We start from the raw sequence: 55,865 nt of genomic DNA on the forward strand, positions 1-55,865 counted from the left end.
CACCGTTCTCGTCTTTCAGAACCATGGTGCGGAACCCATGAATATCTCCGTCTTCACCATAGGTAATCGTGGCCGCGTGATCGCCCAGCTTGGACGACGTGCCCATCGGCTCTACTCCATGCAGCGATACGTCTTCGTCGTCGATAAAGCCGGAAAACAGACCCATCGCGTTTGACCCGCCGCCGACACAGGCGGCGACCATGTCGGGTAGCCCGCCGGTCATCTCAAGGAACTGCTCACGCGATTCAATCCCGACGATGTGCTGGAAATCGCGCACGATCAGCGGGAAAGGGTGTGGACCGACAACTGATCCGATGGCGAACAGAGCGGTATCTGCCTGCCCCATATAGCTTTCAAACGCACTGTCCACAGCTTCCTTGAGCGAACGTCCACCGAAGCCGACCGGCACAACCTTGGCACCCAGAAGCTTCATGCGGGTGACGTTCGGAGCTTCCTTGGCGATGTCGATCTCGCCCATGTGAATTTCGCATTCCAGCCCGAAATAGGCCGCAGCAGTCGCCAGCGCGACGCCATGCTGACCCGCGCCGGTTTCGGCCATCAGCTTTTTCTTGCCCATGAACTTTGCCAACAGCCCCTCGCCCATGCAGTGATTCAGCTTGTGCGCGCCGGTGTGGTTCAGATCTTCGCGCTTGGCATAGATTTGCGCCCCGCCAGACAGGTTCGACAGGTTCTTGAGGTAAGAGATTGGTGTCGGTCGTCCTTGGAAATGCTTGCGGATATGGCGCAGCTCGGCAATGAAATCGGCCGACTTTGAGATACGGTCATAGGCGTCGCGGATTTCCTTGAAATGCGGTTCAAGCGGCGGCGGTAACATTGCGCCGCCATAGTTTCCGAACATGCCGTCACGGGTGGGGGTGGATTTCAAGTATGATGCCATCGTGTCATTGATCCTTGCTTGCAAGTTTCAGGGGATCAGACAGGGACTTGTCTTTTGCCACAAGGTAAAAATTGCCGCAGGTCTTGATTTTGCAGCAAAAACGGCCCGCTGTTGAACGGACCGCTTATCCATGATCATGACGATTTTAGCCGGGGATGCGCAGCTTCTGACCGGGATAGATCAGGTCAGGGTCTTTCAGCATAGGCTTGTTGGCCTCAAAAATCTCTTTGTAGCGCGCGCCATTGCCCAGCGTCTTTTCCGAGATTGCCCAAAGCGTATCGCCTTTTTCCACAGTGTGGAATGTTGGCTCGCCATCCAGGTCGGCTTCAACCTCGGCGACGCCTTCGACGTTGCCAACGGCAAGAATGACCTTCTCGCGATCTTCCGCGCTCAGGTTCTCGCCGCCCTTTACTGTCACCTTCTCGCCGTCCAGCTTGATGTCCAATTTGGATGTGTCGATACCCAAATCAGCCACTTCCTTGTTCAAACTGTCAGCAGATGCTGTTTCATCACCGCCACCAAACAGCGATTTTCCCGCACCCTTCACAAAACTCCAAAGACCCATGATTTCCTCCGTTACAAAAACATACGACCGGCGACATCCTGCGGGAAATCAGCGCAGATGCCTAGGGGGAATACAAAGGTAAACTTTTCCTTTGACCAATTTACGATTGAGCTTAGTCTCGTTGTCGAATTGGGCTTCGGCCCGTTGGTAAAATTATGGGAGACCAAAATGGGTAAACGTGACGAACTGATTGCAAAGTATGCGGATGATCTGAAATCGAAATGCGGTATGACGCCGGATATGGACCTGCTGACCAAAGTGACCATCGGTTGCGGCCCTGCGATTTACAATGCCGATGCGTCTACCGTTGCGGCTGGACAGGACAGCGAGCTTGAGACCGTGAAAGACAATTTCCTGGTCAAGAAGCTGGGTCTTGCCGATGGCCCGCAACTGATGGAAGCAATCAATGCCGTCATCGACACCTATGGTCGTAGCGAGCGTAACAAGTATCGGGCCGTTGTGTATTACATGCTGGTCAAGCACTTCGGCAAGGAATCCGTCTACGGCTAAGCTGTTTGCGACGTGATGCAAGGGCGCTGCCATTTCGGCGGCGCCTTTTTTAGTGATGCATTAAGATATTGATTTTGAATAGTATTGTAAGCAAAGCAAGCTTGCCTCGCGGCGCGCTGGCCGCTACTGTCAAATCGAAGGCTAGGATGGCCGGACCCGAATTTCAAAGACGCTTGTGGTGCTGGGGAGCACGTGGGGTGGAAAGGAGGGGCCGAGACGTCAGCCCCTCCTTTCTCTTTTTTCAGAACACTAGAACAGGACAAGCACCAGCCCGATCACCGCGCAACCGCCCGCGGCATAACCGCCGTCGATCCAGATCAGGCTTTTGTTGCGATCGCCGAACATCACATTGTTCACGATCCAGGGTGCCACCACGAACAGGCCCAGCCCAAGTCCCGTGGTCAAGCCTTCGCCAACTGTATCAATTCCAGCCATGACAAAGATGTGCCGCATCATTCCAGCGACCACGAGCGCGCTGACGAACGCGACGATGAAAGGCAAGGGTGACTTGTCGACGGGCTTCCCGTTTTCATCGACTGCGATACCAGTCGCTTTCACCCATTGCTTGGCAAGTGCCATATACCAAACCGCGCCAAACGCGTAGCCCGCGATGGCCGAGATTAAGACCTGCAACATGAACAATCCTCCTGTGCGCGCTTTAACGCTTACAGTATGGACCCAAACCTAGGGGTTGTCGCCGGAAAGCTCTAAAACGATATCCCATTCTTCCTTCGTCACGGGCTGAACTGACAGCCGGGTGTTGTTGACCAGCACCATATCTGCAAGACGCGGATCGTCCTTGCACATGGCCAGCGTCACCGGGTTTTTCAGCGGTCGCACGGCCTTGATGTCCACGCACTCCCAGCGGTCATCGTCGGTGGTGCTGTCGGGATGGCTTTCAGCAATCACCTCGACAATGCCAACGATCTCTTTCTCTTTTTGTGAATGATAGAAGAAGCCCAGATCGCCGACTTTCATATCGCGCATATGGTTACGGGCCTGATAGTTGCGCACACCGTCCCATTCTTCGCCGGCGTCACCCCTTGCGACCTGCTGGTCCCAGCTCCAGGTCGAGACTTCGGATTTGAAAAGCCAATATGACATCAGCCCACCACCTTGTTCCACTGTTCAATTCGGACGTTCGAGAACAGGCCCGCCTTGGCATAGGGGTCGCCGTCGGCCCAGGCTTGCGCCGCGTCACGGTCTGCAACGTCAAGGATCACGAGCGATCCGCACATCGCCCCGTCTGCGTTCAGAAATGGCCCGGCCTGGGCCACGACGCCGGTGTCCTTGATATAGGCCAGATGGGCATCGCGGTTGGCTTTGCGAATGTCGATTGCACCGGGCTTGTCGGTGCAGATAAGAGCGGTGAGCATATCATTCCTCCTTCAGGGGCCGTGTCAGCAACATGTCTGCGGCTTCGTTTACGGTCAGGTGATTTTCCAGGACGGCCACGACCATGTCGGCGATGGGCATATCCAGCCCGATCTTTTTGGCAAGGTTAGAGACTGCTTTTGCCGTCGCCTTGCCCTCGATCGTCGTGCCTTCGGGTAACGGCTCGCCCCGGCCAAGCGCAAGACCGAAGGCATAGTTGCGCGACTTGTCGGACGAGCAGGTCAAAGCCAGATCTCCAAAGCCGGACAGGCCGGACAGGGTTTCGGGGCGCGCGCCGCGCGACAGGGCAAACCGCTGCATTTCGGCAAAGCCACGGGTCATCAGGGCGGCGTGGGCACTTTCGCCAAGCCCTGCGCCGATTGTCATTCCACAGGCGATGGCGACCACGTTCTTCAGCGCACCACCGATTTCAACACCGACAAGATCGGCGCTGCGATAAGGGCGGATGTTCGGCGTCGACAATGCGGTTTGCAGCGCATGGCCATCGTCAACCGCCAGCGTCAGCGCCGTGGGAAGGCCCGCTGCGATGTCCACAGCGAAGCTTGGCCCCGACAATATAGCGGGTGTTGCGGCAGGACAGGCTCGGCGGATGATTTCGGCCGGGCCAAGGCCGGTGGTCAGATCAATGCCTTTGCAGCACGCGACAAGGGTTTTGCCGTCCAGAAACTTTGTGTGCTGGGTCAGAAAGCGGGCAAGAGATTGCATCGGGACGGTCAGCAAAAGGATGCTGGATTGCGCTGCGTCCGACAGGTCGCCGGTCACGGCCAGCGTTTCGGGAAAGGTGAAGCCCGGCAGGCGTCGCGTGTTCTCGCGCGCCACGTCCATATCTGCCAGATCGCGCGCCCAGAGCGTAACGGGTCGCCCCGTGCGCGCCAAAGAGATCGCCAAGGCTGTGCCGAAAGCACCTGCGCCCAAGACCGAAACCGTCATGCTTTCGCCCCCTTCTTTCCTGATCCAAGCATGGCGGGGGCATGTTGGTCCAGTGGCCATCTTGGACGGGCCTGCAAGGTCATGTCGTCGCGCTGACCGGCCCGGAAACGCTCGATCCCCGCCCAAGCGATCATTGCGGCATTATCTGTGCACAGCGCAAGTGGTGGGGCCAAGAATGTGACTTTCTCACGTTCGCAAACAGTCTCTAACGCAGCGCGAATTGTCATATTGGCGGCAACACCTCCGGCCACGGCCAGCGTTGGGGTGGCCGGTGCCAAAGTCAGGTATTCGGCCAAGGCTCGGCGTGATTTTTCGGCCAGAACATCGGCCACGGCGGCCTGGAACCCGGCACAAAGATCGACACGGTCGGCACGGCGCAACCCGCCATGTTCGGCGACCAGTCGGTCGCGTTCGCGCAGCAGGGCCGTTTTCAAGCCCGAAAAGCTCATGTCGCAACCGGGGCGATCCAGAAGGGGACGTGGGAAATTGAACCGTTTGGGGTCGCCCTTGCGCGCTTCGGCTTCGACCGCGGGACCGCCGGGTTGCAGCAAACCCAAGAGCTTCGCTGTTTTGTCGAACGCTTCGCCGGGGGCGTCGTCGATGGTGCCGCCGAGCCTGCTAAACTCATCCGGTCCTTTGGCGATCAGGAACTGACAATGCCCGCCGGACACCAGCAACATCAGATAGGGGAACGCCGTCTGATCCGTCAGGCGGGGGGTCAGCGCGTGCCCTGCCAGATGGTTCACGCCAATCAGTGGCAGACCGGATCCAGCCGCCAGACCCTTGGCGCACATGACCCCCGCCACGACCCCGCCGATCAAACCGGGTCCGGCTGTGACGGCGATCCCGTCAAGCTCGCCAAGGCGCAAACCGGCCCGTAACAGAGCCTCTTCCACGCAAATATCCAGTTTTTCAGCATGGGCGCGGGCGGCAATTTCCGGCACCACCCCACCGAAATCAGCGTGCAACCCGGTCTGCCCAGCCACGATGGACGACAAAATCTCGGGCATTTGGTCGGCGGTATGGCGCACCACCGCCGCCGCCGTGTCATCGCAGGAGCTTTCCAGCCCCAAAAGGGTTATCGTGTCTGTCATCGCGTTCTGGTCCAAGCGGGATTGGTTGCGGTGTGGCCTCTGGTCGGGGTAACACCACAGGGCAAATCAGACAATCCCGGCAGGCTTATCATGTCCACCCAAAAGACGCTGGTTCTGACCCGACCAGAGCAGAACGCCAACCAGTTGGTCACTCAGATCAAGGAGTCCTTGGGTCGAGATGTGCCAGTTGTCCGCTCACCGATTATGAAAATTTCTCCGACGGGGTTTTGGCCGGACCTGACGGGCGTTGATCTGGTGATCGCGACGTCTGCACACGCCATTCATGGCCCGCTAGATGGCAAACCGGTTTTTTGTGTCGGCGTGCGCACCGCAGATGCGGCGACACTAGCGGGCGGAGATGTGCGCCACTGTGCGTTGGATGCGGCGTCACTGCTTGTGTGGATGGAAACTCAGCCCGATCCGGGCACGGTGATCTATTTGCGCGGGTCGCATGTGGCGACCGACATTCCAGCGGCACTGACAAAACTGAATATCGCAGCGCGCGCCGCTTGGACCTATCGGCAGGATGACCTGCCGCTGACCGACGCCGCCCGCAAACTGTTGGAAGGAACGAGACCCGCGATCCTTCCCCTTTATTCGCCCCGCTCAGCGCGATTGGTTGGGCAGGCGCTTGCAAAGATCGGAGAGAGCCTTCATGTCATTGCGATCAGTGACGCAGTTGCCGATGTTTGGCGCACCGAGACAGGGGGATCGTGTGATGTGGTCGCCGAACCCACCGGCGCGGCAATGGCAGATCGGATAATCGCGACCCTGCGACACTGACCTTGCTTGAGCCAACGGGGGTGGCAAGCTAAGCTGAAACCACAGACGCACCGTGATTTTCTTTAAGAGATTCGAGAGGTTCCGAAATTGGCCAAATCCCGCAAACCAGCCAAGGACACGCCAGAAATGGTCGAGGACGCCGTTGTCGTTGACGAACCCAAAACAGATGAACCGGAAACAGTGAACAAGGTGACTGAACCCGATGCGCCGGATCAGGCACCCGACGAGCAGGAGAAATCGGAAGGTGGTGGGCGTGATGCAGATGCAGAGGATGCAACCACGGATACAGATACGCCAGATCAGATTGCCAAGGATACGCCATCCGCTCAGGCTGCCCCCACCGCAGCCCCCGGTGGATCGACGTTTTTACCACTTCTATTGGGCGGAGCCGTTGCGGCGGCGCTGGGCTTCGGCGCGGCGCGCTATCCCGATCAATGGCCCTTTGCCAGCCAACCCGATGTGGACCCGATAGAGATTAAACTGACCGATCTGGGTGATCGTGTGTCTGGTATCGAGGAAGTGACGGCAGCGCAATCGGCCACGCTGACGGATTTGCAGGACGCCACCGGGCTGGATCAGTTGCGCGGTGAAATGACGGGTCAACTGAACCAGCTGCGCGTTCAATACGAGTCAATGTCGGAAAAGCTGACCGAACTGGAAAACCGGATCGTTACGGTCGAGAAACTGCCGCAGGGGTCCGGCATGGAAGCGGCCGCCGCCGCGGCTGCCGCCTATGAGCGCGAATTGCAGCAAATGCGTCAGATGCTGGACGCGGAACTTGAGCGTATTGGAAACGCTCAGGATCAGGCGCAGACGCTTGAGGTCAGCGCCGCCGAGGCAGCCAAAGCCGCTGCGGCACGGGCTGCGATGTCTCGTGTATTGGCGGCGCTGGAAAGCGGACAGCCCTATGGTGATGCGCTGTTTGATCTGACCGAGAATGCGGGTCTTGACGCACCGGACGCGCTGTCGGCATATGCGGAAACGGGCATCGTGACGCTGGCAACACTGCAAGCGCGGTTCCCGGAGGCGGCGCGCGATGCACTGGATGCGTCTATCCGGGCGGCGGTTGCAGATGGCCAGATGGATCGTGTGACGGCATTTTTCCGCACCCAGCTTGGTGCCCGGTCGCTTGAGCCGCAAGAGGGCGATGATCCCGATGCGATCCTGTCACGGGCCGAAGCCGCGCTGAAGGATGGCCGGATCGCGGCTGCATTAACCGAGCTTGAAGCTTTGCCCGACGCTGGCAAACCCGCGCTTGATGCTTGGATCGAACAGGCCGCCGCCCGCAAGGATGCGCTTGAGGCTGCCCAGGCCTTGGCCCAGCAAGTGAACAGTAATTAAGGACGCACCGATGCTTTGGTCTCTTTTCAAGATTATCCTTTTCGTGACTGCCATCGCTCTGCTGACGCTGGGTGCCGGGTTCCTGATGGAAACCGAGGGTGGCATTCGCATTGCCATTGGGGCGACCGAGTATAATCTGGAGCCTTTACAGGCGGTTATCGCTGCTGTGGTTCTGGTGGTGGCGATCTGGCTTGCGATCATTGTGCTTGGTCTGATCGTGGCTTTCATCCGGTTCGTGAATGGTGATGAAACCGCAATTTCACGCTATTTCGACCGGTCGCGAGAGCGCAAGGGATACGAGGCGTTGGCCGAGGGCATGATCGCGCTGGCCTCCGGTGAAGGCAGCACCGCTATGTCCAAGGCCAGTCGGGCCGAGAAATATCTGCACCGCCCCGAATTGACAAACCTTCTGACCGCGCAGGCCGCGGAAATGACCGGTGACAAGCGGAAGGCGGACGAGGTGTATCGCCGCTTGCTGAAAGATGAACGAACCCAGTTTGTCGGCGTGCGCGGCATCATGAAGCAAAAACTGGCCGAAGGGGATACCGAGACGGCGATGAAACTGGCGCAAAAGGCGTTTGCCCTAAAGCCGCGTCACACGGAAACGCAGGACGTGTTGCTGGGCCTGCAAGCCCGCCACAATGATTGGTCGGGTGCGCGCAAGACTTTAGGGGCCAAGCTGAAATATGGCGACCTGCCGCGTGATGTGCATAAGCGTCGCGATGCGGTTCTCGCGCTGTCCGAAGCCAAAGGCGTTCTGAACGAAGGCAACGACATCAAGGCGCGTGAGGCTGCAATTGAAGCCAATCGCCTGTCGCCCGATCTGGTGCCCGCCGCCGTGATGGCCGCCCGCACCTATATCGAACAGGGCAAACCACGCTATGCCAGCCGCGTTCTGGTCAAGGCGTGGAGCGCCCAGCCGCACCCAGACATCGCCGCCGCCTTCGCCGAGATTGTGCCGGATGAGACACCCGCCGATCGGCTGGTGCGGTTTCGTGCGCTGACCAAGCATCGCGACGGCGATCCCGAAACGCGGATGCTTCTGACCGAGTTGAACATCGCCGCCGAGGATTATGCCGAAGCCCGCAAAGCGCTGGGCGATTTACCCGATGCCTTGCCCAGCCAGCGTGCCCTGACGCTGCTAGCCGCAATCGAGCGCGGCGAAGGCGCAGATGATCAAACCGTCCGCGCTTTGCTGGCGCGTGCCGTGACGGCCCCGCGCGGCCCGCAATGGGTGTGCGAGAACTGCAACCATGTCCACGCCGCCTGGACCCCGATCTGTGATGGGTGTCAGGGCTTCGACACGTTGGCATGGAAGCCTGCGCCCGAAACCGATCACGCAATGCAAGGGGGGGCTGAGATGCTGCCGATGATTGTCGGCGCAGCGGACGCGGGTGATGACACAGCCGAACTTCTCGACCCCGATGACGGGCAAGAGGACGACGTGCTGGAGGCCGAACTGCTGGATGCGGACGCCACGCCGGATGGTGACGCGTCGAAAACCTAGCGACACGCGAGGACGGACAGGCAGCCTTGGCAATTCGATCTGCGACGATCCATCACCATTGCATGAAATTCGCTTGCACAGCGCCCAACCCGCGTCTAAAACCCCGATCGCTGCTGTGTTGTTCCGGGCCGGCAGTCATCTGTGGGCCGCTGTAGCTCAGCTGGTAGAGCACGTCATTCGTAATGATGGGGTCGGGGGTTCGAGTCCCTTCAGCGGCACCATTCTTCTCTTAGAAACAAGCATTTAGTCAAAAACAAATATGACAAACTTCCGGTTACAAGGAGCTATGTCGCCTATCGACCAACATCGGCAGCAGCCTGACGAACCCAAGAAGAAAAATTGGTGGAGCCAAGCTGCTCCTTGTAGCAATAGCGGCCCGCGTAACGAGAAAGCCTTATTACGTTCGTGTCGTGCGGTTTGATCCAAGTTGCCGGAAGCGTGACAGGCTGGGTGTAGTCATCGTACTTGACCCATTTTCCATTCTTGAATTCGGCCAAGCGGATGCTGTCGCCAGCCTTGTAAACTGCCATGTAGTCTAATGGGTTCGGCCCTTCATTCGACACGTACCCCTGTTGATTGCCCATGCGATGTATCCCAACAGCCAAAAGACCGTTACCTTTGACCACCGAGCGCGCAATCTCATAACGCACCCAACGACGCTCAAATGTGTTCGATCCTACGAGCACACAGGTTACAGAAGTATTCTTGATGCCTTCTCGGATAAGGTTTTTCAGAGAGTCTGGTCCGGTCCGCTTCGATCTCTCCCAAATACTACCGTCATAAAAACCCTCAGCCTCGCGTGAATATTCGTGATTGTAGCGCCAAGATTGACGAACTTGGTTCACACGCCAAACGTCGCTTTGGTAGTGAAATGAGAAGAATACTCGCCGTTTCGTGGTCGGGATTTGCAGTGAGGTGAACAAACTATTCATCTATACTCCCCTAAAAATGAGATATGCCACGGCGCCAAGTGAGAGCAATATCGCTAAGTAAAACCAGCTCACAGACCAAGAAACCGCAAGGCGCAACGTTGAAGCTGTTTCACTCATGAACGGTACTGCATTGAGGCTGTAGGCTTCAATTTCTTCACCGCGACGTACATGGTCATAGAGATTACGATAAGCGCGCTCTAGGCGGAGGTATTGTGCATCCATCAACCAGAAGATCAGCATCGGAACTATCGCAGCTACTGCATAGTAGGGGAAGGCTGTTCTACTGTTGCCATGACTGCCACTGCGGCACTACCAAACGTTGCCGCAAGCGCCTTCAATGTGAAGGAATTCGCGCCCATGCGGGAAATGACCCCTTGCAGCATTGTCAAATGTGCAATCCGGATGCTTTCATCTTGCGTTTGGTCTGGCGCCAATAGTCTATCCCTATCTTGTATGTCCGACTCGGTTATCAACAATATGTACCACACCCAAGTACAGGAACGAAAGAGGAACTCGTTGGGCTGTTTGGATTGAAGGACCACGCATCGCTCCGCCAGAAGCTAATGCCTACATCCGGTGACATGATGATCGACAGGACATGCCCCGGCTGCATCCCGCGAAATAGCATCCAGATCACTGCGGCGTACACCAGCTCAGAACGGGAGGCATAGTTCTTTCCGGGGGATTGCTGCCCGTCATGATGGCCTCGACCCATTCCGGCTCCGGCGGCAGAACTTCATAGAGATGATCGGGCAACCCTGCGTTTGCCGAGCAGCAAATCATGGTTCGGCTCGGAAAGACAACTTCTAACAGAAAAGTGGTGCCCCATGACGGACTCGAACCGCCGACCTTGTCCTTACGAAGGACCTGCTCTACCAGCTGAGCTAATGGGGCTACGCGACCGCCCGTTTAAACGCAACGGGCGGCCCCTTCAAGGCAGATTCAGAACGGAATCTCGTCGTCGCCATCATGCGTAGCCAAGCTGGCAAGAATCTCATCCTCAGACGGCTCGTCACTCTCTGCGTTTGCGATGAAAAACCAGTCACCACGGTCACGGTTCATCTTCCATGGGATGGCGCGAAGATTCCAAGGCACATGCAATCCGCAGATGACCTGCTCGCCCGCCTTGTTCTTGCCCACGAGTTGAACCATGTGATCCACCTCATGCGGAATGCCTGTCGCTATGTGCAGCGCCTCTGCGGCATCGTAGATTTCAAGAATCTGCTTCTTCTGCTCAACGAAGAGTTTTTCAACGAACTACGCCGATTGTGTTGAACAAACTTCCCAACTGAGTTGGATGAGCCAATTTTGCGGGAAGATATTCTGGTGAGGCGGCGAATTCCTTTGGTTTTTGGCTAATCGTAGGTCGAGTAGGAATAATGTTTTGCATTTTGTAGGACGCAGAGCGCCACAGGGAATTTTTCAACACAATCCGCCCAATTCGATAACGTAGCAAGCCAAAGAACGGATTCAGTTTGGGTCTGCTATTGACGCTCAGATTCCTATGAAATATGTCGTCATCCTACTGGGCGGGCGTTGTGTAGTGGTAAGACCTTAGCCTTCCAAGCTAATGACGCGGGTTCGATTCCCGCCGCCCGCTCCAGACCTCTTCGTTAGTTGCAAATACACGCTATCGCGCTGGCTGCATCGCCAGTTCCCTTTTCTCATCGCGTTTGAAAAACACGTAGTAAAAGACCGGCGCGGCCACCAATGTCAGGACGGATGCGAACGCCAAGCCGCCCATGATCGTCACCGACATCGACACGAAGAACGCGTCTGACAGCAGGGGTGCCATGCCAAGGATCGTGGTCACGGCGGCCAAAACAACGGGGCGCACCCGTGACGCCGACGCCTCGATAATCGCCGGTCGCAGGGGCACACCTTCAGCCCGGACAAGGTCGATTTCCTCGACCAGAACGATGCCGTTCTTGATCAACATGCCCGACAAGCTCAGAAGGCCAAGCAGGGCTGTGAAGCTGAACGGAAGACCAGTGCCCAACAGGCCAACCACCACACCGTTCACCGACATCGGCACAAGAAGCCAGATGATGATCGGCTGTCTGATCGCGTTGAACAACAGGATCGAGATCATCACCATGATCAGCGCACTCAGCGGCAGTTGCGCACCGAGGCTTGCCTGCGCTTTCGAGGCGTTTTCGAACTCGCCCCCCCATTCCATCGTGTATCCCGAAGGCAGCGGGATCGCCTCGACCGCAGACCGGATTTCGGTATGGGCCTGCGCGGCGGTTACGTCCGTCGCCACATCGGCCCCGACCGACATCGTCGGCACCCTGTTGCGCCGCTGGACCAATGTGTTTTCGACTCGATAATCAAAGCCCTCGATCAATTGCTCAATCGGCAGATAGGTGCCCGTGATTGGCGAGAACACAAGCTGGTCGTTCAGATTGAATTCTTCCGGTTGTGGGCGGCGCATGATGATCGGGATCTGTCTTTCCCGCTCGCGATACACCCCCGCGCGCAAACCGTCGGTCGCATAAAGAAGTGATGCCGCCACGTCGTCACGGTTGATCCCTGCCGTCTGCGCGCGCTGGGTGGCATAAACCGGCTCGATCACCAGTTCCTGCTCGCGCCAATCGGTGCGCAGGTTCAGAAGATTGTCGGAACTGTCGGCCATGACCTGCATGGCCTGATCCGCCAGATCGCGCAACACGGACGGATCACCCCCCGAAAAACGCACTTGGATTGGATCACCGCCGCCGGGGCCAAAGACAAGCCGCTGAACACGGAACTCAGCTTCGGGGAAGTTTTCCTTCCCGAAGGTTTCCAGCCGGGCGTGGATGTCCGGAATATCTTCCAAAGCGTTGGTGCGGATGATCAGGTGCCCATAGCTTTGATTGTCCTTGCCACCGTCATAGGTCAGCATGAACCTTACCGCACCACGCCCGGCATAGGAAGCAACCGAGGTGACATTCTGCTCGTTCAACAACCAGTCTTCCATCACCTCAAGATCGTCCGAAACCTGCTGAATCGAACTGCCCTGCGGCAGCTTGTAATAGACGAAGAACAGCGGAGTGTTCGAGTTTGGGAAGAACTGCTGTTTCACCGATCCAAAACCGACAAAGCAGACCATCGTGATGGCAACCAGCCCTGCAATCACCGGCCAGCGGAAGGTCAGGGATTTATCCAGGATCTTCTTGTAGAGCACAAAAAACCGGCCGGAATAGGCATCCGCCGCGTCTTGATTGCTGACCTTGAACAGGTAATGGCCCAGCAGCGGTGTCACCGTCAGCGCCAAAACCCAGGACAGCAACAGCGAGATACCGATCACCGCGAACAGCGAGAACAGGAATTCGCCAGTGGAATCCGGCGACAAACCAATCCCGGCAAAGGCCATGATCCCGATCACTGTGGCTCCGAGAAGCGGAATCTGGGTTTTCTTGGCAGCGTCATCCGCCGCCGCAAGCGAACTGCGCCCCCTGAGCATCGAGATTTGCATCCCTTCGGCGACAACAATCGCGTTGTCCACCAGCATCCCCATCGCAATGATCAGCGCGCCCAGCGAAATCCGCTCCATCTCGATCGAGAAGATCGCCATGAACAGAAGCGTGCCAACGACGGTCAGCAAAAGCGTTGCCCCGATGACAATGGCCGCCCGCCACCCCATGAACGCGCCCAAAACGACGATCACGATGCCGACCGACATGGCGAGGTTCTTCAGAAAGTCGTTCGAACTTTGCTCGACAACCAGATGCTGCTGATAGATGGGATGCAATTCGATCCCGTACGGGATGTCGGCAGACAATTGGGCCAGACGCGCGTCAACGCGATGTCCAACCTTCACGATGTCTTCTGTGTCCAACCCTGCAATGCCAATTGTGAACGCCTCTTCCCCATTAAACCGAATGATCTGATCGGGCGTCGCCACCCGTTCTCGGCTGACTTTTGCAACATCGGCAACGTTGAACAGCTGCCCATTCACCCCAATGCTGAGAGAGGCGATATCGGACACGGTTTCCGATCCTTCGGGTGCCTGGAACATCAATCGTGCGCCGTCCTTGTTCAGCGACCCGGCAGAGGTCACGGAATTGGCGGACGACACCGCGCCTATGATTGCAGCTGGCGGTATCCCCTGATTGACCGACAAGGTCATGTCAGGTTCGATATAAATTGCTTCTTCGGGGATGCCTGACAAATCAACATCGGCCACCCCGTCAACGACAAGAAGCTCGCGCCTCAGATAAGTGCCGAGATCATATTTTTCGGCATCCGTGAAGCCGGGGGCGGTGACGGCGTAATACAAGCCGAATACATCCCCGAAACTGTCATTCACGAAGGGCGGAAGGGCGTTGTCGGGCAGTTGTCGCGATGTGTCACGCACGCGTGCACGAAGACGGGTCCAAATGTCAGGCAATGCCTCGGCTGGATAGGTGGATTTGATCTCAACATCTATCCGGCTTTCACCGGGACGGTTGGTCGATGTGATCTTCTCGACCTCTTCCATCTTCTGAAGTGCGCTTTCCAGCGGTTCAGATACCTCGGTCGCGACCTGCGCGGCAGTGGCGCCCGGGTATTGCGTGACGACGACGGCCTGTTTGATGGTAAAGGCCGGGTCTTCCAGGCGGCCAAGATTCAGAAACCCCCAGATGCCGCCCAACAGCATGGTAAGGATGATCAGCCATGTATAGAGCGGCTTCTCGATCGAGGCGCGTGCGATATTCGGCATGTCAGCCCCCTTAGTTTGCGAAACCGGTAAAGCGGCGCACCGCGTCACCATCCCGCAGCGCCGATGCACCCGCTGCCACGATCACGTCGCCCGCCGAAAGACCGGACAACAATTCGAAATCACCATTGGGCGCGGGCTTGACCGTCACCGGGGTCGCGCTGACTGTGCCGGCGTCGCCGTCACCTGCCACGAAGCGCATGACGGACAGCGCCCCGTCGGGGGCCGCGACAATCGCAGTCGAGGGGATCAGGATACCGGGATTTTCGTGTGCCGCCGACACCCGCACGTTCACCGATGATCCGGGCAGAACATTCAGGTCCTCCCGCGGTGCCATGCCCAAGGTCAGGCGATAGGTCTGACCGGCCTCGGCGGCCTCGGCGTTGAATTCACGGATTGCGACCGGAAACGGCGTGTCATGGGCCGGAAACTCGGCCACGAACTGCACATTCTTTTCTTTCGACGCTGTTTGGAACAGGATTTCGGGCACGTCGATCTCGATCCGGATTTCGCTCATGTCATGCAGACGCACAACAGGCGTGCCAGCACTGATCGTGACGTAATTGTCGACATCCCGCGCCGCGACAAGCGCGTCGAACGGGGCGTAAAGCGTAGCGTTGTTCAGGTTTCTCTCGGCCTGCCTGAACGCGATATCAGCCAAGCTCAGCTGCGTCGTCGCATCGTCCAGGGCCACCTGACTGACGGTGTTTCCCCGCAGCTTGGTCAAACGATCCAGTGTCCGTTCCGCCAGATCTTTCTGCACAGCCGCTTGTTCCAGCGCCAACGAAAACTGTTCCTGATCCAACTGCGCCAGCAAATCACCTTCAGAAACCAATTGCCCTTCGATCACCGGAAACTCGACGATCTGACCTCCCACCTGGAAGGCCATATCAACACTTTGTCGCGCGACCACCTTGCCGAAAAAAACGCGGCTTAAAGTGTCATCATCTGCTGCGACCGTCATAAGTTTCACGGGTTTGACGGCATCTTCGGCGACGGCGCCAGAGATGGTAGCAACGATTGCGACCGCGGCGGCAGCCAAGAAGCGCGGAAATACGGGCATGTTTTGTCCTTAGCAGGTGGTGTGTTTCTGGATGTTACGGTGAATTTTAAGCGAGGTTCTGGCAAAACTGTCCAGCTCCTCGGCAGTCAGTTCCAGCGTCTCGCACAGCAATGTGCGCGCCATGACGACCATCGACGACCGCAAATCGGCGCCGTCGCCTGTCAACTTCAGAAGCCATGCCCGGCGGTCATCGGGATCACGCTCTCGCACCACCAGACCACGCGCCTCCAGCTGATCGGCGGCGGTGGTCATGGTCGAGGGCAGCACATTCATTTCACGTGCCAGCGTGCCAAGTCGCTTCGGACGGTCCAGCCAGACCACGATCTTTCGTTCGAAATAGGGCACGTCGATCTTGCTGTCGATTTCATCCATCAGCGATTCGATGAAGCCATGCAGAGCAAATACTCCCAGCAATGCGCCAAGTTCCGGTTCGACCGGTGAATCGTGTGGTGAATTGAAGTCAGATGGATGCGTCATGTGATAAACTGCCTGAGTCGCGCTGACGTACTTATAAATTTCATTTTCTGAAATATCCAGTATTAAAATCAATAAAATCGCCGTTAGCGTAGGACAACCCCGTCACACCCACCAATCTCCCTGGATGCCCTTACGTAACCTCTCACTTTGCATTGCGTTGCAGAGAATCCTCGGCAATCATCAGAGCGTTAGCTGTAAATAACCGTGCGTTCGCGTCGCGGCCTTCGGCCTCGCCTTTCACGAATTGGTAAAAAATTATTACCAGTTTGAGAAATATCAATTGAAATCTGGTTTTATCTACGTAGTAATTGCGTGGCAGCGTAAAGTTGACCCTTGGTCGGCCCGCGTTCGAACAAGAATATATCTAAAACTCGGAGGAGAATTATCTATATGGAACGCCGTAAGTTTCTAAAAGGCGCAGCGATTGGTGCTGGCGCAACAGCTCTTGCCACCCCGGCACTGGCGCAAGGTGGCAAGACAATGACCATCGTGTCGACCTGGCCGCGCGACTTTCCGGGTCTTGGTGTCTCGGCACAACGTCTGGCCGACCGCATTGGCGTGTTGTCCGAGGGTGCGTTGAATGTTGAATATTTTGCCGCTGGCGAACGTGTCGGCGCGCTGGACGTGTTTGACGAAGTCGCTTCGGGCAATAGCCAGGCCTATATCGGTGCTGACTATTACTGGACCGGCAAGCATCCTGCCCTGGCCTATTTCACCGCCGTGCCCTTCGGCATGTCCTTCGCTGAAATCAACGCTTGGTGCCTGTATGGCGGCGGCATGGAAATCTGGGATAAAGTTCAGGACCAGTTCGGCCTGAAAGGTCTGCCCGCAGGCAACACCGGCACCCAGGCTGGCGGCTGGTTCAACAAGGAAATCGAAAGCGCCGATGACTTCAAGGGTCTGAAAATGCGCATTCCGGGCCTTGGCGGTCAGGTTCTGGCGAAGCTGGGCGCATCGACCGTGTCGTTGCCCGGTGGTCAGATCTATGAAAACCTCGTCTCCGGCACCATCGACGCGACCGAATGGGTTGGTCCCTATAACGACTACTTCATGAAGTTCTATGAAGCCGCCAAGTATTATTACACTGGTGGTATGCACGAGCCGGGTGCGCAGCTGTCGCTGACCTCGAACAAATCGTGGTGGTCCAGCCTGTCGGATTGGGAACGCGCGGTGATCACCGCAGCGGCGCTCGAAGAAAACGCCAACTCCTACTTTGAAGCGATGGCGCTGAACGGTGAATACCTGACCAAGCTGGTGGACGAGCAAGGCGTCGAAGTGCGCAGCTTCAATGACGAGACTTGGGATGCAATGGGCGAAGCTGCTCAGGAAGTGTTTGAAGAAACCGCAAGCTATGACGCACTGGCTGCGGAAGTGAACGACGCCGTTCAGGCCAAGATGCGCGAAATCGGTCGCGGTATCTCGTTGTTCGAAGGTCAGTTCGTGAACCAGCGCAACCGGATTCTGGATCTGTAATCCAGTCTGGACGAAAGCCTAGAAAACCAAGGACGGGGAAGGTTCCCCGTCCTTTTTCCAAAGGATCACGCAAGAATTGATCCGACGGCCGTTCGGGAGGCGATATGGCACAAGACAGCACTCAACCAGACATTCCAAGACACGGCGACCCTGCAATCCTTGCGCGGTTGTTCGGCTGGTGCACGCTGACCATTCTGGCGGCATTTCTGATCAACAACGTGCTGGTGGTCGGGTTCGGTTATTCCGGCACAAATGCCTTTCTTGACGGCACAGCGCCCAGCGGATGGGTTCACCTGGCGTTGTATGCGGTGGCAATTGCCGTAGCTGCGGCCGTTGTCCTGCGCGGCCGGACGACATCACTGCGCTGGGATGCGCATCGGATCCACAAATTCAACGTCTACCTGATACGGGCCCTGTTCTGGGCCGTGTTCCTGATCGGGATCACAGACGCGACAATCGCATTCATGCGTGCCGAAAACCTGATCGAGCCGTTCTTGGGATCGACGAATGCCAGACTGTTCAGCCGTCCAAGCTGGGTTGGATCTTATGTGCACATTCCTTTGATCGTCGTCGCCTTTGGCATCGCGACTGTGACACGGACCCTTGGGTTCTTCTGGCTGGCTTTCCTGATCGTGATTGCCGAGCTTCTGATCGTAATCTCGCGTTTCATGTTCAGCTATGAACAGGCGCTGATGGGCGATCTTGTGCGCTACTGGTATGCCGCGCTGTTCCTGTTCTCATCCGCCTATACATTGTTTGACGAAGGCCATGTTCGGGTCGATGTCCTGTATGCTGGCTTCGGCAGAACGACGCGGGGCATTGTGAACGGGATCGGCACAATCCTGCTTGGAATGTCCACCGCCTGGGTCATTCTGGCTGTCGGTTTCGGGGGCAAGCAGTCCATCATCAACGCGCCAATCACCAGTTTCGAGATTTCGCAGGCCGGCCCCTTCGGCCTTTACACGAAATACCAGATGGCCGCCTTTATTGGCTTGTTTGCCGTCACCATGCTGATCCAGTTCGTCAGCTATTTCTTCGATGCCGTGGCAGACAAACGGGACGAACCCGGCCACCGCGAAATCGCACAATCTTCAGCGCACTGAGGTCTGACACATGGAACTTTTCTTTCTCTTCCTGCTGATCGTGATCATGGCAGGTGCGCTGGGGTCCGGCTATCCGGTTGCCTTCGCCCTTCCGGGTGCTGCGATCATCGCCATCGGCCTTGCCGCGGGCGCAGGCTATATGTTTACCGGATCAACCGATGCCTATTTCCATAGTGGCGGCCCGAACCAGTGGTTGTCCGCCGGGGTGACAAACCTTAGGGGCGTCTATTGGGAGGTCGAGCGAGATACGCTGATCGCCATTCCCCTGTTCATCTTCATGGGCATCATGCTTCAGCGTTCCAAGATCGCCGAAGACCTTCTGGTTACAATGGCCCGCCTTTTCGGACCGGTTCCCGGCGGGCTGGGCATTTCGGTCGTCTTCGTCGGCGCGCTTCTGGCGGCCACGACGGGGATCGTCGGCGCAACCGTGGTTGCAATGGGGCTGATCTCGTTGCCCGCAATGCTACGCAACAACTATTCGCAATCGCTGGCCACCGGCACCATTGCCGCATCGGGCACGTTGGGGCAGATCATTCCGCCGTCGATCGTGCTGATCATTCTGGCCGACCAGTTGGCCTCGGCCACCGACCAGGCCGGAACGGCGCGCAAGATTCTGCACAAGGAAGCCACGGGCGAGCTGTCCATGCCGTCCATGTTCGACGTGGTGTCGACATCGGCGGGCGAGATGTTTTTGGGTGCGTTCATCCCCGGTATGCTGCTTGTCGGGCTCTACATGCTCTACATCCTGTTTTACGCAATTTTGCGGCCGCAACAGGCCCCGGCTGTTCCCTATGAGGGTGCGTTTGACCTCGATTTCCTTAAGAACGTTCTGATCACGCTGGTCCCGCCGCTTGCCCTGATCTTTCTGGTTCTCGGGTCGATCATCGCAGGCATCGCCACGGTGAACCAAGCTGGCGCCATTGGCGCGGCTGGCGCGATGATCATGGCCGGATATCGTCTGCCCGCACCGGGCAAAACGCTATATTATCCCGCACTTCTGGCCATCGCGGCCCTTTTTGTCGCGGGCTATGCCCTGACGAATTTTGAAATGAACGTCAAAGGCGTCGAAAACGTCACCGATCAGCTGGGTATCACGCTTGGCGTCATTTCGACCATCATGCTGCTGATTGCGCTGGGCTGGTCGTGCTGGCGCATCTTCAAGATCGAAGACACGCTGGCAGGCGTCATGCTGGAAACAGCCAAGACGACCTCGCTGGTCTTTATCATCCTTCTGGGTGCCGCCATGCTGACCGCTGCGTTCCGCGCCTTTGGTGGGGAAGAGCTGGTGCGTGAGTTCCTGTTGGGCCTTCCGGGCGGGTTCTGGACGCAGTTCGTCATCGTGATGCTGGTGATCTTCATCCTGGGCTTCTTCCTTGACTTTATCGAGATCGCGGTGGTCGTCGTGCCGATTGTGGCACCCATCCTGCTGGCCGATCCCGAAGCCAACATCACGGCCGTTTGGCTGGGTGTGATGATTGGTCTGAACATTCAGACCAGTTTCCTGACACCTCCGTTCGGATTTGCGCTGTTTTATTTGCGCGGGGTGGCCCCTGCCGTCGTCAAGACGGTGCAGATGTATAAGGGTGTGATCGCCTTTATCCTGTTGCAACTGACGGCGCTGGCCATCGTGGGTTCGTATCCTCCGCTGGTGAACTACCTGCCCAACCGGGTCAGTTTCCTGTCAGAAACCAGCCCGCCACCACGAAACCCAAGGCTTCAGATGTGCCTTGAGGAATATGTCGGGCAGAAACTGTCGGAAAGCACCGAAATTCAGGACGCTATCGCAACCGCGCGAGCCTTCGATCTGGCGGTGTTACCCGAAAATCTGTCGGACGACATGACCGACGCGCTTGATTCTGCTGACACCGCCGTTTCCGAGCTTGAATCCGCATTTGCCGCCGAAAGCGAAGTGGAAGCTGCCGCGGACGATTATCGCCCGCAATTGCGGTTGGTGCGCGGGATAGAGAAACAGATCCGTAGTGCCAACGAGGCGATCGACAATCTGAAAACCCGGATCGGTCGGATGCGCGACGAAAGTCAGGCATCCGCGCGGACCGCGCTTGAGGCTGATGTTGCCGCCCTGACCGCCGAGGTCGAGTATCTGCGCGAGCAAATTCCCGAAAGCTGGAAAGAGGTTCACGAAACCTTCCAAGGCTTGACCAACGCCGAAAACGCGGCGCGGACACGCTATCGCCGGGCTGCCGACTCGGCCTATGAGGATGCGCTGGATGTTCTGGCCGTGCTTGAAGCAACCGAGAGTTTCGCCGCGATGGAACCGCAATTGCGCGACTTGAAAGCGACAATTGAATCCACACCCGAAAGCGAAGCAGAGGATCTGGTCAGTGAAATGTCCAAGGCTTTCGGCAAAATCGAAGGTGCGGATGATGTCGAAGACGCCTTGAAAGACGTCGCGAAGGCGCTGAAGGGAAGCAACCCTGACCGTGTCGAAGCGATGGAATCCTATGACACCGCCGTATCAGAGTTCGAGTCGCAGATCGCATGGCGCCAGCAGGCGGACGCAACCCTGCGCCCAGGTCTGACAAGCTATGTGGACACCCTGCGTGGCAGCCTTGGCATTCGCGTTCAGGATCGATTCACCCGCGAACAGGCATTGGCAATGGCATCCTGTTCGTCACAACATCGCGATATCTCGTTGAATTTCTGAGCATATTTGACACAACAACTGAAAGGGCCGGTGATGACACCGGCCCTTTTGTATGCTGTAGTGGGTAGTATTTTCACATCGGACATAGGATAAGTGTCGGAACGGAAAGCCACACAGTCGGTATCAAACCTTGCGAAACCCGATCATCTGGTCAACTCTAAGAGCCGATCTAAAAAAATGGGCCAAAAGGCCCAAAAGCTTCACACAGGGAGTCCTCAATGTCCAAAGAACTTGAATATCTGTCAAAACAGTTTGTCGCGCGTAAGCTATCACGCCGTCACTTCATGGGCCGTGCCGCCGCACTTGGCATGACCGCAGCGGGGGCAAGCACCATGCTGTCTTCGGCAGTCTATGCCCAAGGGCCGGTCAAGGGCGGAACAATCCGCGTCGGCATCCAGGGCGGATCGACCACCGACAGCCTTGATCCGGCAACCACAACCAACTCCACCGGCACCATGGTCAACCGCTTCTGGGGTGAGCCTCTGCTTGAACTTGCCCCCCATGGCGGGCTTGAAAACAAGCTGGCTGAAGAGGTTTCAGCCTCGGCTGATGCCAAGGTCTGGACCTTCAAGATCCGCTCGGGCGTCCAGTTTTCAAATGGTAAGACCCTGACTGCCGATGACGTTCTGGCAACGATGGAACGTCATTCGGGCGAAGACACGAAATCCGGTGCGCTGGGGATCATGCGCGGCATTACCGCGATGAGCGCCGATGGGGACAAGTTCATCGTCGAGTTGGACACGCCGAACGCCGACCTTCCCTATCTGATGACCGACTATCACCTGATGATCCAACCCAATGGCGGCAATGATGACCCGACCGCCGCGATCGGCACCGGCCCCTATATCCTGAAAGAAGTGGATATGGGCGTCCGCTTTGTGGCCGAAAAGAACCCCGACTATTGGGGCGATCTGGGCCATGCCGATACCATTGAGCTTGTCGTGATCAACGACGACACCGCACGTATGGCGGCAATTCAGTCGGGCCAGGTCGACATGGTTGTCCGCGTGCCCCCACGGACCGCTGATCTGGTGGCACGCGCGCCCAACATCAATGTCTCGTCAACCTCCGGCCCCGGCCACTACGTGTTCATTGCCCATTGCGACACGGCGCCTTTCGACAACAACCACCTGCGCCTTGCACTGAAATACGGCATAAACCGCCAGGAGATGGTCGACAAGATTCTGTTTGGCTATGGCTCGATCGGGAACGACATCCCGATCAACGATTCTTATCCCCTGTTCACCGAGATCGAGCAGCGCAACTACGACCCTGATCAGGCAAAGTTCCACTTTGACAAGTCCGGGTATGATGGCACCATCCTGCTGCGCACGTCTGACAACAGCTTCCCCGGTGCCCCGGATGCGTCGGCGCTGTTTCAACAATCGCTGGCAACGGCGGGGATCAATCTTGAAATCAAGCGCGAGCCGAATGACGGTTACTGGTCCGAGGTCTGGAACGTCAAGCCATTCAGCACCAGCTATTGGAGCGGACGGCCGACCCAGGACCAGATGTATTCTACCGCGTATCTTTCGACGGCGGACTGGAACGACACACGGTTCTTCAATGAGCAATTCGACCAGATGCTGTTGGCGGCACGGGCCGAGTTGGACGAGGCCAAGCGCACCCAGATATATGCCGATATGGGCATGATCGTGCACAACGAAGGTGGTCTGATCGCCCCGATGTTCAATGATTTCATCGACGCCACGACCGATCGGGTCGCCGGCTGGGTCGAAGGCCACAAGGGCTTTGACCTGATGAACTTCTATGCCCCGATGAAGATGTGGGTCGTCGGCTGATATGCCGTTGCTCATGAAACTGCTGGTCCAACGCATCGCGTTGGGCCTGCTTCTTCTGCTACTCGTCTCGGTCCTGATCTTCTGGGGGACGAACATCTTGCCGGGCGACGTGGCGCAATCCATTCTGGGCCAGTCGGCCACCCCCGAAGCACTGGCCAATATTCGCAAAGAGCTGGGTTTGAACGAGCCTGCGATCAGTCGCTATTTCGCCTGGCTTGGCGGACTTGTTCAGGGTGATCTGGGCACCGCGCTGACCTCGGGGCAGGATATTGCCGCCAGCCTTGGCTCTCGTCTGAAAAATACACTTTTCCTTGCCTTCTGGGCCGCCGTGGTCGCTGTGCCGCTGGCCATCTTTCTGGGCCTGCTTGCGGTCCGCTATCGCGAACGCTGGCCGGACAAGCTGATTTCAGCCGTTACGCTGGCGTCGATTTCTGTGCCGGAATTTTTGATCGGCTATATCCTGATGTATTTCATCGGCGTGAAATTGGGCTGGGCGCCCACTGTGTCAATGATCCATGATGGCATGAGCCTGGGGCAAAAGCTGAACTCGATCGCATTGCCCGTCGCCGTGCTGACCATGGTTGTCCTCGCCCATATGATGCGTATGACACGCGCCGCGATTCTGAATGTGATGCAATCGGCCTATATCGAAACGGCCGAGCTGAAGGGCCTGACGATGTTCACGATCATCTGGCGCCACGCCTTTCCCAACTCGATCGCACCCATCGTCAACGTCGTCATGCTGAACCTTGCCTATCTTGTCGTCGGTGTCGTGGTGGTCGAGGTGGTCTTCACCTATCCTGGCATGGGCCAGTATCTTGTGGACCATGTGTCCAAACGTGACGTGCCGGTGGTGCAGGCCTCCGGGCTGATTTTTGCGGCAGTCTATATCGGGCTGAACATGGTGGCGGACATCGTGTCGATTCTTGCCAACCCAAGGCTGAGGCATCCGAAATGACAAGAATACCCCCGGCCGCATTGTTCGGCCTGTTCTTCACTGGTCTATATTTCTTCATGGCGATTTTTGCGCCTTGGATCGCGCCCTATTCGATGACCCAGATCGTCGGCGGGGTGTGGGAACCATGGTCCTCCGAACACTGGATCGGCACGGACAATATCGGCCGTGATCTCATGACCCGCATGATCTATGGCGGGCGCACGACGATCTTCATCGCAACGATGGCAACGATCATCAGCTTTACCACCGGATCCATACTCGGCTTTACCGCCGCCGTGATTGGCGGATGGATTGATCAGGTGCTCAGCCGTTTTGTCGATCTGGTCATGTCGATCCCGACCCTTATCTTCGCATTGGTCGTGTTGTCGGTCATGCCAGTGACGCTGCCGATACTCATACTGGTCATGGGGCTTCTGGATTCAACCCGTGTCTATCGACTGGCCCGCGCGGTTGCGGTGGACATCAACGTGATGGACTTCGTCGAAGCCGCCAAGCTGCGCGGCGAAGGCCGGATTTGGATCATTTTTCGCGAAATCCTGCCCAACGCGCTGTCGCCGCTGGTGGCCGAAATGGGGCTTCGCTTCATCTTTGCGGTGCTGTTTGTCTCGACCCTGTCCTTCCTGGGTCTTGGCGTCCAACCGCCCAACGCTGACTGGGGCGGCATCGTGAAAGAAAACAAGGACGGTATCGTCTATGGCATTCCGGCAGCCCTTGTGCCCGCTGTGGCCATCGCCACGCTGGCAATCTCGGTTAACCTTGTCGCCGACTGGGTTTTGAACCGAACAACCAGCCTGAAAGGGGGCCGCGGATGAGCAACAATCTTGTAGCAGTGCGCGACCTGAAAATCGGCGCGCGGGTCTATCCGCCGGGTGAAAAACCGCATGACATTGAAATTGTCCACGGCGTGTCCTTCGATCTTCAGAAGGGAAAAGTGCTTGGCCTGATCGGCGAAAGCGGTGCAGGAAAATCGACCATTGGGCTGGCCACCATGGCCTATGGCCGTGGCGGTGTTGAAATCACCGGCGGCGAGGTGTGGGTCAACGGGCGCGAGATCCTGAACACCAGCCTGCGCGACCTGCGCAAACTGCGCGGGACCGAGGTGACATATGTCTCGCAATCTGCCGCCGCCAGCTTCAACCCGGCCAAGAAGATCATGGATCAGGTGATCGAAGCGACGGTTCATGCGGGCAAACTTTCCAGAAAAGACGCGGAATCCCGCGCGGTCGAATTGTTCACCAAACTTGGCCTGCCGGACCCCGAAACCATCGGAAGTCGCTATCCACACCAGGTATCGGGCGGGCAGTTGCAGCGCTGTATGACGGCGCTGGCGCTGTGTCCCGAACCCGATCTTGTGGTGTTTGACGAACCCACCACAGCGCTGGATGTAACCACGCAGATTGATGTGTTGATGGCAATCAAGGACGCGATCCGCGACACCGGCGTCGCCGCGCTTTATATCACCCATGATCTGGCGGTCGTGGCGCAGGTCTCCGATGAAATCATGGTGCTGCGCATGGGCGACATGGTCGAACACGGCACCGCCGATCAGATTATCAACGCCCCGCGCGAAGACTACACCCGCGATTTGGTGTCGGTGCGGTCCCGAGTGCATGAGGGCAAGCCCCCGACCGACAATCCGGTTCTAACCGTCGAACACATCACTGCCCGCTACAAGGGAACGAACTTCGACGTGCTGCATGACGTTTCAATGGAACTGCACGCGGGGCAAACGCTCGCCGTTGTGGGCGAAAGCGGATCGGGTAAGTCAACCACCGCCCGCGTGATGACGGGACTGTTGCCCGCACGTGAAGGGCAGATCGTCTTCGAAGACCGAATACTGTCCCCTGATCTTGCCGGGAGGGCGCGCGACGATCTGCGTGAAATTCAGATGATCTATCAGATGGCCGATGTCGCGATGAACCCGCGCCAGACAGTCGGCACGATCATCGGGCGTCCGCTCGAATTCTATTTTGGGGTACGCGGCGCCGAAAAACGAAAACGCATTGACGAGCTTTTGAACGACATCGAGCTTGGAACCGAATTCAAGGACCGCTATCCCGCCGAGCTTTCGGGCGGGCAAAAGCAGCGGGTCTGCATCGCGCGCGCGCTGGCCGCGAAACCCAAGGTCATCATCTGTGACGAGGTGACATCGGCGCTGGACCCTCTGGTCGCCGAAGACATTCTCAGACTGCTTCACAATCTTCAGAAAAAAGAAAACGTCGCGTATTTGTTCATCACACACGATCTTGCCACGGTGCGCGCCATCGCAGACAGTATCGCGGTGATGTATCAGGGCCGTGTCGTGCGCTACGGCCCAAAGGCCGAGGTGTTGTCGCCACCCTTTGATGACTATACCGATCTTCTGCTCAGCTCGGTGCCTGAAATGAGGCTTGGCTGGCTGGAAGAGGTGGTGGAACACCGCAAAATGGAAAGCGCCGGGAACTGAAGGCAGGCTGTTTTAAGAAGAACATCATGGATCGCAAGCTGCTTTTGATCATTCTTGACGGTGTGCCGTGGCGAAACTGGCGCCGATTGTTCGGCAATCTGGAAGGTTGGGTCGACAGCGGCGATGCGCAACGCTGGAAAGTGCGCTCTGTCCTGCCGTCGACGTCGGCCAGTTGTTATGCCTCGATCCACACAGGCGTGACGCCGCAGGAACATGGCTGCACGGGCAACAACAACGTGTTCCGCCTGACCCAGCCCGACATTTTCAGCCAGGTGCGCAAGGCGGGCGGCGTCACCGGCGCGGTCACGCACAGTTTCTGGTCCGAGTTCTTCAACCGTGCACCCTTCGATCTGGTGCGGGACATTGAATATGATGAGCCCGACAGCCCGACGATCAATCACGGACGTTTTCACACAATGACCGGATACGGGTTGATTAACCAGACCACACCGGCCGATATCGACCTGTTTGCCACGCTCAGTATGCTGTGTGAACGGTTCGGGCTGAACTATGGGATCCTGCACACCTGCACGCTGGATAGCATGGGCCACCGGTTCGGGCATGAGTGCCGGGAAATGGATCACGCGTGTTTTCAAGCCGACGAGCAACTGGCGCTGTTCATCAATCGCTGGCGCGCGGACGGGTATGAGGTCGTCGTGACCGCCGACCACGGCCAGACCGACCGTGGGCACCATGGTGGACGCGAAGAGTTGCAGCAGGACGCGGCGCTATACTATTTCGGCCCCGCGACCGGCCCTGATTTCGATGATCGACTGGACCAGTTGCAAATCGCGCCCACAATCCTGTCGCGACTGGGCGCACCCATCCCTGACACCATGAAATCCGAGGTATTCCTGACATGACTTGGGCCATTCCCTGCCCCGCGCAACCGTCTCTGCCAATCACCGGGTCGGATGATCGCTTTCCCGTGCGGCGCATTTATTGCGTCGGCCAGAACTACGCGGCACATGCACGCGAAATGGGGTCGAATCCGGATCAGGAGCCGCCATTTTTCTTCTCGAAACCCGCCGATGCTTTGGTGCCTGACGGGGCGACGGTTCCCTATCCGCCGGGCACCGAGAACCTGCATCACGAAGCCGAGCTTGTGGTCGCAATCGGCTCTGGTGGTGCCAACATTCCGCGCGACACAGCGCTTCATCATGTCTGGGGATATGCGGTCGGCAACGACTTGACCCGACGCGACATTCAGGCGGCCGCCAAGAAGATCGGACGACCATGGGACATGGCGAAAGGTTTCGATCACTCTGCCCCCTGCGGCCCACTGCACCCGGTTGCAACGACGGGCCACATCAACAGTGGGGCCATCCGGCTGACGGTCAATGGTGAGACCCGCCAATCCTCGGACCTGTCTGATCTGATCTGGCCCATCGCGGATGTGATTGCCTATTTGTCGTCACTGGTCACACTTGCACAGGGCGACCTGATTTTCACCGGCACACCCGAAGGCGTCGGCCCGTTGGTGTCGGGCGACGTTTGCGTTGTAAAGATCGAAGGATTGGGCCGGCTGACCACCCGGATCGGGGAAAAAGCGGGCTAACCCGTTATTGACGACAGGTGCAGGATCAGGCTTTCGCGCGCACCCAGGATATGGCGTTCAGTCAGGGCGGCAGCCTCATCCGCATCGCCACGTTCGCAGGCATTTTGAATCTGCATATGTTCTTCATTCGCGCGCGACATGCCTTCGCTGAGCACAAGCTGCGCTCGCAGATAGCGGTCGATCCGGTTCAGCGCCCCGTCAATAGCCTCCAGATGATAGGTCAGACCGCTGGCATTATAGAGCGTCGCATGGAACTGACGGTTCAGATCCCCCCATTTCATTGGGTCCGCTTCCATATGGAACGCCTCGCAATAGCTTCGCGCCTGGGCCAGAATGTCCGGCGTCATCTTTGGCACCGCGTGACGAATGACATGCGGCTCCAACACAGCGCGAAAATCAAAAATCTCGGACGCCTCGGTCGATGATAATGACGACACGACCGCCCCTTTATAGCGCTGCGACCGCACCAAACCGTGTTCTTCCAACCGCAATATCGCCTCACGCACAGGAATGCGCGACGTGTTGAACATCTTGGCAATCTCATCCTGACGCAACGGCGCACCTTCTTCGATCTCGCCCTCGATGATCGCTTTTTTTAGCGCATCAAAGATGATGGTCGCGGCGGACGCGGTCTTGGAAATGTCGACAGATCTGAGTTGCATCAAAATGCCTCCTTGCCCCGCGCGCACTCTAGCAAGCGGCGACCGCTCTTTGAAGTGGTGTCAAATTATTATTGCATATTGGATCCAATTTGCAATATGAGGAATTGAACACCCACTCTCGCGCCACTCACGTCCACCTTCTTGGCCTGATCCGACCCAACAGGAGACCTCCCGATGAACACCGACATTTTCACAGGCTGCATTCCGGCCCTGATGACCCCATGCACGCCCGATCGCAAACCAGATTACGATGCGCTGGTTGCCAAAGGGTTGGAGTTGATCGCCGCAGGCATGTCTGCCGTTGTTTATTGTGGGTCGATGGGGGATTGGCCGCTTCTGACCGATGAAGAGCGGATGGAAGGTGTTGCCCGCCTGACCGCCGCCGGCATCCCGGTCATTGTCGGCACCGGCGCGGTGAACACCAAGATGGCCGTGACCCATGCCGCCCATGCCGCCAAGGTCGGTGCGAAAGGCCTGATGGTGATCCCCCGTGTGTTGTCACGCGGCTCGTCACTGGACGCCCAACGGCATCATTTCTCGGCCATTCTGTCTGCCGCGCCCGATCTGCCTGCCGTGATCTATAACAGTCCCTATTACGGCTTTGCGACGCGCGCTGACCTGTTTTTTGCGCTGCGGGCCGAGCACCCGAACCTGATTGGCTTCAAGGAGTTTGGTGGCGCGGACGACCTGCGCTATGCCGCCGAGAACATCACTTCGAAAGACGATGATGTCACTCTGATGATCGGTGTCGATACCACGGTATTTCATGGCTATGTGAACTGCGGTGCGACCGGAGCGATCACCGGAATCGGCAACGTTCTGCCACGCGAGGTGCTGCACCTTGTTGCCCTAAGCAAGAAGGCCGCCGCTGGCGACGTCACAGCCCGCGTAAAAGCACAAGAACTTGAAGAGGCACTTGGCGTTCTGTCCAGCTTCGACGAAGGGCCCGATCTTGTTCTGTATTACAAGCACCTGATGGTGATGACGGGCGACGATGCCTATCGCACGCATTTCAACGAAACCGATGCGCTGACCGATGCCCAGCGCAACTATGCGGAAAGCCAGTTTCACCTGTTTCGCAACTGGTATGCGGCATGGTCCAAGCAGGAAGGCATCGTTTCGGAATGCGCGTGATCGACAGCCATACCGAAGGCGAGCCCACTCGTGTCATTCTGTCGGGCGGCCCTGATCTTGGCACCGGCAGCCTGACCGAGCGCGCCCGACGCTTGCGTGATGATCACGGATGGGTTTATGCCGCAACTCTGGCAGAGCCACGCGGCCATGATGCCATGGTCGGCGCCCTTCTGGTGCCGCCGTCAGACCCGACCTGCGTGGCGGCCGTCATCTATTTCAACACGGTTGGCAATCTGGGCATGTGCGGGCACGCCACCATCGGGCTGACCGCAACTTTGGCGCATTTGGGGCAACTTGACCCCGGCACCCACCGTATTGAAACCCCAGTTGGTGTTGTCTCTGCCCAACTGTTCGACCGGAACACCGTGCGTGTCACCAATGTCGAAAGCTACCGCTTGCAGGCCGGTGTCACGGTCGATGTCGATGGCATCGGTCCTGTCACCGGAGACATCGCGTGGGGCGGCAACTGGTTCTTTCTGACCGAGTTCGACCAGATCGACCTCAGCCCGGACAACATCCCTGACCTCACTCAAGCCGCCAGACGTATTCGCGCAGCGTTGCAGCACGCGAGAATGACCGGAAAAGATGGGGCCGAAATTGACCACATCGAATTGCTCGGTCCACCAAAATCTGCTACCGCGCAAGGCCGGAACTTCGTGCTCTGCCCCGGTGGGGCCTATGACCGCTCGCCCTGCGGCACGGGGTGTTCAGCCAAGCTTGCTTGTCTGGCCGCAGATGGAAAGCTCGCAGAGGGCGCGGTCTGGAAACAGGAAAGCGTGATTGGCAGCACCTATGACTGCACCTATGTGACCCGCCCGTCTGGCGGCATCGTGGCCACCATTCAGGGTCGGGCGTTCATCACGTCCGAGGCGACCTTGTTATTCAACGCCGACGATCCGTTTCGGGGTGGTATTCGCATCAATCATCGCGGATGCTGATGCCCTGCAAAAGTATCACGCCATGTTCTGTGGAGACCCCGAATGACAAAGGAACCCATCGATATTGTCGTCATCGGCGCAGGGATCATCGGGGTCAGCACGGCACTTGAGCTTCAGGCAAGGGGCCGCATCCCCTTGCTTGTCGATCGCAAAGGGATCGCCGCAGAAACCTCGCGCGGAAACGCGGGCGCCTTCGCTTTTTCGGAAGTCGAACCCCTGGCCACGCCGGGCATCATGCGCCGGGCACCCAGGTGGCTGTTGGATCCGCTGGGTCCGCTTTCGATTCCACCGGCCTACGCGTTGAAAATCGCACCCTGGATGTTGAAATTCTGGCGGGCCAGTTGGTCGGATCGGTATGATCGCGCGGTCACAGCACAGACCCGCCTGATGCAATATTGTGAGGCCGCGTTTGAACGACAGCTTTCCCGGTTCGGGGATCCGAACATGATCCGCCGCGAGGGACAGTTGGAGCTTTATGAAGGCGCAAGCGCGTTCAGAGAGGCGCAACCCAAATGGCAGCGTCGAGCCGATCTTGGGATCAAGGTGCATCTGTTGGATCACCCCGATGCCATCGCCGAAATCCAGCCAGGCCTGAGCCGGAGATTTACCCATGCCGGGTTCACTCCCGGCTGGTTCAACACCACCGACCCTCAGAATTGGACCGAGATGCTGGCCCAGAGATACGCCGATCAAGGCGGTCGGGTTGGGACGCTTGAGGTCCACGACATGACCCCCCGCTCGGATCACATCGAACTCGTGACCGACCAGGGCCGCTTGTTGGCCAATCAAGTCGTCCTCTGTGCAGGGGCATGGTCGCACAAGCTGGCCGCAAAGATCGGGGATGCCCTCCCGCTTGAAACCGAACGAGGATACAACACCACGTTTGACCACACATCTGTTAACCTGAAAACACATCTGACCTTTGCCGCGCACGGATTCGTCATGTCAAAGATTGGGGATGGATTGCGCATCGGAGGTGCGGTCGAGTTGGGTGGATTGGACTTGCCCCCCAACTATCGCCGGGCGGAAATTCTGGTGCGGAAAGCCGCATCATTCATGCCCGGTCTGGATGCGTCGGGTGGCAGGCAGTGGATGGGCTATCGGCCGTCTCTGCCTGACAGTCTGCCGGTCATCGGGCCGTCCAGCGCGGGTGATCGAATCCTCTATGCCTTCGGTCACGGGCATCTGGGTCTGACCCAATCGGCTGGCACGGCCGAGCTGGTGGCCGATCTCGCGGCACAATCAAAACCCGCGATCGATCTTGCACCATTCGCCGCCGCACGGTTCTGACGCTCTCGGCCGGGTAGTTACTGATCCTGACGCACGATGTTTGTGACAAGCACATCATGAACAACTTCGCCCAACAAGCTGGTCGCAACCTCGCGCAAGGCGCGGCGCAGGTTGGTCAGACGGCTTGTTTGCGTAAACACACCATCAAAGCCTCCAGTGTTTGCGTGGTTGAACATGACCTGCAAGAACTCGTCGCGCAGTTTCGGTTCGCGCTGATAGACGGCCTCGCGGTTGCCCGTCGTGACCTCCAGACTAAGCGAGAGCACGACAAGCGCCGTCACTTTTTCTTCCTTCACGATTGGGATCACGAACTGGTTGTTTATCTTAACAAATTCAGCGTCCACATCCGCCTTGACCGGGTTGGTGGAAGCAGTTTGAATGTCATCCTCACCATCGGCATCGGCGCACGTTTCTGGGATCTCAGCTGCGGGCGGTGGCTTCAGAAAATACCCTGCGCCACCCCCTGCGGCCAACCCCATCAGTGCCAGCAAAATTGGAAAGATCTTTCCCATGACTGCCCCTTTTAGAACGGCAAGATGATGTCGGTGACCTGCTGGCCGTAACGTGGTTGCTGAACGTCAGTGATCTGGCCACGCCCGCCATAGGCAATGCGCGCCGATGCAATCTTGTCATAAGAGATTTCGTTCTGACGCGAGATATCCTCGGGCCGCACGAATCCCGTCACCAGAAGTTCGCGCAGTTCAAAATTCACGCGCACCTCTTGTGTGCCCTGAATCTTCAAAACGCCGTTGGGCAACGTGCCGATCACCGTTGCGGCGACGCGCAGCTCAAGTTTTTCGTTGCGCTTCACCGACCCGTTTCCATTCGACGCACTGCTGGACGAGAGCGACACCGCGTTTGCCATCGACGCGCCTTCGGTCAAGTCTTTGTCGATGGATTGCGGCAGGCCGAAGAAGTTGGGAACCCCCATCTCCTCGGACCCGGATCGCGCGCGTTTCGAACTGTTCGAGAACTCGGCCCGATCATCTATTTCGATAACCACGGTCAGAATATCCCCGGCCTGCTGCGCCCGCCGGTCCCCCAGCAGGGATTGACGCCCGCCGCTCCACAGGGACGCCCGCACGGGCGACCCTTTGGCTGGTGCGGTGCGCGGCAGGGCCGAGGCGCTCATCGCGACGTGCTCTGCGCTCATCTCTACCGGGTTAAGCTCTGGCGCCTTGCCGATGTCATTTATACGGCCGCATGCCGAAACAACCATCAGGGTAAGAAGTGAAAGAATAAAATGGCGCATGGAAAATCCTTCGGGCTTGTTAACGCGTGTGTGAGACAGAGACCGTTCCGTCCGCCAGAACGGACCCGGTGACGGTGCTGCGGGACGACAGGTTCAGGATGCGGACACGATCGCCAATGCCCGCCCGGCCAAGACTGCGACCTTCGGCAAGAATGGTCAGTGGGCCCGAGACATAGGCCAGCGTCACGATTTGATTGCGTTCGACAAGTGCGGGTGGGCCAATATCGTTCACCATGACTGGGCGACCTGCATACAGCACCACGCGTGCCTCTTGCCCGACCACATCCTCGATAAACTGGAATCCGCCAGGAAGATCAGATGGGATCAGTTCAACGTCTTGCGCCGTGATCACCGCATTTGCGCGAAGATTGCGCGCTGCGACCACTGTGTCGGCGCTGGCCAGACCGGCCGAGGCAACACACATGACAAGACCAATAAGCGCGCGCATCACCGCACCTGTGTTGTTGCAGCCAGCATCTGGTCGGCGGCGGTTATGACTTTCGAATTCAGCTCGTATCCACGCTGCGCTTCGATCAATTCGGTGATTTCACGCACAGCATCAACCGAGCTGTTTTCAAGATAGCCCTGTCGCAACGTGCCGCGCCCATCTTCACCGGGTGCACCAACAAACGCGGGGCCGGAAGCTGGCGTTTCGCGAAACAGATTCGATCCGATTGCTTCAAGACCCTTTTCATTGGTGAACCCCGCCAGGCTAAAGGCCCCCAACAATTCCGGTTCAACGGCATCTTCGAAATAGGCATAAACTTCGCCATCGGCATTGATCGAGATGGATCTTGCATCGCTGGGAACCGTAATCTCGGGCGCAACCGCATACCCGTCCGAGGTTACGATCAACCCGTCGCCGGACAATTTCAAACCGCCATCGCGCGTGTATCCTGATCCGCCCGACGGTAGCGTCACCTCGAAATAGCCTTTGCCTTCGATGGCGATATCCAGATTGCCATTGGTTTGTGACAGCGTGCCTTGCTGCACCAGCATCGAGACTGATGTGGGGCGCACACCCAGACCCAGTTGAATTCCTGTGGGCAACGCTGCGCCATCCGCTGCGCTGATGGTGCCGGCACGGGCCATCTGCTGATAATGCAGATCGGCAAACTCTGCGCGTCGCGCGTTGTATCCGGTCGTGGACATATTGGCGAGGTTGTTCGATATCGTCTCGACCCGCATTTGTTGCGCCAACATACCTGTGGCAGCGATGTTCAATGCACGCATTGTAAACCCCCTTTATCCGGCGATGGTTTTCAGGACGGAGCGGATGCGTTCGTCCTCTTTCTCAAGAAATTTCTGGCCCAGTTCGTAGCTGCGTTGGACTTCGATCATGCGGGCCACCTCGGAAATCGGATCGACATTCGATCCTTCCACAAAACCCTGTAGAATGGCGACGCTCTCCAAAACGGGTTCCATCCCACCGGGCGCTTCAAAGCGAACGCCATCACGGTGCAGAAGGTCAGTCTGATCGGTGGGGGCATACAGTCCGATCTGCGCCACGGCCCGGCCGTCAATTGACAATGTGCCGTCGGCCGCAACCGAAACAGCCTGCGCGTCTGGTGGCACAAAGACAGGGGCGCCGCCGCCATCCAGCAGGCGATAGCCATCGGGCGTGGACAGTTCGCCCTCGGCCGACGGAGCAAACGACCCGGCGCGCGTTAAAAACTGACCATCGGGACCGTCGAGCAGAAAAAACCCCGCACCTTCAATCGCAAAGTCAAACGCGCCGCCGGTTTGGACCAATGCACCTTGCTGAAGATCAAGAGCGCGCGCATTCGCCGTGGCCATCGACAGCGAAGGATCTCCCGGGGCCAGCGCTTGAATATATTCCGAGAATACAACACCTTCCCGCCGGAACCCGGTCGTCGAAGCATTTGCGATGTTGTTCGCGACGGTCTGCATTTCGCGCATCAGACCAGATTGACGGGTCAGCGAGGTGTAGCCGATGTTGTCCATGCCTATCCCCCTGCGATCAGCGGGATCACCCGCAACTGAAAGAATCCAACCAGAGTCTCGGTCATGAAACCCATGCTGGCCCAGAACACGACAAGGATCGCGAGCAATTTTGGGACAAAAGTTAGCGTCAGTTCCTGAATCGAGGTCAGCGCCTGAAGCAGGCCAACGATCAACCCGGACAACAGCGCCACGGTGAGGATCGGCACCGAGATCACCACCGCAATCCATAGACCCGCACGCAACGTGTCGTAGAAGATGATTTCGTCCATCATCAGATCGGCATCCTTAAAATTTCCTGATAGGCCTCGACGACCTTGTCGCGGACGGTCACGGCGGTTTCGACGGCCAGCTCGGTCTGTGCCAGTGCCTGCACAAGGGCGTGCGGGTCAGCATTGCCCGACAGGGCGGCCATCGCGGTTTTCTCGCCCTGCTGGACAGTTTCGGCAAAGCTGGTGGCGACCGTCGCGAACGGGTTCGTGCTTTGTTCGTCCAGCGGGGCGGGTGTCGCGGCCTGTCTGGATGCAGCGTATTGCTGAGCGGCGAGGGTTGATCTGATATCCATCTAACAGCTTCCTATCGGCGCAGAAGGTCAAGCAGGCTACTCGACATTTGCCGGGCCTGATCGAACATCTTGAGGTTGGCTTCGTAACTGCGTTGTGCTTCGCGGGCGTCCGCAATCTCGATCACAAGGTCAACGTTTGACCCTTGATAGTATCCGGTCTCGTCCGCCAATGGATGAGCGGGGTCGTAGATCGCCGGCAATTCCGTCTGATCCAGTATCACCCGTCCCGAACGCACGGCTCCGGTGGCTTGCCCACCGTCCATCACCGCTTCGAAACTGGCCAGCTTGCGGCGGTACCCGGGCGTGTCGGCATTGGCGATATTCTCGGAGATATAGCGCAGGCGGTTTGCCTGGCTCTGCATTCCGGAAGCGGCGGCTGCGACAGAGGATCTTAAGTCATTCATTTTGCGTCACCTCACCTGCGGCCGAGCGCTGTGCGCATGATGCCAAGCGACGTTTTGTAGACGGTCAAGGCAAGATCTTGGTCGCGTTTTGCTTCTGCGGCGGCCATCATCTCGGTCTCTAACGCGACAGAGTTCCCGTTGGGCGACATGGCCCCGGCGCGGTAGACCATGTTCGGCTCAGCATTTGCCTGATCAACAGACCCGGTCAGGTGGCGCGCGCGGGTGGCTTGCATCGCCCCGCCATTGTTTTCACGAAACGTTTCGGCAAATGATGCAATATCTTTCGCGCGGTATCCGGGTGTATCGGCATTCGCGATATTCTGCGTAATGACCGACTGTCGGGCGGCGGCATGTTTTGCCAGCCCCACGGCTTTGGTCAGGATTTCCATTTTTTCAAACATCGGGGCTTCTCCCTCGATTGGCTTCAACCAAGGCTTAACCCTGATTCCTTTAAAAACAGTTTCAGCAAATGATGGGAGATGCCGAGTGACCCAAATCGGATTTGAACAATTGGCCGCCGAAGTGTCGTCGGTGCGAACCGTCTGCCATGTCGGACGCATCGTGGAAATCGGGCGCGGCACAGTGCGGGTGCGCGGGTTGTCATCGGTCGCCGCGCAAGCCGACCTTGTCGACATTCAACCCAGAACCGGGCGCGCACGTATGGGAGAGATCCTGAATCTGAACGCTGAAACCGTGACAATATTGCCTGACGGAGATGTGGAAGGTCTGCAAATCGGGGATAAGGCTGTCTTGCAAGGGCGCGCCGAGATTGCGCCTGACGACAGTTGGATCGGTCGGGTGATTGACCCGATGGGACAGCCGCTGGATGGGCGCCCGATATTACGAGGCACGCATGCTACCCCACTGCGAGGGCAGCCTGCAAACCCGACAGAGCGGCGCGCCCTTGGTGCCCGGTTGGAAACGGGGCTGGCCGCTTTCAATACGTTTCTGCCCATCGTGCGTGGGCAGCGAATCGGATTGTTTGCCGGATCCGGTGTCGGTAAATCGACATTGCTGGCGAAACTCGCGCGTGGTGTGCAGGCCGATGTCGTTGTGATTGCCCTGATTGGCGAACGCGGGCGCGAGGTGAAGGAATTCGTCGAACGGGTTCTGGGGCCCGAGGGGATGAAGCGCGCCGTTGTGGTCGCGGCCACATCGGATCAATCGCCCATGGTCCGGCGACGTTGTGGTTGGGCTGCTATGACGGTGGCCGAACATTTTCGGGATCAGGGCCAGCATGTTCTGCTTCTGGCAGACAGCGTTACCCGATATGCCGAGGCGCATCGCGAAATCGCGCTGGCGTCGGGCGAAAGCGGAAACTTGCGGGGCTTTCCTCCGTCGACCGCACAACAAATCACAACGCTTTGCGAACGTGCTGGACCGGGTGCAGGCGCGGCGGGCGACATCACCGCCATATTCTCGGTGCTGGTGGCCGGGTCGGATATGGAGGAGCCAGTTGCCGATATTCTGCGTGGGGTGCTGGATGGGCATGTAGTCCTGGACCGAAATATTGCTGAACGCGGGCGTTTCCCGGCGATTGATTTGCTGCGCTCTGTGTCACGCGCTCTGCCAGAGGCCGCGACGGATGAAGAGAATGCCTTGATTTCAAAAGGGCGCAAGCTGCTTGGACAATACAGCAGATCGGAAATGATGATCCAATCCGGCCTTTATACGGCCGGTTCCGACCCTGCGTTGGACGAAGCCATAGCGGCCTGGCCCGATCTGGATGCCTTCCTGACCCACGCCGAAGCAAAAGACAGCACGGCGAGCTTTCAGCGTCTTGCGGCATGTATGGCAACCTAGCGCGGCTTCATCTGACCTAGGCGGCGGACTCATGGAATTCGAGCCACAGGCGTACCGATGCAAGTTTGATCGTTGCCAGAAAGTTGCGTTACGTTTTCTCATACCGCGTTGCGATGCGGCGGGAAGAGGCTTTGATGCGCTCGAAGAAGCGTTCGATTTTGTTGCGTTCCTTATAGATTCCCTGTCGAAATCCTTGGGCAACTTACGATTTGACCTGGGTGGGATCACGTCGATTGCACCTTGTTCCCAGATCATCTCGCGGATCCAATCGGCGTGATATGCCTTGTCCGCCAGTACGTATTGACCGGGTTGCAGAGCGTTCAGAAGTCGCTTGCAGGGCGGGGCATCATGGGCCTGTCCGGGCGTCAGCTCGAACCGGATCGGCAGGCCGTCCTGGTTGGTAAACGCTTGAATTTTCGTACTTAAGCCGCCGCGCAAGCGCCCGAGGCAACGACGCAGGTTGTTTTCTGAGCGTGGTAGCCGAATGGTGTGCCCGCACGGTCGTGCCATCCACCATGACCATATCGACGTTGTGGGCGTCGGCCACCGCCTCCATGATCCGATCCCAGTGGCGCGCATAGCCCCAACAATTGAAGCAGTTGTAGATCGTGGTCGGCGGACCGTATTGCTCGGGCAGATCGGCCCAGGGGATGCCCGTGCGAGGGACGTAAAAGATGCCATTGATCACGCGGCGATCATCAGCACGCTTCACGCCGCGTGACTTGTTGGGAAGTGCTTGTTGGGAAGTGCTTGCTTGATAAACTCCCACTCTAAATCGCTCATATCCGACCGCGCCATCTGTCTGCTCCCGCATGTTGTCTTGCGAGAAATGAATCACAAGCCTATACGAAAGAGCAGAAATTATCGGGTGTACCGCCTAGATCGTCTGAAGCAAACTCAGCGCAATCGCACCGCTTGACATTGACGCGTCGCCAGATGCGATTTGTGAGCGAACAAGGAAAAGCCGGTTCAACTCGTCCATTTTGTCCTGATCCGCAAACTGATCGACAGTGCTGCTACCCAAGTATTGGTCGGCCTTGTCCCGAAAGGTTGCCAGTTGCTGGTCGATGTCGACGGACCCGAACGCGCTTGGCAAACCAAAGGCTGTTTGGAACACCTCGCGCAAAGGTGGGTTGCCCATGATCTTGTACCATTTCGTATCGTCCGATCCGGACCCGCGAACAATTTCAGACAACTGGTAATCCAGTGTCATAGCCAACCGCATGTCGGCATCCTGCTCACCCACCGCAATTTCGAACTGCTTCTGCCGATAGGCATCGGCGACCCTGGACCCGAAATCCGAGATCTGGGTGCGCGGAATGTTGTAATCGCCAAACCCGAAATCCTTAGCGAACTCCAAATACCGTTTATCCGACAACTTGTTGGCCAAATCACCGGTGTCCAGCGTGCCATCGTCCAACACCTTCTTCACAAAATAGGTGCTGTTGATGTCGTCGCCCAACCCGTACGCACCCAAAGCCACACGCAACAGGCGGCGATCACCGACCAGATCTTCACTCGTCTTGATCGACCCGATTTTTTCTTCGAAATACTGTGTGTCCCGCTGGATTTCAGGCGAAGCATTGAACGCGGTCTGTTGCGCAGCCTGTGTGCGCTTCAGGAACGCCCAACCCGCCGCGCCGCCCATGGGTATGACGGGCTGAAAGCTCATGACAATCGCGCACCCAGCAGACGTTCCTCGCGCGGCAACAGGGCCCGTAATTGCTTGAGGGCGAGGTAGTGCTGATCCTCAAGCACGGCCGACGTCGCCAAGGACAGCAGGTCGCGACTGTCCACATCCGTCAGAACTTGGCTCAACTGCTCGATCCCACGCAAAAGTTGCAAGTGCGCATCGTCTTTGGTGACATCACCCGACAGAACAAGCTGTGCGATGTAACAGACCCTGCGTACCGGGGTATTTGCATCCTCGGGATGGATGGCATCCCGCAGTCGCAGGATGTTTGCATTCGGCGTCACGATGGACAGACGCGACCTGCGATCGCCGTTTTCGATCACGGCCCCATTGATCAAGACGCGTTCCTTTGGGCTGAGCTTCAGAACAAGGCCGCTCATGACGCACCCTCCGACTGCCGCAACCCGCGCATGATGGCTGTGTTGATATCCACGAGAACGGAAACATCTTCGCCTTCGGATAGAATCTTGCGACTGTGGTCAGCCGTAAACTCGGCCAGAAAAAATATGCGCGCCCGCAGTTCGTTGGGCAGACCGTTGCCATCATCGGCGACATCCGCCGCAAGCAAGGTCCACAGACGCCGGTTTTCATGAAGGGCTGCGGCCAGATCAGCGAAGCCGGTGGTTCGCGCCCGGCCCAATTGGTGCGTAACCTTTGCAAAAGCGTCGTATTCAGTTCCGCGAGATGTGCGCAACGGTGCGCGGGAGGATGTATTATAGGCCGTTTTGGCCAAGGTGACTGCGTTCACGGGGATTTCCTTCCTGTGACGGGAAACTTACAGAGGGTGAGGTGAGGGCGCCATTTTGGCGCCCTCGTGCCAAGTTAGCGGAACAGTGACAGGATGTTCTGCGGCGCCTGGTTCGCAATCGACAGCGCCTGCGTGCCAAGTTGCTGCTGAACCTGAAGCGCCTGCAACCTTGCCGAGGCTGCTTCCATATCAGCGTCAACCATCGCGCCGATGCCGGCTTTCAGTGAATCCGACAGTTTGCCCACGAAGTTGGATTGAATTTCAATCCGACCTTCAACCGAACCAAAGGTGGCCGAAGCATCAATCGACGTTTGAATCATGTTCTCAATCGCACCAAGGGCTGCATCCGCGCCACCGCTGGTCGAAACATCCATGGTGGCCAGACCTGCCAACCCACCAGACCCGCGCGACGCGCTGAACGAGAAGGCCGCATCAGCATTGGTTTCATTGGTGATCACCAGCTGCGCTGCATTGGTGTCGATATCCATACTGAAGCTGTTTCCATCAAGCCCCTGCGCGACCATCGCGTTCTTCATGCCCGCAACCACGGATTCCGCTGTGTCACCTTCCTTGACGACATAGCTTCCTTGCACCGTCCCTATCGTCAGAGACAGTTGATCGCCAACAACCAGTCCGGTGGTCACGGCAGTATCCACCCCGGCCGCATCCGGCATCACTGCCGCAGTCGCAGTAGCGCCACCAGAGGCGTCAAGGAACGCAAACGTGTCCAGTGTGATCGAGTCGTTGGTGCCACCATCATTGGCATCGATCACACCGGCTGTGCCGGTATCCGTTCCGACCGAGGCAGCCGCCGCGGCCAACGCCGTGCCCGCCGTCAGCGACAGGTTCTGTGCGTCGACACCGATCGAGCTGGTGACGATGGACCCATCTGCTTTCCGGTCAAGCGACGACAGGACGTCGACGCCCGTGTTGCCATTGGCGTTGGTTCCGGTCTGCGAGCCATCCACAAGGTTCAGACCGTTGAATTGCGCCGCGCCGACGACGGATGTGATCTGGTTGCGCAGCGCGACGATGTCGGTTTGGATCTTGCCACGGTCAACATTGTCTTCCTGCGCCGCCACAATCTTGGATTTGATTTCCGTCAGCAGGTCGGTCACGGTTTCCGACGCCTGGCGCGCAACCGCAACGGTGCTTTCGCCCAGTGACAAGCTGTCAGAAATGCCCTTGAAGCCTTTCACATCCGCTTCCATCACTTTGGAAATCGCCCAGACCGCTGCATTGTCTTTCGCTGAGCCGATGGCCTTGCCGGTCGAAATTTCAGCCTGCGTGCTGGCAAGGTTGGAATTGATGGATTTCAGTGTCTGAAGTGCGACCATCGCACTGTTATTGGTCAGAATACTGGACATTCGATTTTTCCTTCGTTCATTGGCGCTTTGCACCTGATTTCGTAGCCGCCGGTTGCGGCGGGTCTGCAAGTCTTTCTGACCGTTGCGTCGCCATAAATCCGGCACGCGCCATCCCTCAGGATGCAGAACTAAAATGAGACGAATGATCTAAAGGAAGTCTGAATCCATACAGTTTGCTTGCCTTCAATTTGAGACAATTCTTTCCTGATCAGGCTTTCCGTTCAAAGCTGGAACCCCGCTTCGACAAATCTTGCGCCCGCCCTTCGCGTGTATAGGTGCGCAGTTCCGACTGACCCTTCATCAGCGCATCCAGTCGCTGTTTCACAGCTCGAATCCCGCGCACCGTTGCCGCCAGCAACTGCTGGTTTCGATCTGCCCGATGGCGAAGCCGTTCAAGAGCCGGTTGGTCTGCCTCCAGCGACTTCACAGAGTTCAACAACCGCTCTTTTTCAGGCGCAAGCCGGGTCAGCTTTTCGATTTCGCCTGAAAGGATAAAAACCCTTTCCCGCTCAAGCAGGTCTTCAAGTGCGTTCATAGCTGTAGGGGCGCTAGAGTCCTCCATTATCTTGTTCCTTCAACGCGTCGAACAGAGATTGAGCCAACCCGATGCCGCCTGATTTCACCATTTCCTCGGCCTGCGCCTGACGTAGAAACGATGCGAACTGATCCTCACCCGCACCACCTCCGAAACCGTCGGGTGTTTTGCCGATCCCTGCTGATTTCAGCATTTCGGACAGGAAACTGGCCTCCAGCTTGCGGGCAACATCCATCAACTCCGCGTCATTCTGCCCTTTGGCGTCAGCATTTGGTTGTGCACCCATACGGTGCGTGGGTCCAACTGCGTCCATTTTCCGATCCTTTTTGACGACAATTTTCTTGGTTATCGCAGCAAGCGGTAAAGAACTGGTAACTTGCAACTGGCATGGTCGCCTTATCGGAGTCAGAACACCCGGAACATGACATGCAATTTAACCCCGCCATTCAGCCAATTGGACCCAGCGATGCCGAACACCGGCCGAGCCTCCGGTCGGCAAAATTGTCAACTGCGCCGGGTGTGGACACGCAGACGAGCATCTCGTTTTCTCTGGGTAAAGACAGGTCCAATATTGGATCGACAATGGAGCCTCCTGCAGTCGCCCGCTTTCTGCCTCCTACCACGCAGGCGGAAACGGCTCCCATTCAGGTCGATCCACAGACCGACCTCAACAGCCAAAACGCGGAAATGACCAAACCAAGGGATACGAATGACCGTATGATGGCTGGGCCAAAAATGCCTGACGCGCCCCGCGCTGCTCCAACAAACGTCACGGCAAAGCCAAACCTTGAGCGCGATCCTGATTTACCGGAAACACCCGCACAAAACGAAGACGAACAGTCCGAGGCCGTGACAGTCCCTGTATTCGCACCTGAAACAGCACCAGCATTTGTCGGGCTTGTGGGCTGGAATGCAGGTGGACCGCCCGGTCACAGCCCGGCATCCGCCATCGGTTCATCACCAACAAACGCATATCCAAGCGAGAATCCCAAACCAGGTACCGCCGCGCCGGTCACGCACAGCCCGCTTGCTTCACAGGACGCCTCCACGCTATCCGTCACCATTCCCTCTGACCCGATTGTGACCATTGTGGCTGCGGCGGACACGGCCGTTCAAACGCCGCCTTTAGTTCCTGACGCCAAATCCGCAGGCCCTGCACTTGCGTCACCCATACATCAACCGATCGCAGGATTGCCCGAATCAAATCCTGTCGCGGCGACCCCTGCCGCAGCACCACATGATTCTGTGAAAGAGGGGTCACGCTCGCGGATTGCAAATGACCCCGTGCAACCAATACAACAACAATCCCCGCTCCTTGATGGGTCAATGCGCAGCGAAACCAAAGCCGTTACACCACAATTGCCGCCATCTCTCTCACCTTTGGCAGCGTCCACTTCGATTGGCGTGTCAACTCCGACGAAATGGTCTTTGGACGACCCAATCACCGCCGCCGAGGTGTTTGTTGCATCGGACGACCCGCTCCCTGATCTGAGCGCGCCGCATCTTCGCGAGGCGGGTCAGCCTGCGCAGCTGCCCCGTTCGGCATCCGAATTGCCACGGCTTATCGCCACACAATTGGCCGATGCGGTTCGATCAAACCCTGACAAACCGATCGAACTGACCTTGAACCCCGAAGAGCTGGGACGCGTTCGGATGAGCTTTCAGACCGAGGCAGCATCCCTGAATGTCATCCTTCAGGTCGAACGCCCCGAGACGCTGGACCTGATGCGCCGCCATATCGAACAACTGGCGCAGGAGATGCACGAACTGGGCTATGACAAGGTCAGCTTTTCATTCCAACAGCAACGGCAAGACACAGCTTCGAACGGGCAGTCCCTGCCGACCGCGCAACAACTGTCGACAACCCGAACCGATCCCGTTGACCCGCTTGAAACGCAAGACGTGGTTCAGGTCCATGTCGGTGGTGCCACCGGCATGGACATTCGGATCTAGAAAGGAAACCCAATGGATGTATCTCAAACCCTGCCCGCTGCGTTGACGGCGGGACCTGCACAATATTCCGAAGGGACGAAAAATGGCGATGCCGTGATCTCTTCTGATTTTGAAACTTTTCTGAAAATGCTGACCGCTCAGATGGAAAATCAGGATCCGTTGAACCCGATTGAATCTTCCGATTACGCCGTGCAGCTGGCCACCTTCTCAGGCGTCGAACAACAGGTGCGGACGAATGATCTGCTTGACGGGCTTGGGACAAAACTTGGCCTGATGGGGCTGTCCGATATTGCCGGATGGGTCGGGATGGAGGCGCGCGTCGCCGCCCCCGTTCAGTTTGATCAGACGCCGATCACACTTGTACCGCAACCAGCCATCGGTGCTGATGAAACAAGGTTGGTCGTCAAGAACGCGGCTGGCGACATTGTCGAGAACAAGATTATCCCGACCTCGACCGACCCGGTTCAATGGGCCGGTGTGGATCAGTCCGGCACGCCGTTCCCGCGTGGTGTCTATTCGTTTGAACTGGTCAGTTCCGGCAACGGTGTTCACCTTTCAACCGACCCGGTAGAGGCTTATAGCAAGATCACCGAAAGCCAGAATGCAGATGGCAATCTGTGGTTGATCCTTGAAAGCGGTCAAAAGATTCAGGCGGACACGGTGTCAGCGATCCGCGAGCCGTGATTGATACGGTTGCCCCTGACCCTTTCGCATCCTAGCTTGGCGCCGGTTTGAACAGGGGCCACGGGAATGGACGAAAAGCTAAGGCAGACAAAGCGCGAGCAACTGCGGCGCATCTGGTCAGATGCGTCGGTGATCCCGGATGCGGCTCATTGGTCCCTGCTGACAGGTGGACGCACCAACCTGATTTGGCGCGTCGATATGCAAGATGCTCCGCCCTTGGTCTGCAAACTGTTCATTCCCAACACCGCCACGCCGCTTTTCGCCAATGACGGAACCCGCGAGGCGCTGGCGTTGCGTGCATTGAGCGGGTCACGCATGGCGCCAGAGCTTGTGGCTTTTCAGGACAGCACCCTTGGTGAAACGATGGTCTATCAGCACATCGACGGCCACCCCTGGAACGGCGATGTGACAGCGGCGGCACAAGCAATGGCACGGCTGCATGCACGCACGCTGCCGGTTGGACTGCCGGAATTGACCGTCACACCCGCCTCACTGATTGCCGATGGTCATGGCATGTCCCCATCCGGCCTGACCCCACCGCCGCCCGTTCCGCAAGCCCTGCCTGACGCCCACCGCGTATTTCTGCATGGCGACTTCGTTCCCGGCAATATCATCGTGACCTCCGATGGGCTGCGACTGATCGACTGGCAGTGCCCCGCCGCTGGCGACTCCAGCGCCGATATCGCAATGTTTCTGTCCCCGGCGATGCAGATGCTCTATGGGCACCGCCCTTTAAGCAAGAATGAAATCGCGCGGTTCCTGTCGGATTATCTGCATGCGAGTCAGGACGCCCGGGCCATCGCGCGTTATCATGCGCTGGCCCCGCTGTATCACTGGCGTATGGTCGCCTATTGTCACTGGAAAAGCGCCCGCGGCGATCAGGACTATGCCCGCGCAGCCTCGCTTGAACTGGACGCGTTAGAGCAGGCTTGACACCCACACGGCGACAAGGGCCAAACCACCACCCAGCGTCACATATCCCATCGCCCGAGCGGGGCGCGCCCGGTCGGTTTCCGGCGGTGGTGTGGATTGTCGGATCAGTGCCGCTTCAGCCAGTTCTGGCAAACGCGGGCCGAACCGGGCCAGCACCCGCACCGTCCGCGCCAAATCGCTTAACAGCGCCTTTGGCCCGATCGAGTTGGCGATATAGCTTTCGACCACCGGCTTTGCGACCTGCCAGATATTGATATTCGGGTTCAGCGACCGGGCCACACCTTCGACAACCACCATGGTGCGTTGCAACAAGATCAGCTCGGTGCGGGTTTCCATCCCAAATTTCTCGGTCACTTCGAACAGATAGGACAGCAGCCGACCCATCGAAATCTGCGTGGCATCCATGCCGAAAATCGGTTCGCCCACAGCGCGCAGGGCGCGGGCAAATTCCTCGACATTGCGGTCGGCGGGCACGTAACCCGCTTCGAAATGAACCTCGGCCACGCGACGATAATCGCGGGTGATAAAGCCATACAGGATCTCGGCATAAACGCGGCGGGTGTATTCGTCAATTCGCCCCATGATGCCGAAATCAATGGCGATAATATCCCCGTTTGCTGCAAATTTCAGATTGCCTTGGTGCATATCGCCATGAAACAGACCGTCGCGCAGCGCGTGTGACAGGAACAGTTGCAGCACCCGTTCGCCCAGCCCATCCATATCCAGCCCCGAGGCGCGAATGGCGGGCAAATCGTTTGCCGGAATGCCCTCGCCCCAACCCAATGTCATGACGGTCCGAGCCGACAATCCCCAATTGACCTTGGGCACAACGAACCCGGCATCATCTGCGGTGTTCTCGGCAAACTCACTGGCCGAGGCGCTTTCCAGCCGCAAATCCAGCTCGCCCATCACCACGCCCTCGAAATGTTCGACCACATCAGTGGGACGCAGGCGGCGGGTGGAGGGCAGCAAGAACTCGATGACACCGGCCGAGAAATGGAATGCGTCGATATCGGTGCGAAACGCGCGTTCAATATACGGGCGCAAAACCTTTACTGCGACTTCCTCGCCTGTGGCTGCGATGCGCGCGCGATGGACCTGCGCAATCGACGCAGCGGCGACGGGTTCTGAAAACTCCGAGAACACCTCGTCGATCTTGATGCCCAGTTCCTTTTCGACCATCCGCCGGGCAACGGCAGACGGAAACGGGGGAAGCTTGTCCTGCAGATATTGCAATTGATCCGACAGCTCCGCACCAACCACGTCGGGGCGTGTCGATAGAATCTGGCCAAACTTGATATAGGCTGGGCCAAGCGCCGTGATCGCGCGCGTCAGGGGCGGCAGAGACGTGTCGCCCTTCTTGCCCAACCACGCAAAAGGAAAGCCCACAATTCGCGCGGCCATACGAATGATCGGCGGCGCGTTCATCGCATCCAGCACGACACCCATCGCGCCCGTCCGTTGAAAGGTCGCACCGGTGCGGATCAGCCGCCAGATGTTGTGGGGTCCGCGCATCCTAGATCTTCCATCCCGAATGCAGTGCCGCGATGCCCATGGACAGGTTGCGATATTTCACATTCTCAAATCCGGCGTTGCGGATCATTTGCGCGAACGTCTCTTGATCCGGAAATTTGCGAATGGATTCGACCAGGTATTGGTAGCTGTCGGCGTCATCAGCGATCAGTTTGCCCATGCGGGGGATCACGTTGAAGGAATAGAGATCATAGAGCTTCTGCATACCGTCATTGGGAAGCTGGCTGAACTCCAGCACAATCAGGCGACCGCCGGGTTTCAGTACGCGGTAAGCCTCGGACAGGGCATCTGCGATCCGCGTCACGTTGCGGATGCCGAAGCTGATCGTATAGCGGTCAAAGCTGCCATCCTCGAACGGCAGCGCCATCGCATCGCCGACGACCCAATCCAGCCGATCGGCTTTGTTGGCGACGTCTGCGCGTTTGCGTCCTTCGACCAGCATCGACTCGGTCATGTCCAGCACAACCGCAGATGCCTTGGGTGCGCGATCCAGGAAACGGAACGAGATATCGCCAGTGCCCCCTGCGACATCCAAAAGCCGTTGACCGTTCCGGGGGGCCAGCCAATCCATCATCGCGTCTTTCCAAACGCGGTGGATGCCAACGGACATGACGTCATTCATGATGTCATATTTCGACGCGACATTGGTGAATACGCCATGGACCATGCGGGCCTTGTCATCCTCGGCCACGGTCTTGAACCCAAAATGGGTTGTTTTTGTTTCGGATGTGCTCATCGGGCTTGCCCATTCCTTGCGATTGATCCCTCATATCCCGACGAATACCCACGCACAATGGAGACACGCCCGATATGCCCGAATTACCAGAGGTCGAGACGGTTCGTCGCGGATTGTCCCCCGTGATGGAAGGCGCGCGGATTGTCCGGGCTGAAACCCGGCGCGAGGGGCTGCGCTGGCCGTTTCCCGACCGGATGGCGGATCGGCTGACCGGGGCAAGGGTCATGCGGTTGGGGCGGCGGTCGAAGTATCTGTTGGCGGATCTTGATACCGGCGAGACCCTGATCACTCATCTTGGCATGTCAGGACGAATGCTGATCTCGGGCCACCCTTTGGGCAAGTTTCATCACGACCACCCCGCGCCGGAAAAGCATGACCACGTGGTGCTGCACATGGACAACGGCGCACGGGTGACATTCAATGACCCGCGGCGCTTTGGCGCGATGGACCTGTGCGACTCGTCAGGGCTAGAGGACCATAAACTGATCCGCGTGTTGGGACCGGAGCCGTTGGGGAACGCCTTCGACGAACCCTATCTCATCGGCGCGTTAAAGCACCGTAACTCCCCCATCAAATCCGCCCTTCTGGATCAGGGAATCATCGCGGGGCTTGGCAATATATATGTCTGCGAGGTGCTGTTTCGGGCCGGCATTCACCCCACCCGCAAAGCCATGCGTCTTTCATCCGCGCGCATCGCAGGGCTGGTCCCGATCATTCGTAACGTGCTGGTAGAAGCGATTGAAAGCGGCGGATCTTCCCTTAACGATTACCGGCAGGCAGACGGCGAACTGGGCTATTTCCAACACAATTTTCAAGCCTACGGCCGCGAGGGTCAACCCTGCGTGACGCAAGGTTGCACTGGAAAAATAAGGCGAATCACGCAATCGGGGCGTTCAACATTCTATTGTGCGCAATGCCAAAGATAGCTTGATCACTGAGGCGGGCAGGCTTACGACTCCGCTTCGACCACCACGGACAATGGCAAGGGGAACCATGGCCTATAAGAATATCATCGTTGAGATCGAAGATCACATCTGTCTGATCAAGCTCAACCGACCCGACGCGCTGAACGCATTGAACCTTGATCTGCTGGGCGAACTGGGTGACGCCTTGGCGGACGCTCAGAAGAACGACAAGGCGCGTTGCATCGTGATCACCGGATCCGAAAAAGCCTTCGCCGCCGGGGCAGACATCAAGATGATGGCCGAGAAGAGCTTTGTCGATGTGTTCGCTGGCGACCTTTTCACTCCGGAAGAAGATGCGATCATGCGCATCCGCAAACCGATCATCGCCGCCGTGTCCGGCTATGCGCTGGGCGGCGGGTGCGAGCTGGCGATGATGTGTGATTTCATCATTGCCGCGGACACCGCCAAGTTCGGCCAACCCGAGGTGAACCTGGGTGTGATGGCTGGCATGGGCGGCAGCCAGCGTCTGACCAAACTTGTTGGTCGCGCCAAGTCGATGGACATGAACCTGACCGGTCGGTTCATGGACGCGGAAGAAGCAGAACGTGCTGGCCTTGTCAGCCGTGTCGTGCCCGCCAAGAAGCTGATGGATGAAGCGATGTCCGCCGCGGCCAAGATCGCCGAAAAGTCCATGATAACGGTGATGGCCATCAAAGAAGCAGTGAACCGCGCCGAGCAGCTGCCGCTGACCGAAGGCATCCTGTTTGAACGTCGCCTGTTTCATTCGTTATTTGCGACCGAGGACCAGAAGGAAGGCATGGCCGCCTTCACCGAGAAGCGCGAACCACAGTTCCGCGACAAGTAACGCTTTTTATGGGTTCCCTTTGCAGACATTTTTCCGTAAAGGGTGCCGTCATACATGCGCGTGAGGCCCGCTTTGGCCAGAATCACCGGTTCTGAACCCGGTCGGGTGCGAACGCGCGGCTATTGAAACGTAAACCACACCCGATGAAGGGATCAGACACATGGCAAATTCGCCCCAGTCCAAAAAACGCGCCCGCCAGAACGAGGCTCGTTTTGCTGTAAACAAAGCCCGCCGTTCGCGCATTCGCACCTTCCTGCGCAAGGTCGAAGAAGCCATCGAATCCGGTGACAAGGAAGCCGCGTCGGCAGCCCTGAAAACTGCTCAGCCCGAACTGATGCGCGGCGTGACCAAAGGCGTTTACCACAAGAACACCGCCGCTCGGAAAGTGTCGCGCCTGTCCGCACGGATCAAAACCCTGGGCTAATCGCGATTCTGGTCAAAGACCGGTTTTGAAAAACAGACGGAGCGTGTCCTCAAAGGCACGCTCCGCTCTCGTTTTTGGCGGCAAAAATTGCATTAGTGCAAGCCGCTTGGGATTCGTTTCTGCAAAGAATGAGTCAAGCACGAGTTTCTATTGCGCGCGCCGCTGACAGGTTGCTAGTTTGCCCTCAGCGATTCACATCGCCGACTTGGGACTATCATACATTCAAGGGATAACCCCTTGAAAAATTAGGTTAAAATTTGACCTGAAGATTGAATCGGAGCCTGTCCGGTGCAATCGACGTAAGTTTTTATTCCGACTTGGGGGTCGGGTTAAAGGCAAGCGTCGTTTCAGTGATTGTCAGACCGTTTCGGCCTGGCAGGTTAACTTATTGTTATGTCTCCATGCCCGATCGGGCGATCCCTGTGCCAAGACTGTGGTCTTGTGCAGCGAACGCCTGTCGGCTTGGCACGCTTTTGGTGAGGCAGGCGTGCTTGGTTTTGTGGATCGTCGGGCGCTTGGGCGCGTCTGGTATCTATATGTTTGGTAAAATGGCTGTCGTTGAACAGCCTATCAAAGAAACCGGGTCGAGGTGACATGACGAACGATGAATGGGGACTTGTTCGAAACAAGCTGCAAAAGGCGGTAGGGCAGAACAACTATACCAATTGGATTGAACCGCTGGAATTTGCCGATCTGAAGAACGGCGTGGCAACATTTCTGGTTCCGACCAATTTTATGGGCAACTGGGTGGATCGAAACTTCGGCGACAAGATTCTGCATCAGATGGTTGGCGAGGGCCTGAAGGTCTCGAGACTTGATTTTGCGGTCCCGTCGAAGACAGCCACGGCAAAATTGGCTCAGGCGTCAGATGAAACTGCACCGGCTGTCGCAATTGCCAGAACAAATCACGACGATCTGCCCGGCGCACCGCTTTACGACCGTTTCACCTTCGACAATTTCGTTGTGGGCAAGCCCAACGAACTGGCGCACGCAGCAGCCCGTCGCGTGGCCGAAGGTGGCCCGGTGACGTTCAACCCGCTGTTCCTGTATGGCGGCGTCGGACTGGGCAAAACGCACCTGATGCACGCCATTGCGCACGAAATGACCACCCGCAATCCCGATCTTCGCGTGGTCTATCTGTCAGCCGAGCAGTTCATGTATCGCTTTGTGCAGGCCCTTCGCGAAAAGCAGATGATGGATTTCAAGCAGCTGTTCCGCTCGGTTGATGTGCTGATGGTGGATGATGTGCAATTCATTGCGGGCAAGGACAGCACGCAGGAAGAATTTTTCCACACCTTCAATGCGTTGGTGGATCAAAACAAGCAGATCATCATTTCCGGCGACCGCGCACCAGGCGAGATCAAGGACTTGGAAGACCGTATCAAAAGTCGTCTGCAATGTGGCCTTGTAGTGGACCTGCACCCGACCGACTACGAACTGCGCCTTGGTGTGCTTCAGAACAAGGTTAGCACCTATCGCGAACAATATAACGGGCTGGTGATCGCGGATGGCGTTCTGGAGTTTGTCGCCCACCGCATCTCGACCAATGTGCGCGTTCTGGAAGGTGCTTTGATGCGCTTGTTTGCCTTCGCGTCTCTGGTGGGTCGCGAAATCACGTTAGAGCTGGCACAGGATTGCCTTGGTGACATCCTGCGCGCCTCGGACCGTAAGGTGACGGTGGAAGAGATACAGCGCAAGGTTAGCGAACATTACAACATTCGCCTGTCCGACCTGATCGGTCCGAAGCGTGTGCGCACCATTGCCAGACCGCGTCAGGTGGCGATGTATCTGGCCAAACACATGACCTCGCGGTCATTGCCAGAGATCGGGCGCCGATTTGGCGGTCGTGATCACACCACTGTCATGCACGGGGTGAAGCGGATTGACGAGTTGAAGGGCGCCGACGATCAGATCGCTGAAGATCTTGAACTTCTGCGCCGTGCGCTTGAAGCCTGAATTGACACGACTCTGGCGGGTTTTTAGGCCCTAAAGCCTTGACCCGCCCGCGAAAGAATCAGACATTCCGAATAACAAATTGAGCCGGGCGGAGAACGTGATATGTTCACCGTCCCGGTATCTGTCAGGAGTGGGACATGAAGATCAGTATCGAACGCGGCGCGCTGCTTAAAGCCGTGTCACAGGCGCAATCCGTTGTAGAACGCCGAAACACCATCCCAATCCTCGCCAATGTGCTGATCGAAGCCGAAGGCAACAGCGTATCGTTCCGCGCCACCGATCTGGATATCGAAGTTGTCGACAAGACCGATGCCATGGTCGAACGCGCCGGTGCCACAACGGTGTCCGCCGTGACCCTGCACGAAATTGTGCGCAAGCTGCCTGATGGGGCGTTGGTGCAACTGACCGACGATGGTGCAACCGGCCGGTTGGCGGTCGAGGCGGGACGCTCGAACTTTTCGCTCGCGACGCTGCCGAAGGAAGATTTCCCGGTGATGGCATCATCCGAGTATTCAGCTAATTTCTCGGCCCCCGCGCCTGTTCTGCGCCGCCTGTTCGACAAGTCGAAATTCGCAATCTCGACGGAAGAGACACGGTATTACCTGAACGGCGTCTATATGCATGTGGCTGATGCTGATGGCGGCAAGGTTCTGCGTTGCGTGGCCACTGATGGTCACCGTCTTGCACGGATCGACGCCGACCTGCCCGCCGGCGCCGAGGATATGCCCGGCGTGATCGTGCCCCGAAAAACCGTGGGCGAGATGCGCAAACTGCTGGACGATGACGATGCGACCATCGCCGTGTCCGTGTCGGAAACCAAGATCCGCTTTGCGACACCTGCGATCACACTGACGTCGAAGGTGATCGACGGCACGTTCCCCGACTACACCCGCGTTATTCCCACGGGCAACACCCGCAAACTGGAGGTGGACGCCACCGAATTTGCTCAGGCCGTCGATCGCGTCGCCACTGTGTCCAGCGAACGGTCGCGTGCCGTGAAGCTGCAACTGGACGAAGATCGCCTGATCCTGTCCGTGAATGCCCCGGACGCCGGTGCCGCCGAAGAAGAACTGGCTGTCGCCTATGGGGACGAGCGATTGGAAATCGGGTTCAACGCCAAATACCTGCTTGAGATTGCCAGCCAGGTGGACCGCGAAAACGCTGTGTTCATGTTCAATTCCTCCGGCGACCCGACCTTGATGCGTGAAGGCAATGACACCAGTGCTGTCTATGTCGTCATGCCGATGCGTGTGTGACCGCTACCAAGCCACGATCCGACGCCCCCGGCGGGGATGTTTTCTGTAAGAAGATAAGGCAGGGCAAGTGATGCTGGCCTTGCGAGAGCTGACACTCAGCCATTTTCGAAGCCACCGCATTGCGCGGCTGTCGCTTGACGGACGGCCCGTCGCCATCCATGGCCGCAACGGGGCTGGCAAGACCAACATCCTTGAGGCGATATCCATGCTGTCTCCGGGGCGCGGGTTGCGACGTGCAACCGCGGACGAGATGATCCGGCGGCCGGAAGGCGTCGGCTGGAAGGTCACGGCAATCCTGCAAAGCCTGCATCAAATACACGAGGTTGAGACCTGGATCGAACAAGGCGGCGTGCGGCAGGTGCGGATCGATGGTAAATCCGCGCCGCAGGTCGCCCTGGGCCGGATCGCGCGGATGGTCTGGCTGGTGCCGGTGATGGACCGTCTTTGGGTCGAAGGCGCAGACGGGCGCAGGCGGTTTCTGGACCGGATGACAATGAGTTTCAAGCCGCACCACGCCGATACGGTTCTGACCTATGAAAAGGCCATGCGCGAACGCAATCGGCTGTTGAAAGATGGTCAGCGTGACGGCCACTGGTATGATGCCTTGGAAGCGCAGATGGCGCGCGCTGCCGCCGAGATGACCAAGAACCGAAACGCCGCCCTGTCACAGCTGATCGCGGCACAAGCCGAAGCCGAAACGGCTTTTCCGGCGGCGGAACTGTCTCTAATCCAGCCTGACGAGGCCGAATTGCCGACAACTGAAGAGGGTTTGGCACAGGCGTTTGCCGAAAGCCGTCCACGTGATTTGCTGGCCGGGCGGACCCTTGTTGGGCCGCATCGGACAGATCTGGCCGCCACTTATTCCACCAAGGGGATTGCCGCGCGGGATTGCTCGACAGGCGAGCAGAAAGCGCTCTTGGTGTCGTTGATTCTTGCCAACAGCCGCGCGTTGACGCGTGATTTTGGCGCACCGCCCATCCTGCTGCTGGACGAAGTGGCCGCCCATCTGGATGCTGGCCGTCGTGCCGCGCTTTATGACGAGGTTTGCGCACTTGGCGCGCAAGCCTTCATGACCGGCACTGGTCCCGAATTGTTTGCCGAACTTGGCAATCGTGCCAGCCATATTGAAGTCAGCGAAGCGGATGGGCGCTCGCACATTGAAGAGGTGACGATATGAAGTCCAACCGTGTGACCCTGATCACCCTTGGCGTCAGGGATATTGCCCGGGCCCGCGACTTTTATGAAGCCATCGGGTGGGAGCCATCCGAAGTGCAGGACAAGGTGGTCTTCTATGACATGAACGGCATGAAATTCGGATTTTACCTGTTGGATGGCTTGGCCGAAGACACAGGGATGCCAATTGAGGCCCTGAAGACAGGGGCGATGACACTGGGACAGAACTTCCCGACCGAGGCCGAGGTCGATGCGGCCTATGACAAGGCTCTTGCAGCGGGGGCAACCGAAGTTACACGCCCTGAAAAGATCTTTTGGGGCGGGTATTCGGGTTACTTCGCCGACCCAGACGGGCACCTGTGGGAATACGCCATGAACCCGTTCTGGGAACTGGATGGTGATGGGCATCTGAAATGACAATCACAGCGCTTGAGCTTGGTTTCTATGTCATCGGCCTGTTCATCCTGTTCCTGACCCCCGGCCCGGTTTGGGTGGCATTGGTGGCTCGCGTTCTGGCCGGTGGCTTTGCCCAGGCTTGGCCGCTGGCGATGGGCGTCGCAATCGGCGACATCTTCTGGTCGGTTCTGGCGGCCCTGGGCATGGGCTGGGTGGCGTCCAGCTTTGGCGGGGCCATGTTGGTCCTGAAAATCGTGGCTGCGCTGTTTTTTATCTGGCTGGGCGTCACGATCATTCGATCCGCCGATCATAAGATTTCCAAGGATCGCAAGTTGACCCGTCCCGGCATCTGGGCGGGTTTTGTCGCGGGCCTGATCGTAATTCTCGCCAACCCCAAGGCCATTCTGTTCTACATGGGCGTTCTGCCGGGGTTCTTTGACCTGTCGCGCCTGACCGCCGCGGACATTGTGGCTATTGGCATTGCCTCTTTCATCGTGCCGTTGATTGGCAACCTGGG

Annotated in this window: 59 protein-coding genes, 3 tRNA genes and 1 pseudogene (2 of these 63 cut by a window edge); 30 read left to right on the forward strand and 33 right to left on the reverse strand. The window is 57.8% G+C overall.

All coding sequences use genetic code 11. The features are described from left to right. Positions 1-898 carry the 5' portion of a tryptophan synthase subunit beta gene (gene trpB / locus BMY55_RS01630; protein WP_091427719.1) on the reverse strand. Its footprint begins 311 nt before the window's first position, so 898 of the gene's 1,209 nt are visible here — the first part of the coding sequence; its start codon is at positions 896-898; the stop codon falls past the left edge of the window. Positions 899-1,043: 145 nt separating this feature from the next. Then, positions 1,044-1,463 (reverse strand): peptidoglycan-binding protein LysM, encoded by a 420-nt coding sequence (gene lysM / locus BMY55_RS01635; RefSeq protein WP_091427721.1) that lies wholly within the window; start codon positions 1,461-1,463, stop codon positions 1,044-1,046. Between the two features lie 168 nt (positions 1,464-1,631). Here lysM and BMY55_RS01640 point away from each other — a divergent pair, with 168 nt between their 5' ends. Next, positions 1,632-1,973 (forward strand): DUF2853 family protein, encoded by a 342-nt coding sequence (locus tag BMY55_RS01640; protein WP_091427723.1) that lies wholly within the window; start codon positions 1,632-1,634, stop codon positions 1,971-1,973. A gap of 249 nt (positions 1,974-2,222) precedes the next feature. On the opposite strand, the gene BMY55_RS01645 is transcribed toward BMY55_RS01640, so the two are convergent. From BMY55_RS01645 to tsaD, 5 genes are read right to left on the reverse strand one after another with little or no spacing between them, the layout of a single operon-like run. Next, entirely contained in the window at positions 2,223-2,609 is a 387-nt protein-coding gene (locus tag BMY55_RS01645; protein ID WP_322787709.1) for a DUF1761 domain-containing protein, read from the reverse strand. Between the two features lie 48 nt (positions 2,610-2,657). Continuing rightward, entirely contained in the window at positions 2,658-3,077 is a 420-nt protein-coding gene (locus BMY55_RS01650; protein WP_091427727.1) for an EVE domain-containing protein, read from the reverse strand. After that, the gene (locus BMY55_RS01655) at positions 3,077-3,349 is read right to left on the reverse strand and encodes a YciI family protein (protein ID WP_091427729.1); all 273 of its coding nucleotides are present in this window, start codon (positions 3,347-3,349) and stop codon (positions 3,077-3,079) included. Before BMY55_RS01655 ends, BMY55_RS01650 begins: the two co-directional genes overlap by 1 nt. A 1-nt stretch (position 3,350) precedes the next feature. After that, on the reverse strand, positions 3,351-4,298 hold the full coding sequence (locus BMY55_RS01660) for an NAD(P)H-dependent glycerol-3-phosphate dehydrogenase (protein ID WP_091427731.1): 948 nt from the start codon (positions 4,296-4,298) through the stop codon (positions 3,351-3,353). Beyond that, positions 4,295-5,392, reverse strand: a complete 1,098-nt coding sequence (tsaD, locus tag BMY55_RS01665; RefSeq protein WP_091431923.1) for a tRNA (adenosine(37)-N6)-threonylcarbamoyltransferase complex transferase subunit TsaD — start codon at positions 5,390-5,392, stop codon at positions 4,295-4,297. The genes BMY55_RS01660 and tsaD overlap by 4 nt, the downstream gene beginning before the upstream one ends. Before the next feature lie 90 nt (positions 5,393-5,482). Between tsaD and BMY55_RS01670 the strand changes: the two genes are divergently transcribed. From BMY55_RS01670 to BMY55_RS01685, 4 genes are all read left to right on the forward strand, one after another. After that, a complete protein-coding gene (locus tag BMY55_RS01670) occupies positions 5,483-6,175 on the forward strand; it encodes a uroporphyrinogen-III synthase (RefSeq protein ID WP_177179269.1) in 693 nt (230 codons plus the stop codon). Between the two features lie 87 nt (positions 6,176-6,262). Next, positions 6,263-7,516, forward strand: coding sequence for a COG4223 family protein (locus BMY55_RS01675; RefSeq protein ID WP_091427732.1), 1,254 nt, complete (start codon positions 6,263-6,265; stop codon positions 7,514-7,516). A gap of 10 nt (positions 7,517-7,526) precedes the next feature. After that, a complete protein-coding gene (locus BMY55_RS01680) occupies positions 7,527-9,023 on the forward strand; it encodes a heme biosynthesis protein HemY (protein WP_091427734.1) in 1,497 nt (498 codons plus the stop codon). 145 nt (positions 9,024-9,168) lie between these two features. Beyond that, positions 9,169-9,244, forward strand: a tRNA-Thr gene (locus BMY55_RS01685). Positions 9,245-9,316: 72 nt separating this feature from the next. On the opposite strand, the gene BMY55_RS01690 is transcribed toward BMY55_RS01685, so the two are convergent. The 3 genes from BMY55_RS01690 to BMY55_RS01710 form a co-directional block, all read right to left on the reverse strand. Next, the gene (locus tag BMY55_RS01690; protein ID WP_091427736.1) at positions 9,317-9,955 is read right to left on the reverse strand and encodes a TIR domain-containing protein; all 639 of its coding nucleotides are present in this window, start codon (positions 9,953-9,955) and stop codon (positions 9,317-9,319) included. Positions 9,956-10,773: 818 nt separating this feature from the next. Beyond that, positions 10,774-10,849, reverse strand: a tRNA-Thr gene (locus tag BMY55_RS01705). Between the two features lie 48 nt (positions 10,850-10,897). Next, complete coding sequence (locus tag BMY55_RS01710; protein ID WP_091427741.1) at positions 10,898-11,107, reverse strand: hypothetical protein; 210 nt, start codon at positions 11,105-11,107, stop codon at positions 10,898-10,900. 377 nt (positions 11,108-11,484) lie between these two features. Here BMY55_RS01710 and BMY55_RS01715 point away from each other — a divergent pair. Continuing rightward, positions 11,485-11,558: transfer RNA gene (locus BMY55_RS01715), tRNA-Gly, on the forward strand. Positions 11,559-11,585: 27 nt separating this feature from the next. Here the strand turns inward: BMY55_RS01715 and BMY55_RS01720 are convergent. From BMY55_RS01720 to BMY55_RS01730, 3 genes are read right to left on the reverse strand one after another with little or no spacing between them, the layout of a single operon-like run. Further along, positions 11,586-14,639, reverse strand: a complete 3,054-nt coding sequence (locus tag BMY55_RS01720) for an efflux RND transporter permease subunit (protein ID WP_091427742.1) — start codon at positions 14,637-14,639, stop codon at positions 11,586-11,588. 10 nt (positions 14,640-14,649) lie between these two features. Beyond that, positions 14,650-15,699, reverse strand: coding sequence for an efflux RND transporter periplasmic adaptor subunit (locus BMY55_RS01725; RefSeq protein ID WP_091427744.1), 1,050 nt, complete (start codon positions 15,697-15,699; stop codon positions 14,650-14,652). 9 nt (positions 15,700-15,708) lie between these two features. Then, a complete protein-coding gene (locus tag BMY55_RS01730; protein ID WP_091427746.1) occupies positions 15,709-16,176 on the reverse strand; it encodes a MarR family winged helix-turn-helix transcriptional regulator in 468 nt (155 codons plus the stop codon). Between the two features lie 390 nt (positions 16,177-16,566). Here BMY55_RS01730 and BMY55_RS01735 point away from each other — a divergent pair, with 390 nt between their 5' ends. The 9 genes from BMY55_RS01735 to BMY55_RS01775 all read left to right on the forward strand — a co-directional run bounded on the left by BMY55_RS01735 (position 16,567) and on the right by BMY55_RS01775 (position 28,181). After that, the gene (locus BMY55_RS01735) at positions 16,567-17,649 is read left to right on the forward strand and encodes a TRAP transporter substrate-binding protein (RefSeq protein WP_091427748.1); all 1,083 of its coding nucleotides are present in this window, start codon (positions 16,567-16,569) and stop codon (positions 17,647-17,649) included. A 104-nt stretch (positions 17,650-17,753) separates the two neighbouring features. Next, positions 17,754-18,752: a TRAP transporter small permease subunit gene (locus tag BMY55_RS01740; RefSeq protein ID WP_091427750.1), complete on the forward strand. Its 999-nt coding sequence runs from the start codon at positions 17,754-17,756 to the stop codon at positions 18,750-18,752. 10 nt (positions 18,753-18,762) lie between these two features. After that, the gene (locus BMY55_RS01745; RefSeq protein ID WP_091427751.1) at positions 18,763-21,417 is read left to right on the forward strand and encodes a TRAP transporter large permease subunit; all 2,655 of its coding nucleotides are present in this window, start codon (positions 18,763-18,765) and stop codon (positions 21,415-21,417) included. A gap of 218 nt (positions 21,418-21,635) precedes the next feature. Continuing rightward, on the forward strand, positions 21,636-23,219 hold the full coding sequence (locus BMY55_RS01750; protein ID WP_091427753.1) for an ABC transporter substrate-binding protein: 1,584 nt from the start codon (positions 21,636-21,638) through the stop codon (positions 23,217-23,219). Between the two features lies 1 nt (position 23,220). After that, positions 23,221-24,177: an ABC transporter permease gene (locus tag BMY55_RS01755; RefSeq protein ID WP_091427754.1), complete on the forward strand. Its 957-nt coding sequence runs from the start codon at positions 23,221-23,223 to the stop codon at positions 24,175-24,177. Then, the gene (locus BMY55_RS01760) at positions 24,174-24,989 is read left to right on the forward strand and encodes an ABC transporter permease (RefSeq protein ID WP_091427756.1); all 816 of its coding nucleotides are present in this window, start codon (positions 24,174-24,176) and stop codon (positions 24,987-24,989) included. Before BMY55_RS01755 ends, BMY55_RS01760 begins: the two co-directional genes overlap by 4 nt. After that, the gene (locus BMY55_RS01765) at positions 24,986-26,623 is read left to right on the forward strand and encodes an ABC transporter ATP-binding protein (RefSeq protein WP_091427758.1); all 1,638 of its coding nucleotides are present in this window, start codon (positions 24,986-24,988) and stop codon (positions 26,621-26,623) included. The genes BMY55_RS01760 and BMY55_RS01765 overlap by 4 nt, the downstream gene beginning before the upstream one ends. Positions 26,624-26,649: 26 nt before the next feature. Further along, positions 26,650-27,486 carry an alkaline phosphatase family protein gene (locus BMY55_RS01770; protein WP_091427759.1) on the forward strand — a complete coding sequence of 279 codons (837 nt, stop codon included), beginning with the start codon at positions 26,650-26,652 and terminating at the stop codon, positions 27,484-27,486. After that, positions 27,483-28,181: a fumarylacetoacetate hydrolase family protein gene (locus BMY55_RS01775; RefSeq protein WP_091427761.1), complete on the forward strand. Its 699-nt coding sequence runs from the start codon at positions 27,483-27,485 to the stop codon at positions 28,179-28,181. The genes BMY55_RS01770 and BMY55_RS01775 overlap by 4 nt, the downstream gene beginning before the upstream one ends. On the opposite strand, the gene BMY55_RS01780 is transcribed toward BMY55_RS01775, so the two are convergent. Then, entirely contained in the window at positions 28,178-28,843 is a 666-nt protein-coding gene (locus BMY55_RS01780; protein ID WP_091427762.1) for a GntR family transcriptional regulator, read from the reverse strand. The two genes, BMY55_RS01775 and BMY55_RS01780, sit on opposite strands and share 4 nt — an antisense overlap. A 174-nt stretch (positions 28,844-29,017) precedes the next feature. Between BMY55_RS01780 and BMY55_RS01785 the strand changes: the two genes are divergently transcribed. The 3 genes from BMY55_RS01785 to BMY55_RS01795 are packed head-to-tail and all read left to right on the forward strand — an operon-like array spanning position 29,018 to position 32,205. Then, on the forward strand, positions 29,018-29,977 hold the full coding sequence (locus BMY55_RS01785; protein WP_091427764.1) for a dihydrodipicolinate synthase family protein: 960 nt from the start codon (positions 29,018-29,020) through the stop codon (positions 29,975-29,977). Continuing rightward, positions 29,968-30,915, forward strand: a complete 948-nt coding sequence (locus BMY55_RS01790) for a 4-hydroxyproline epimerase (RefSeq protein WP_091427766.1) — start codon at positions 29,968-29,970, stop codon at positions 30,913-30,915. The genes BMY55_RS01785 and BMY55_RS01790 overlap by 10 nt, the downstream gene beginning before the upstream one ends. A gap of 42 nt (positions 30,916-30,957) precedes the next feature. Then, on the forward strand, positions 30,958-32,205 hold the full coding sequence (locus tag BMY55_RS01795; RefSeq protein ID WP_091427767.1) for an NAD(P)/FAD-dependent oxidoreductase: 1,248 nt from the start codon (positions 30,958-30,960) through the stop codon (positions 32,203-32,205). 17 nt (positions 32,206-32,222) lie between these two features. Here BMY55_RS01795 and BMY55_RS01800 read toward each other — a convergent pair whose 3' ends face one another. Genes BMY55_RS01800 through BMY55_RS01840 form a run of 9 tightly spaced genes read right to left on the reverse strand, consistent with a single transcriptional unit; the run spans position 32,223 to position 36,789 of the window. Further along, complete coding sequence (locus BMY55_RS01800) at positions 32,223-32,717, reverse strand: flagellar basal body-associated FliL family protein (protein WP_091427769.1); 495 nt, start codon at positions 32,715-32,717, stop codon at positions 32,223-32,225. An 11-nt stretch (positions 32,718-32,728) separates the two neighbouring features. Further along, positions 32,729-33,457 (reverse strand): flagellar basal body L-ring protein FlgH, encoded by a 729-nt coding sequence (flgH, locus tag BMY55_RS01805; RefSeq protein ID WP_091427770.1) that lies wholly within the window; start codon positions 33,455-33,457, stop codon positions 32,729-32,731. Between the two features lie 19 nt (positions 33,458-33,476). Continuing rightward, positions 33,477-33,905, reverse strand: coding sequence for a flagellar basal body P-ring formation chaperone FlgA (flgA, locus tag BMY55_RS01810; RefSeq protein ID WP_091427772.1), 429 nt, complete (start codon positions 33,903-33,905; stop codon positions 33,477-33,479). Further along, positions 33,905-34,690 carry a flagellar basal-body rod protein FlgG gene (gene flgG, locus BMY55_RS01815; RefSeq protein WP_091427773.1) on the reverse strand — a complete coding sequence of 262 codons (786 nt, stop codon included), beginning with the start codon at positions 34,688-34,690 and terminating at the stop codon, positions 33,905-33,907. The genes flgA and flgG overlap by 1 nt, the downstream gene beginning before the upstream one ends. Before the next feature lie 12 nt (positions 34,691-34,702). Continuing rightward, positions 34,703-35,422 (reverse strand): flagellar hook-basal body complex protein, encoded by a 720-nt coding sequence (locus BMY55_RS01820; RefSeq protein WP_091427775.1) that lies wholly within the window; start codon positions 35,420-35,422, stop codon positions 34,703-34,705. Positions 35,423-35,424: 2 nt separating this feature from the next. Next, entirely contained in the window at positions 35,425-35,694 is a 270-nt protein-coding gene (locus BMY55_RS01825) for a flagellar biosynthetic protein FliQ (protein WP_091427776.1), read from the reverse strand. Continuing rightward, complete coding sequence (fliE, locus tag BMY55_RS01830) at positions 35,694-35,984, reverse strand: flagellar hook-basal body complex protein FliE (RefSeq protein ID WP_091427778.1); 291 nt, start codon at positions 35,982-35,984, stop codon at positions 35,694-35,696. Before fliE ends, BMY55_RS01825 begins: the two co-directional genes overlap by 1 nt. A gap of 11 nt (positions 35,985-35,995) precedes the next feature. Further along, positions 35,996-36,388 (reverse strand): flagellar basal body rod protein FlgC, encoded by a 393-nt coding sequence (gene flgC / locus BMY55_RS01835; RefSeq protein WP_091427780.1) that lies wholly within the window; start codon positions 36,386-36,388, stop codon positions 35,996-35,998. 11 nt (positions 36,389-36,399) lie between these two features. Continuing rightward, positions 36,400-36,789, reverse strand: coding sequence for a FlgB family protein (locus BMY55_RS01840; protein WP_091427782.1), 390 nt, complete (start codon positions 36,787-36,789; stop codon positions 36,400-36,402). A gap of 85 nt (positions 36,790-36,874) precedes the next feature. Between BMY55_RS01840 and BMY55_RS01845 the strand changes: the two genes are divergently transcribed. Then, positions 36,875-38,191: a FliI/YscN family ATPase gene (locus BMY55_RS01845; protein ID WP_091427784.1), complete on the forward strand. Its 1,317-nt coding sequence runs from the start codon at positions 36,875-36,877 to the stop codon at positions 38,189-38,191. A 93-nt stretch (positions 38,192-38,284) separates the two neighbouring features. Here the strand turns inward: BMY55_RS01845 and BMY55_RS17175 are convergent. From BMY55_RS17175 to BMY55_RS01880, 8 genes and pseudogenes are all read right to left on the reverse strand, one after another. Next, positions 38,285-38,629: pseudogene (locus tag BMY55_RS17175) on the reverse strand (transposase); the annotation flags it as partial. Beyond that, positions 38,538-38,903 carry a transposase gene (locus tag BMY55_RS17180; RefSeq protein ID WP_407638987.1) on the reverse strand — a complete coding sequence of 122 codons (366 nt, stop codon included), beginning with the start codon at positions 38,901-38,903 and terminating at the stop codon, positions 38,538-38,540. The gene BMY55_RS17180 and the pseudogene BMY55_RS17175, both read right to left, overlap by 92 nt. A 165-nt stretch (positions 38,904-39,068) precedes the next feature. Then, positions 39,069-39,863, reverse strand: coding sequence for a DUF1217 domain-containing protein (locus BMY55_RS01855; protein WP_091427785.1), 795 nt, complete (start codon positions 39,861-39,863; stop codon positions 39,069-39,071). After that, complete coding sequence (gene flbT / locus BMY55_RS01860; protein ID WP_091427787.1) at positions 39,860-40,264, reverse strand: flagellar biosynthesis repressor FlbT; 405 nt, start codon at positions 40,262-40,264, stop codon at positions 39,860-39,862. Before flbT ends, BMY55_RS01855 begins: the two co-directional genes overlap by 4 nt. Further along, the gene (flaF, locus tag BMY55_RS01865; RefSeq protein WP_091427788.1) at positions 40,261-40,632 is read right to left on the reverse strand and encodes a flagellar biosynthesis regulator FlaF; all 372 of its coding nucleotides are present in this window, start codon (positions 40,630-40,632) and stop codon (positions 40,261-40,263) included. Before flaF ends, flbT begins: the two co-directional genes overlap by 4 nt. 74 nt (positions 40,633-40,706) lie before the next feature. Beyond that, the gene (locus BMY55_RS17120; protein WP_091427790.1) at positions 40,707-41,999 is read right to left on the reverse strand and encodes a flagellin; all 1,293 of its coding nucleotides are present in this window, start codon (positions 41,997-41,999) and stop codon (positions 40,707-40,709) included. 208 nt (positions 42,000-42,207) lie between these two features. Continuing rightward, positions 42,208-42,561, reverse strand: a complete 354-nt coding sequence (locus tag BMY55_RS01875; RefSeq protein ID WP_143064268.1) for a hypothetical protein — start codon at positions 42,559-42,561, stop codon at positions 42,208-42,210. Beyond that, positions 42,548-42,820 (reverse strand): rod-binding protein, encoded by a 273-nt coding sequence (locus BMY55_RS01880; RefSeq protein ID WP_091431927.1) that lies wholly within the window; start codon positions 42,818-42,820, stop codon positions 42,548-42,550. The genes BMY55_RS01875 and BMY55_RS01880 overlap by 14 nt, the downstream gene beginning before the upstream one ends. Before the next feature lie 401 nt (positions 42,821-43,221). Here BMY55_RS01880 and BMY55_RS01885 point away from each other — a divergent pair, with 401 nt between their 5' ends. From BMY55_RS01885 to BMY55_RS01895, 3 genes are all read left to right on the forward strand, one after another. Then, positions 43,222-44,487, forward strand: a complete 1,266-nt coding sequence (locus BMY55_RS01885; RefSeq protein WP_177179270.1) for a flagellar hook-length control protein FliK — start codon at positions 43,222-43,224, stop codon at positions 44,485-44,487. A gap of 12 nt (positions 44,488-44,499) precedes the next feature. Then, entirely contained in the window at positions 44,500-45,171 is a 672-nt protein-coding gene (locus BMY55_RS01890) for a flagellar hook capping FlgD N-terminal domain-containing protein (protein ID WP_091427795.1), read from the forward strand. 66 nt (positions 45,172-45,237) lie between these two features. Beyond that, positions 45,238-46,104, forward strand: coding sequence for a phosphotransferase (locus tag BMY55_RS01895; RefSeq protein ID WP_091427797.1), 867 nt, complete (start codon positions 45,238-45,240; stop codon positions 46,102-46,104). Here the strand turns inward: BMY55_RS01895 and ubiB are convergent. Beyond that, positions 46,090-47,619, reverse strand: a complete 1,530-nt coding sequence (gene ubiB / locus BMY55_RS01900) for a 2-polyprenylphenol 6-hydroxylase (RefSeq protein ID WP_091427798.1) — start codon at positions 47,617-47,619, stop codon at positions 46,090-46,092. The two genes, BMY55_RS01895 and ubiB, sit on opposite strands and share 15 nt — an antisense overlap. 1 nt (position 47,620) lies before the next feature. Then, the gene (gene ubiE / locus BMY55_RS01905) at positions 47,621-48,373 is read right to left on the reverse strand and encodes a bifunctional demethylmenaquinone methyltransferase/2-methoxy-6-polyprenyl-1,4-benzoquinol methylase UbiE (protein ID WP_091427800.1); all 753 of its coding nucleotides are present in this window, start codon (positions 48,371-48,373) and stop codon (positions 47,621-47,623) included. A 74-nt stretch (positions 48,374-48,447) separates the two neighbouring features. Between ubiE and mutM the strand changes: the two genes are divergently transcribed. The 8 genes from mutM to BMY55_RS01945 all read left to right on the forward strand — a co-directional run. Next, positions 48,448-49,299, forward strand: coding sequence for a bifunctional DNA-formamidopyrimidine glycosylase/DNA-(apurinic or apyrimidinic site) lyase (mutM, locus tag BMY55_RS01910; protein ID WP_091427802.1), 852 nt, complete (start codon positions 48,448-48,450; stop codon positions 49,297-49,299). Positions 49,300-49,366: 67 nt separating this feature from the next. Next, positions 49,367-50,143 (forward strand): enoyl-CoA hydratase, encoded by a 777-nt coding sequence (locus BMY55_RS01915; protein WP_091427803.1) that lies wholly within the window; start codon positions 49,367-49,369, stop codon positions 50,141-50,143. Between the two features lie 160 nt (positions 50,144-50,303). After that, positions 50,304-50,567, forward strand: coding sequence for a 30S ribosomal protein S20 (rpsT, locus tag BMY55_RS01920; protein WP_091427805.1), 264 nt, complete (start codon positions 50,304-50,306; stop codon positions 50,565-50,567). Positions 50,568-51,161: 594 nt separating this feature from the next. After that, positions 51,162-52,523, forward strand: coding sequence for a chromosomal replication initiator protein DnaA (gene dnaA, locus BMY55_RS01925; protein ID WP_091427807.1), 1,362 nt, complete (start codon positions 51,162-51,164; stop codon positions 52,521-52,523). A gap of 137 nt (positions 52,524-52,660) precedes the next feature. After that, the gene (gene dnaN / locus BMY55_RS01930) at positions 52,661-53,779 is read left to right on the forward strand and encodes a DNA polymerase III subunit beta (RefSeq protein ID WP_091427809.1); all 1,119 of its coding nucleotides are present in this window, start codon (positions 52,661-52,663) and stop codon (positions 53,777-53,779) included. Positions 53,780-53,849: 70 nt separating this feature from the next. Then, the gene (gene recF, locus BMY55_RS01935) at positions 53,850-54,956 is read left to right on the forward strand and encodes a DNA replication/repair protein RecF (RefSeq protein WP_091427811.1); all 1,107 of its coding nucleotides are present in this window, start codon (positions 53,850-53,852) and stop codon (positions 54,954-54,956) included. Beyond that, positions 54,953-55,369, forward strand: coding sequence for a VOC family protein (locus tag BMY55_RS01940; RefSeq protein ID WP_091427813.1), 417 nt, complete (start codon positions 54,953-54,955; stop codon positions 55,367-55,369). The genes recF and BMY55_RS01940 overlap by 4 nt, the downstream gene beginning before the upstream one ends. Beyond that, positions 55,366-55,865 carry the 5' portion of a LysE family translocator gene (locus BMY55_RS01945; protein WP_091427815.1) on the forward strand. The gene runs 121 nt beyond the window's last position, so 500 of the gene's 621 nt are visible here — the first part of the coding sequence; its start codon is at positions 55,366-55,368; its stop codon lies beyond the right edge, outside the window. Before BMY55_RS01940 ends, BMY55_RS01945 begins: the two co-directional genes overlap by 4 nt.

Origin of the sequence: Aliiroseovarius sediminilitoris, from assembly GCF_900109955.1 — a bacterium.
Lineage (GTDB): Bacteria > Pseudomonadota > Alphaproteobacteria > Rhodobacterales > Rhodobacteraceae > Aliiroseovarius > Aliiroseovarius sediminilitoris.

Coding starts and splice junctions, on each gene's coding strand:
- BMY55_RS01800 (WP_091427769.1), bottom strand. CDS start 32,717: ATGGGAAAGATCTTTCCAATTTTGCTGGCACTGATGGGGTTGGCCGCA.
- dnaA (WP_091427807.1), top strand. CDS start 51,162: ATGACGAACGATGAATGGGGACTTGTTCGAAACAAGCTGCAAAAGGCG.
- flgC (WP_091427780.1), bottom strand. CDS start 36,388: ATGAATGACTTAAGATCCTCTGTCGCAGCCGCCGCTTCCGGAATGCAG.
- BMY55_RS01790 (WP_091427766.1), top strand. CDS start 29,968: ATGCGCGTGATCGACAGCCATACCGAAGGCGAGCCCACTCGTGTCATT.
- BMY55_RS01775 (WP_091427761.1), top strand. CDS start 27,483: ATGACTTGGGCCATTCCCTGCCCCGCGCAACCGTCTCTGCCAATCACC.
- BMY55_RS01765 (WP_091427758.1), top strand. CDS start 24,986: ATGAGCAACAATCTTGTAGCAGTGCGCGACCTGAAAATCGGCGCGCGG.
- BMY55_RS01885 (WP_177179270.1), top strand. CDS start 43,222: ATGACCAAACCAAGGGATACGAATGACCGTATGATGGCTGGGCCAAAA.
- BMY55_RS01690 (WP_091427736.1), bottom strand. CDS start 9,955: ATGAATAGTTTGTTCACCTCACTGCAAATCCCGACCACGAAACGGCGA.
- flbT (WP_091427787.1), bottom strand. CDS start 40,264: ATGAGCGGCCTTGTTCTGAAGCTCAGCCCAAAGGAACGCGTCTTGATC.
- BMY55_RS01795 (WP_091427767.1), top strand. CDS start 30,958: ATGACAAAGGAACCCATCGATATTGTCGTCATCGGCGCAGGGATCATC.
- BMY55_RS01735 (WP_091427748.1), top strand. CDS start 16,567: ATGGAACGCCGTAAGTTTCTAAAAGGCGCAGCGATTGGTGCTGGCGCA.
- dnaN (WP_091427809.1), top strand. CDS start 52,661: ATGAAGATCAGTATCGAACGCGGCGCGCTGCTTAAAGCCGTGTCACAG.
- BMY55_RS01640 (WP_091427723.1), top strand. CDS start 1,632: ATGGGTAAACGTGACGAACTGATTGCAAAGTATGCGGATGATCTGAAA.
- fliE (WP_091427778.1), bottom strand. CDS start 35,984: ATGGATATCAGATCAACCCTCGCCGCTCAGCAATACGCTGCATCCAGA.
- BMY55_RS17120 (WP_091427790.1), bottom strand. CDS start 41,999: ATGTCCAGTATTCTGACCAATAACAGTGCGATGGTCGCACTTCAGACA.
- BMY55_RS01820 (WP_091427775.1), bottom strand. CDS start 35,422: ATGGACAACATCGGCTACACCTCGCTGACCCGTCAATCTGGTCTGATG.
- BMY55_RS01730 (WP_091427746.1), bottom strand. CDS start 16,176: ATGACGCATCCATCTGACTTCAATTCACCACACGATTCACCGGTCGAA.
- BMY55_RS01645 (WP_322787709.1), bottom strand. CDS start 2,609: ATGTTGCAGGTCTTAATCTCGGCCATCGCGGGCTACGCGTTTGGCGCG.
- lysM (WP_091427721.1), bottom strand. CDS start 1,463: ATGGGTCTTTGGAGTTTTGTGAAGGGTGCGGGAAAATCGCTGTTTGGT.
- BMY55_RS01825 (WP_091427776.1), bottom strand. CDS start 35,694: ATGATGGACGAAATCATCTTCTACGACACGTTGCGTGCGGGTCTATGG.
- BMY55_RS01680 (WP_091427734.1), top strand. CDS start 7,527: ATGCTTTGGTCTCTTTTCAAGATTATCCTTTTCGTGACTGCCATCGCT.
- BMY55_RS01880 (WP_091431927.1), bottom strand. CDS start 42,820: ATGGGTGCACAACCAAATGCTGACGCCAAAGGGCAGAATGACGCGGAG.
- ubiB (WP_091427798.1), bottom strand. CDS start 47,619: ATGCGCGGACCCCACAACATCTGGCGGCTGATCCGCACCGGTGCGACC.
- flgG (WP_091427773.1), bottom strand. CDS start 34,690: ATGCGTGCATTGAACATCGCTGCCACAGGTATGTTGGCGCAACAAATG.
- BMY55_RS01780 (WP_091427762.1), bottom strand. CDS start 28,843: ATGCAACTCAGATCTGTCGACATTTCCAAGACCGCGTCCGCCGCGACC.
- BMY55_RS01940 (WP_091427813.1), top strand. CDS start 54,953: ATGAAGTCCAACCGTGTGACCCTGATCACCCTTGGCGTCAGGGATATT.
- rpsT (WP_091427805.1), top strand. CDS start 50,304: ATGGCAAATTCGCCCCAGTCCAAAAAACGCGCCCGCCAGAACGAGGCT.
- BMY55_RS01875 (WP_143064268.1), bottom strand. CDS start 42,561: ATGGAGGACTCTAGCGCCCCTACAGCTATGAACGCACTTGAAGACCTG.
- ubiE (WP_091427800.1), bottom strand. CDS start 48,373: ATGAGCACATCCGAAACAAAAACAACCCATTTTGGGTTCAAGACCGTG.
- flgH (WP_091427770.1), bottom strand. CDS start 33,457: ATGCGCCATTTTATTCTTTCACTTCTTACCCTGATGGTTGTTTCGGCA.
- BMY55_RS01720 (WP_091427742.1), bottom strand. CDS start 14,639: ATGCCGAATATCGCACGCGCCTCGATCGAGAAGCCGCTCTATACATGG.
- tsaD (WP_091431923.1), bottom strand. CDS start 5,392: ATGACAGACACGATAACCCTTTTGGGGCTGGAAAGCTCCTGCGATGAC.
- BMY55_RS01855 (WP_091427785.1), bottom strand. CDS start 39,863: ATGAGCTTTCAGCCCGTCATACCCATGGGCGGCGCGGCGGGTTGGGCG.
- BMY55_RS01915 (WP_091427803.1), top strand. CDS start 49,367: ATGGCCTATAAGAATATCATCGTTGAGATCGAAGATCACATCTGTCTG.
- BMY55_RS01655 (WP_091427729.1), bottom strand. CDS start 3,349: ATGCTCACCGCTCTTATCTGCACCGACAAGCCCGGTGCAATCGACATT.
- BMY55_RS01740 (WP_091427750.1), top strand. CDS start 17,754: ATGGCACAAGACAGCACTCAACCAGACATTCCAAGACACGGCGACCCT.
- flgA (WP_091427772.1), bottom strand. CDS start 33,905: ATGCGCGCGCTTATTGGTCTTGTCATGTGTGTTGCCTCGGCCGGTCTG.
- BMY55_RS01725 (WP_091427744.1), bottom strand. CDS start 15,699: ATGCCCGTATTTCCGCGCTTCTTGGCTGCCGCCGCGGTCGCAATCGTT.
- BMY55_RS01760 (WP_091427756.1), top strand. CDS start 24,174: ATGACAAGAATACCCCCGGCCGCATTGTTCGGCCTGTTCTTCACTGGT.
- BMY55_RS01770 (WP_091427759.1), top strand. CDS start 26,650: ATGGATCGCAAGCTGCTTTTGATCATTCTTGACGGTGTGCCGTGGCGA.
- BMY55_RS01895 (WP_091427797.1), top strand. CDS start 45,238: ATGGACGAAAAGCTAAGGCAGACAAAGCGCGAGCAACTGCGGCGCATC.
- BMY55_RS01650 (WP_091427727.1), bottom strand. CDS start 3,077: ATGTCATATTGGCTTTTCAAATCCGAAGTCTCGACCTGGAGCTGGGAC.
- BMY55_RS01745 (WP_091427751.1), top strand. CDS start 18,763: ATGGAACTTTTCTTTCTCTTCCTGCTGATCGTGATCATGGCAGGTGCG.
- BMY55_RS01750 (WP_091427753.1), top strand. CDS start 21,636: ATGTCCAAAGAACTTGAATATCTGTCAAAACAGTTTGTCGCGCGTAAG.
- BMY55_RS01840 (WP_091427782.1), bottom strand. CDS start 36,789: ATGTTTGAAAAAATGGAAATCCTGACCAAAGCCGTGGGGCTGGCAAAA.
- BMY55_RS01670 (WP_177179269.1), top strand. CDS start 5,483: ATGTCCACCCAAAAGACGCTGGTTCTGACCCGACCAGAGCAGAACGCC.
- BMY55_RS01710 (WP_091427741.1), bottom strand. CDS start 11,107: ATGGTTCAACTCGTGGGCAAGAACAAGGCGGGCGAGCAGGTCATCTGC.
- BMY55_RS01755 (WP_091427754.1), top strand. CDS start 23,221: ATGCCGTTGCTCATGAAACTGCTGGTCCAACGCATCGCGTTGGGCCTG.
- BMY55_RS01660 (WP_091427731.1), bottom strand. CDS start 4,298: ATGACGGTTTCGGTCTTGGGCGCAGGTGCTTTCGGCACAGCCTTGGCG.
- BMY55_RS01890 (WP_091427795.1), top strand. CDS start 44,500: ATGGATGTATCTCAAACCCTGCCCGCTGCGTTGACGGCGGGACCTGCA.
- recF (WP_091427811.1), top strand. CDS start 53,850: ATGCTGGCCTTGCGAGAGCTGACACTCAGCCATTTTCGAAGCCACCGC.
- mutM (WP_091427802.1), top strand. CDS start 48,448: ATGCCCGAATTACCAGAGGTCGAGACGGTTCGTCGCGGATTGTCCCCC.
- BMY55_RS01785 (WP_091427764.1), top strand. CDS start 29,018: ATGAACACCGACATTTTCACAGGCTGCATTCCGGCCCTGATGACCCCA.